The sequence below is a fragment of the Pseudomonas sp. PAMC 25886 genome (assembly GCF_000242655.1).
Lineage (GTDB): Bacteria > Pseudomonadota > Gammaproteobacteria > Pseudomonadales > Pseudomonadaceae > Aquipseudomonas.
Genome location: NZ_AHHC01000026.1, coordinates 1 through 50,365 on the forward strand (window position 1 = coordinate 1; position 50,365 = coordinate 50,365).

Annotated in this window: 46 protein-coding genes and 2 tRNA genes; 28 read left to right on the plus strand and 20 right to left on the minus strand. The window is 61.0% G+C overall.

The genetic code is table 11. The annotated features are described in order from the left end of the window. The first annotated feature begins 114 nt into the window (after window positions 1–114). The gene (locus MUM_RS0108485) at window positions 115–1,401 is read left to right on the plus strand and encodes an OprD family porin (protein ID WP_010169002.1); all 1,287 of its coding nucleotides are present in this window, start codon (window positions 115–117) and stop codon (window positions 1,399–1,401) included. A gap of 72 nt (window positions 1,402–1,473) precedes the next feature. On the opposite strand, the gene MUM_RS0108490 is transcribed toward MUM_RS0108485, so the two are convergent. After that, window positions 1,474–2,247: an alpha/beta fold hydrolase gene (locus tag MUM_RS0108490; protein WP_010169003.1), complete on the minus strand. Its 774-nt coding sequence runs from the start codon at window positions 2,245–2,247 to the stop codon at window positions 1,474–1,476. Between the two features lie 259 nt (window positions 2,248–2,506). On the opposite strand from MUM_RS0108490, the gene MUM_RS0108495 reads away from it, so the two are divergent. From MUM_RS0108495 to MUM_RS0108505, 3 genes are read left to right on the plus strand one after another with little or no spacing between them, the layout of a single operon-like run. Continuing rightward, on the plus strand, window positions 2,507–2,722 hold the full coding sequence (locus MUM_RS0108495; protein ID WP_003218111.1) for a tautomerase family protein: 216 nt from the start codon (window positions 2,507–2,509) through the stop codon (window positions 2,720–2,722). After that, a complete protein-coding gene (locus MUM_RS0108500; RefSeq protein WP_010169008.1) occupies window positions 2,719–3,369 on the plus strand; it encodes a DsbA family oxidoreductase in 651 nt (216 codons plus the stop codon). The genes MUM_RS0108495 and MUM_RS0108500 overlap by 4 nt, the downstream gene beginning before the upstream one ends. 31 nt (window positions 3,370–3,400) lie before the next feature. Next, entirely contained in the window at window positions 3,401–4,111 is a 711-nt protein-coding gene (locus tag MUM_RS0108505) for an SDR family NAD(P)-dependent oxidoreductase (protein ID WP_010169011.1), read from the plus strand. Window positions 4,112–4,278: 167 nt separating this feature from the next. Here MUM_RS0108505 and MUM_RS0108510 read toward each other — a convergent pair whose 3' ends face one another. After that, complete coding sequence (locus tag MUM_RS0108510) at window positions 4,279–4,560, minus strand: DUF3077 domain-containing protein (RefSeq protein ID WP_010169012.1); 282 nt, start codon at window positions 4,558–4,560, stop codon at window positions 4,279–4,281. A 1,064-nt stretch (window positions 4,561–5,624) separates the two neighbouring features. Here MUM_RS0108510 and MUM_RS01000000132435 point away from each other — a divergent pair. Together MUM_RS01000000132435 and MUM_RS1000000134035 are read left to right on the plus strand one after the other, a co-directional pair. Then, on the plus strand, window positions 5,625–5,888 hold the full coding sequence (locus MUM_RS01000000132435; RefSeq protein WP_010169014.1) for a hypothetical protein: 264 nt from the start codon (window positions 5,625–5,627) through the stop codon (window positions 5,886–5,888). Next, window positions 5,875–6,093 (plus strand): hypothetical protein, encoded by a 219-nt coding sequence (locus tag MUM_RS1000000134035; RefSeq protein WP_141629479.1) that lies wholly within the window; start codon window positions 5,875–5,877, stop codon window positions 6,091–6,093. Before MUM_RS01000000132435 ends, MUM_RS1000000134035 begins: the two co-directional genes overlap by 14 nt. Before the next feature lie 466 nt (window positions 6,094–6,559). Here MUM_RS1000000134035 and MUM_RS0108525 read toward each other — a convergent pair. Further along, window positions 6,560–6,635 (minus strand) — tRNA-Thr (locus tag MUM_RS0108525). Window positions 6,636–6,914: 279 nt separating this feature from the next. Between MUM_RS0108525 and MUM_RS0108530 the strand changes: the two genes are divergently transcribed. Continuing rightward, window positions 6,915–7,325, plus strand: coding sequence for a hypothetical protein (locus MUM_RS0108530; RefSeq protein ID WP_010169016.1), 411 nt, complete (start codon window positions 6,915–6,917; stop codon window positions 7,323–7,325). Window positions 7,326–7,463: 138 nt separating this feature from the next. On the opposite strand, the gene MUM_RS0108535 is transcribed toward MUM_RS0108530, so the two are convergent. Further along, window positions 7,464–7,700 carry a DUF2790 domain-containing protein gene (locus MUM_RS0108535; RefSeq protein WP_010169018.1) on the minus strand — a complete coding sequence of 79 codons (237 nt, stop codon included), beginning with the start codon at window positions 7,698–7,700 and terminating at the stop codon, window positions 7,464–7,466. A gap of 690 nt (window positions 7,701–8,390) precedes the next feature. Between MUM_RS0108535 and bcsQ (MUM_RS0108540) the strand changes: the two genes are divergently transcribed. From bcsQ (MUM_RS0108540) to bcsQ (MUM_RS0108585), 10 genes are all read left to right on the plus strand, one after another. Then, window positions 8,391–9,374 (plus strand): cellulose biosynthesis protein BcsQ, encoded by a 984-nt coding sequence (bcsQ, locus tag MUM_RS0108540; RefSeq protein WP_010169020.1) that lies wholly within the window; start codon window positions 8,391–8,393, stop codon window positions 9,372–9,374. Continuing rightward, on the plus strand, window positions 9,371–11,590 hold the full coding sequence (gene bcsA / locus MUM_RS0108545; protein WP_010169021.1) for a UDP-forming cellulose synthase catalytic subunit: 2,220 nt from the start codon (window positions 9,371–9,373) through the stop codon (window positions 11,588–11,590). The genes bcsQ (MUM_RS0108540) and bcsA overlap by 4 nt, the downstream gene beginning before the upstream one ends. Next, window positions 11,587–13,845 carry a cellulose biosynthesis cyclic di-GMP-binding regulatory protein BcsB gene (gene bcsB / locus MUM_RS0108550; RefSeq protein ID WP_010169022.1) on the plus strand — a complete coding sequence of 753 codons (2,259 nt, stop codon included), beginning with the start codon at window positions 11,587–11,589 and terminating at the stop codon, window positions 13,843–13,845. Before bcsA ends, bcsB begins: the two co-directional genes overlap by 4 nt. Continuing rightward, a complete protein-coding gene (bcsZ, locus tag MUM_RS0108555; RefSeq protein WP_010169023.1) occupies window positions 13,842–15,038 on the plus strand; it encodes a cellulose synthase complex periplasmic endoglucanase BcsZ in 1,197 nt (398 codons plus the stop codon). Before bcsB ends, bcsZ begins: the two co-directional genes overlap by 4 nt. Beyond that, a complete protein-coding gene (locus tag MUM_RS0108560) occupies window positions 15,020–18,871 on the plus strand; it encodes a cellulose biosynthesis protein BcsC (RefSeq protein WP_010169024.1) in 3,852 nt (1,283 codons plus the stop codon). Before bcsZ ends, MUM_RS0108560 begins: the two co-directional genes overlap by 19 nt. Window positions 18,872–18,887: 16 nt before the next feature. After that, window positions 18,888–19,559, plus strand: coding sequence for an SGNH/GDSL hydrolase family protein (locus MUM_RS0108565; protein WP_010169025.1), 672 nt, complete (start codon window positions 18,888–18,890; stop codon window positions 19,557–19,559). Continuing rightward, window positions 19,559–20,224, plus strand: coding sequence for an alginate O-acetyltransferase AlgF (locus MUM_RS0108570; protein WP_010169027.1), 666 nt, complete (start codon window positions 19,559–19,561; stop codon window positions 20,222–20,224). The genes MUM_RS0108565 and MUM_RS0108570 overlap by 1 nt, the downstream gene beginning before the upstream one ends. Window positions 20,225–20,241: 17 nt before the next feature. Beyond that, window positions 20,242–21,657: an MBOAT family O-acyltransferase gene (locus MUM_RS0108575; RefSeq protein WP_010169029.1), complete on the plus strand. Its 1,416-nt coding sequence runs from the start codon at window positions 20,242–20,244 to the stop codon at window positions 21,655–21,657. 12 nt (window positions 21,658–21,669) lie between these two features. Next, window positions 21,670–22,797, plus strand: coding sequence for an alginate O-acetyltransferase AlgX-related protein (locus tag MUM_RS0108580; RefSeq protein ID WP_010169031.1), 1,128 nt, complete (start codon window positions 21,670–21,672; stop codon window positions 22,795–22,797). A 172-nt stretch (window positions 22,798–22,969) separates the two neighbouring features. Next, window positions 22,970–23,911, plus strand: coding sequence for a cellulose biosynthesis protein BcsQ (gene bcsQ, locus MUM_RS0108585; RefSeq protein ID WP_010169033.1), 942 nt, complete (start codon window positions 22,970–22,972; stop codon window positions 23,909–23,911). Window positions 23,912–24,153: 242 nt separating this feature from the next. Here the strand turns inward: bcsQ (MUM_RS0108585) and MUM_RS0108590 are convergent, their stop codons facing one another. From MUM_RS0108590 to MUM_RS0108610, 5 genes are all read right to left on the minus strand, one after another. Beyond that, a complete protein-coding gene (locus tag MUM_RS0108590) occupies window positions 24,154–25,368 on the minus strand; it encodes a methyltransferase (protein ID WP_010169034.1) in 1,215 nt (404 codons plus the stop codon). Next, window positions 25,349–26,038, minus strand: a complete 690-nt coding sequence (locus MUM_RS0108595; RefSeq protein ID WP_029615812.1) for an ABC transporter permease — start codon at window positions 26,036–26,038, stop codon at window positions 25,349–25,351. Before MUM_RS0108595 ends, MUM_RS0108590 begins: the two co-directional genes overlap by 20 nt. 38 nt (window positions 26,039–26,076) lie before the next feature. Next, window positions 26,077–26,772, minus strand: coding sequence for an ABC transporter permease (locus MUM_RS0108600; RefSeq protein WP_010169038.1), 696 nt, complete (start codon window positions 26,770–26,772; stop codon window positions 26,077–26,079). A gap of 73 nt (window positions 26,773–26,845) precedes the next feature. Beyond that, window positions 26,846–27,595, minus strand: a complete 750-nt coding sequence (locus tag MUM_RS0108605; RefSeq protein ID WP_010169040.1) for an ABC transporter substrate-binding protein — start codon at window positions 27,593–27,595, stop codon at window positions 26,846–26,848. Window positions 27,596–27,608: 13 nt separating this feature from the next. Continuing rightward, the gene (locus MUM_RS0108610; protein ID WP_029615813.1) at window positions 27,609–28,382 is read right to left on the minus strand and encodes an ABC transporter ATP-binding protein; all 774 of its coding nucleotides are present in this window, start codon (window positions 28,380–28,382) and stop codon (window positions 27,609–27,611) included. Between the two features lie 554 nt (window positions 28,383–28,936). On the opposite strand from MUM_RS0108610, the gene gabP reads away from it, so the two are divergent. Further along, the gene (gene gabP / locus MUM_RS0108615) at window positions 28,937–30,328 is read left to right on the plus strand and encodes a GABA permease (protein ID WP_010169044.1); all 1,392 of its coding nucleotides are present in this window, start codon (window positions 28,937–28,939) and stop codon (window positions 30,326–30,328) included. A gap of 50 nt (window positions 30,329–30,378) precedes the next feature. Here gabP and MUM_RS0108620 read toward each other — a convergent pair whose 3' ends face one another. From MUM_RS0108620 to MUM_RS0108640, 5 genes are all read right to left on the minus strand, one after another. After that, on the minus strand, window positions 30,379–30,792 hold the full coding sequence (locus MUM_RS0108620; protein WP_010169047.1) for a hypothetical protein: 414 nt from the start codon (window positions 30,790–30,792) through the stop codon (window positions 30,379–30,381). Between the two features lie 73 nt (window positions 30,793–30,865). Beyond that, window positions 30,866–31,786, minus strand: a complete 921-nt coding sequence (locus tag MUM_RS0108625; protein ID WP_010169049.1) for an alpha/beta hydrolase family protein — start codon at window positions 31,784–31,786, stop codon at window positions 30,866–30,868. Window positions 31,787–31,919: 133 nt separating this feature from the next. Continuing rightward, the gene (locus tag MUM_RS0108630; protein ID WP_010169051.1) at window positions 31,920–32,939 is read right to left on the minus strand and encodes a sensor histidine kinase; all 1,020 of its coding nucleotides are present in this window, start codon (window positions 32,937–32,939) and stop codon (window positions 31,920–31,922) included. Window positions 32,940–32,948: 9 nt separating this feature from the next. Continuing rightward, entirely contained in the window at window positions 32,949–34,406 is a 1,458-nt protein-coding gene (locus MUM_RS0108635; RefSeq protein WP_010169053.1) for an ATPase domain-containing protein, read from the minus strand. After that, window positions 34,403–34,780, minus strand: coding sequence for a hypothetical protein (locus MUM_RS0108640; RefSeq protein ID WP_010169054.1), 378 nt, complete (start codon window positions 34,778–34,780; stop codon window positions 34,403–34,405). The genes MUM_RS0108635 and MUM_RS0108640 overlap by 4 nt, the downstream gene beginning before the upstream one ends. Window positions 34,781–34,991: 211 nt before the next feature. Here MUM_RS0108640 and MUM_RS0108645 point away from each other — a divergent pair, with 211 nt between their 5' ends. The 3 genes from MUM_RS0108645 to MUM_RS0108655 all read left to right on the plus strand — a co-directional run bounded on the left by MUM_RS0108645 (window position 34,992) and on the right by MUM_RS0108655 (window position 38,318). Then, window positions 34,992–35,957, plus strand: coding sequence for an arsenic resistance protein (locus MUM_RS0108645; protein ID WP_010169055.1), 966 nt, complete (start codon window positions 34,992–34,994; stop codon window positions 35,955–35,957). 87 nt (window positions 35,958–36,044) lie between these two features. Beyond that, on the plus strand, window positions 36,045–37,685 hold the full coding sequence (locus MUM_RS0108650; protein WP_029615815.1) for an ArnT family glycosyltransferase: 1,641 nt from the start codon (window positions 36,045–36,047) through the stop codon (window positions 37,683–37,685). Between the two features lie 348 nt (window positions 37,686–38,033). Then, a complete protein-coding gene (locus tag MUM_RS0108655; protein WP_238535523.1) occupies window positions 38,034–38,318 on the plus strand; it encodes a hypothetical protein in 285 nt (94 codons plus the stop codon). Window positions 38,319–38,414: 96 nt separating this feature from the next. Here MUM_RS0108655 and MUM_RS0108660 read toward each other — a convergent pair. The 4 genes from MUM_RS0108660 to MUM_RS0108675 all read right to left on the minus strand — a co-directional run bounded on the left by MUM_RS0108660 (window position 38,415) and on the right by MUM_RS0108675 (window position 42,143). After that, window positions 38,415–38,490 (minus strand) — tRNA-Phe (locus MUM_RS0108660). Window positions 38,491–38,593: 103 nt separating this feature from the next. After that, a complete protein-coding gene (locus MUM_RS0108665) occupies window positions 38,594–38,866 on the minus strand; it encodes an oxidative damage protection protein (protein ID WP_010169058.1) in 273 nt (90 codons plus the stop codon). Further along, window positions 38,863–39,930: an A/G-specific adenine glycosylase gene (gene mutY / locus MUM_RS0108670; protein ID WP_010169059.1), complete on the minus strand. Its 1,068-nt coding sequence runs from the start codon at window positions 39,928–39,930 to the stop codon at window positions 38,863–38,865. Before mutY ends, MUM_RS0108665 begins: the two co-directional genes overlap by 4 nt. After that, complete coding sequence (locus tag MUM_RS0108675; protein WP_010169060.1) at window positions 39,927–42,143, minus strand: AsmA family protein; 2,217 nt, start codon at window positions 42,141–42,143, stop codon at window positions 39,927–39,929. The genes mutY and MUM_RS0108675 overlap by 4 nt, the downstream gene beginning before the upstream one ends. 324 nt (window positions 42,144–42,467) lie before the next feature. Here MUM_RS0108675 and MUM_RS0108680 point away from each other — a divergent pair, with 324 nt between their 5' ends. From MUM_RS0108680 to MUM_RS0108710, 7 genes are all read left to right on the plus strand, one after another. Beyond that, the gene (locus MUM_RS0108680; RefSeq protein ID WP_010169062.1) at window positions 42,468–44,129 is read left to right on the plus strand and encodes an OFA family MFS transporter; all 1,662 of its coding nucleotides are present in this window, start codon (window positions 42,468–42,470) and stop codon (window positions 44,127–44,129) included. A gap of 255 nt (window positions 44,130–44,384) precedes the next feature. Continuing rightward, window positions 44,385–44,978 (plus strand): imidazoleglycerol-phosphate dehydratase HisB, encoded by a 594-nt coding sequence (hisB, locus tag MUM_RS0108685; protein WP_003218037.1) that lies wholly within the window; start codon window positions 44,385–44,387, stop codon window positions 44,976–44,978. Continuing rightward, window positions 44,978–45,616 carry an imidazole glycerol phosphate synthase subunit HisH gene (gene hisH, locus MUM_RS0108690; protein ID WP_010169074.1) on the plus strand — a complete coding sequence of 213 codons (639 nt, stop codon included), beginning with the start codon at window positions 44,978–44,980 and terminating at the stop codon, window positions 45,614–45,616. Before hisB ends, hisH begins: the two co-directional genes overlap by 1 nt. Further along, window positions 45,616–45,873 (plus strand): DUF2164 domain-containing protein, encoded by a 258-nt coding sequence (locus tag MUM_RS0108695; RefSeq protein WP_003218033.1) that lies wholly within the window; start codon window positions 45,616–45,618, stop codon window positions 45,871–45,873. Before hisH ends, MUM_RS0108695 begins: the two co-directional genes overlap by 1 nt. Window positions 45,874–45,912: 39 nt before the next feature. Then, window positions 45,913–46,650: a 1-(5-phosphoribosyl)-5-[(5-phosphoribosylamino)methylideneamino]imidazole-4-carboxamide isomerase gene (hisA, locus tag MUM_RS0108700; RefSeq protein ID WP_010169075.1), complete on the plus strand. Its 738-nt coding sequence runs from the start codon at window positions 45,913–45,915 to the stop codon at window positions 46,648–46,650. 9 nt (window positions 46,651–46,659) lie between these two features. After that, entirely contained in the window at window positions 46,660–47,430 is a 771-nt protein-coding gene (hisF, locus tag MUM_RS0108705; protein WP_003218030.1) for an imidazole glycerol phosphate synthase subunit HisF, read from the plus strand. A 66-nt stretch (window positions 47,431–47,496) separates the two neighbouring features. After that, window positions 47,497–48,255: a substrate-binding periplasmic protein gene (locus tag MUM_RS0108710; RefSeq protein ID WP_010169076.1), complete on the plus strand. Its 759-nt coding sequence runs from the start codon at window positions 47,497–47,499 to the stop codon at window positions 48,253–48,255. Here MUM_RS0108710 and MUM_RS0108715 read toward each other — a convergent pair. After that, window positions 48,208–49,509, minus strand: coding sequence for a Vps62-related protein (locus tag MUM_RS0108715; protein WP_010169077.1), 1,302 nt, complete (start codon window positions 49,507–49,509; stop codon window positions 48,208–48,210). The two genes, MUM_RS0108710 and MUM_RS0108715, sit on opposite strands and share 48 nt — an antisense overlap. A 133-nt stretch (window positions 49,510–49,642) precedes the next feature. Continuing rightward, window positions 49,643–50,365: divergent polysaccharide deacetylase family protein (locus MUM_RS0108720; RefSeq protein ID WP_010169078.1), on the minus strand; the 723-nt coding region annotated here is incomplete at its 5' end.

Below are 50,365 nucleotides of genomic sequence, written 5' to 3' on the forward strand. Positions count from 1 at the left end.
GCATATCACGTCGTCCGCGGGCCTTTTTTTATCTGGGAAAGTCGACACCAGAAAAGGCAACACGGAGCCTGGTGTCACAGCGCGTACTCAACCAGTAATAAGGAATATAAGAAAATGTTGAAACAACGGATGGGGCTGATCGCTCTGGGGATTTTGAGCGCTACGCAAGCAATGGCTGACGACCAATCCCAATCAAAGGGTTTTGTTGAAGACAGCCACCTGAACATCGCGGCGCGCAACGCGTACATCAGCCGCGACTACAAAAACGGCAAGCAAGACAAAGCCGAATGGGGCCAGGGCTTCATCGGCAAGTTCGAATCCGGCTTCACCCAAGGCACCGTCGGTGTGGGTGTGGACGTGATCGGCCAGTACGCCATTCGCCTGGATGGTGGTAAAGGTCGCAGCGGCGCTGGCGGTATCGACTTCTTCAAGCAAGGCGACAGCGGCGCAGCAGCCGATGACCTGGCCAAGGGCGGCGCAGCCGTCAAGGCACGCATCTCCAACACCGTAATCAAATACGGTCAGCAGATGCCAGCCGTGCCGGTCCTGCAGTACGACAATTCCCGTCTGTTGTCGGAAACCTACGAAGGTACTTCGATCGTTTCCAAAGAAATCGCCGGCCTGCAACTGGACGCTGGTCACTTCACCAAGGAAGCTCGCAAGAGCGCCGAGGGTTCCGACAGTGGCGCGCTGAAAAGCATCGACTACATCGGCGGTAGCTACAAATTCACCGAAAGCCTGTCGGCAGCGCTCTACGCTTCCAACATGCAGGACGTGCTGAAGAAGCAATACGTCAACGTCAACTACGTGCTGGCCCTGCCAGAGAAACAATCGTTGACCTTCGACTTCAACGGCTACAAAACCAAGCTCGACCGTAGCTTCGCCCTGGAAAACCAAGGTGACGCCGACGCTCGCGACAACAAAATCTGGAGCCTGGGCGCCACATGGGCCGTTGGCCCGCACAGCTTCACCCTGGCCCACCAGCGCAGCACCGGTGACACCGGTTACCTGTACGGCGGCTACCGCAACGCAGGCGGCATCGGCGACGGTGGTAACACCATCCTGCTGGCCAACTCCTACTGGTCTGACTTCAACGGCAAGGACGAGCGCTCCTGGCAAGCAGGCTACGGCCTGGACTTCAGCGCCTTCGGCGTGCCTGGCCTGACGTACAACATCGCCTACGTGCGCGGCACCAACATTGACGACGGTTCCAACCGCGGCAGTGGCACCGAGCGTGAGATCTTCAACCAGTTCAAATACGTGGTACAGAGCGGCCCGGCCAAAGACCTGAGCCTGCGTGCCCGTGCGTCGTGGTTGCGCGTTTCCAACAACGCCAGCAACTACAACGTGGGCGGTAACGAGATCCGTCTGTTCGCCGACTACCCAATCAACGTTTTCTAATTGATTCGGCGTCGCGCCTGATTCCAGGCATAAAAAAACCCCGACTGGTTCGGGGTTTTTTTATGCCTGCGATCAGCGCTTGCTGGCGGCTGCGATGATCACGTCTGCGACCTTTTGCGGCTGGGACAGCATCGGCACATGGCTGGTCTGCACCACAGTGGTGGTGGCATTGATTTTCTTCGCATAGGCCTGCTCCAGGCCTGGGTCGATCATGCGGTCCTTGGCGGCGACGATGTAATAGTTGGGTTTGGTTTTCCAGGCGGCGACCGTGATTTTATCGTCGAACGCCTTGCCCAGAATCGGCCCCTGGGTCACGGCAATCAGGTTGGCCTGGTCAGCAGGCAAGTCCTGGGCGAAGTTTTTCGCCACGGACGCGGCGGGCAAATACAGGTAGCCGGAAGCGTCGGCACTGATGGTCTCGATACCCGGCGGGGTTGGGTAGCCTTTCTCGGACTCGGCAGAACTCTGGCCCTCGGACGGCGCGAACGCGGCCACATAAACCAGTGCCTTGACCTTGTCGCTGGTGCCGCCCTGTGTGATCACACTGCCGGCCCACGAATGGCCCACCAGAACCACTCGCCCACTCTGGGCATCAATCACCCGCTGGGCGGCGGCCACATCATCGGCCAGGGACGTCAGCGGGTTTTGCACCGCCACCACCTTCAAGCCTTTGGCCTGCAACAACGGAATCACCTTGTTCCAACTGGAGCCATCGGCAAAGGCGCCGTGCACCAGCACCACGGTGGTGTCCGACAGCGCCGGGGTGGCGGCATAAGCCTGGCCGGTGAGCATCGCGGCGGCCATCAGTGTAGGCAGCAACAGGGTTTTGAATGTGGAGTTAAGCATGTGGGGCACGTCCGTAAGTGAGGGGTTATCGGCCAGCACTCAAGGCGTTTGCAGCCTGCCTTAAGCATGTAGGCAAGACGCCCGGGGAGGGCGGTTATTCCAGGGTGCGGTAAAAAACGCGCAGCGCCGGACGTCTCGATTGATTACATAGCATCACTAATGAAGTACTCCGCCCCACCTTTATCCACCTCAAGCAACCTCATAAATTGGCCTCACTGCCTGCCCATCATGCCGATGGGCACGTCACTGGAGCCTTGCCATGCCATTTGTCAGCGTACGTATCACCCGCGACGGCGTTACCTCGGAGCAGAAAGCCCAGGTCATTGCCGAAATCACCGAAACCCTCGAGCGCGTCCTCAACAAACGCCCCGACCTGACCCACATCGTCATCGAAGAAGTCGACACCGATAACTGGGGTTATGCCGGCATCACCACCACCCAATACCGCAAACAGCTCGCGGAAAACCCGTCATGAGCGCGCCCGTCACCATCGACTTCATCTCCGACGTGGTGTGCCCGTGGTGCGCCCTGGGCGCCACCGCCCTGGAACAAGCCATCGACAACCTGGCGGGCGAAGTGAAGGTTGAACTGACCTTCAAACCCTTCGAACTCAACCCCGACATGCCGGCCGAAGGCGAAAACGCCGTCGCCCACATGATGCGCAAATACGGGCGCAGCGCCGAGGAAGTCGCCAGCGGTAAAAGGATGCTGATGGAGCGCGGCGAGGCCATCGGCTTCACCTTCGACCTGGAAAAACGCAGCCACTTCTACAACACCTTCGACGCACATCGGTTGCTGTTTTGGGCGTTGCAGCAAGGGCGCCAGATCGAGCTGAAAAAGACGCTGTTGCGTGGGTATTTCAGCGATGGCCAGAACGTCAGCGACCACGAAACCCTGGCGCGTCTGGCCGCCGAGGCCGGGCTGGACATTGAAGGCGCACGCAAGGTGCTGGGCTCTACCGCCTACGCCAACGAAGTGCGCGAGCTTGAAGTGTTCTACCGCGAGCACGGCATCAACTCCGTGCCGGCCATGGTCCTCAACGGCCGCCAACTGGTCTCCGGGTCGCAATCAGTCAGTTACTACGAACAGATGCTGCGGGAAATGTCCGCCGCGGCTGCTTGAACCATCCCATTTTTCATATAGAGGTTTCATCATGAGCAATTCGAAAAAAGTCGTTGTGATCACCGGCGCATCCCAAGGCCTCGGCGCTGCTGCAGTGAAGGCTTACCGCGAGCTGGATTACCGTGTGGTTGCCACCTCCCGGTCGATCAAACCGTCGACCGATCCAGACATTTTGACCGTAGCGGGCGACATCGCCGACCCGGCCACCGCCGAGCGCGTCATCCGCGAAGGCGTAGCGCGGTTTGGCCGCATCGATAGCCTGATCAACAACGCCGGGATCTTCGTCGCCAAACCGTTCACCAGCTACACCCACGAAGACTACGTGAACGTGTTGGCCGTGAACCTGAACGGGTTCTTCTACATCACCCAACTGGCGATTACCGAAATGCTCAAACAGGGCGCCGGGCACATCGTCAACATCACCACCAGCCTGGTGGACCACGCGATCGACGGCGTGCCGTCGGTGCTGGCGTCGCTGACCAAAGGCGGGCTGAACTCAGCGACCAAGTCGCTGGCGATTGAATACGCCAAGCGCGGGATCCGGGTGAACGCGGTGAGCCCAGGGATTATCAAGACCCCGATGCATGGCGAAGATACGCATGCGGCGTTGGGTAGCCTGCATCCGGTGGGGCACATGGGTGAAGCGCGGGATATTGCGCAGGCAATTGTGTACCTGGAATCGGCTGGGTTTGTGACCGGGGAAATTCTGCACGTGGACGGTGGGCAGAGTGCTGGGCACTAAGCGACGCGGTTGAACGAAAAACGCCCCGGACCGTGATGGCCCGGGGCGTATTTGTGGGTGGCGGCTTCAAGCCAGGCACTCTAGAACAAACAACAACGATCAAATGTGGGAGCCGGGCTTGCCCGCGATGGCGATGGCCCAGCCAACACATCCACAACCTGACACACCTACAGATTATTGCCCGGCGACTCCAATACCTTCACCACATCATCAATGACTGCCTTGCTCATCTCTTGCAGATAGTGCGAAGCCCAGGCGTAGCGGTCCGTATCCCGAATCATTGCTGCGTCCTCTGCCAGCAGCTTGGCGACATGCAGCAAATTGGAGACGTGAGACAGCGCTTCAGGCAGGGAAACCCCGCTGTTGACGCGAAACAAAGGCTGGTCGGAATGAAATGAAAAAGGGGTAACGCCGAGGGTAGTGAGGCCAGACGGATTTGGAGCGCTCATCGGTAAAACTCCCATATCAAGTGAGAGCTACCACGTTCGTTCTCAGGCGAATGGGTGGCAGCTGTGCGCAGGCTGAGAACCGGAGATACAGGAACCCGGCAGACCCGAAGGTCTCCCACGCACAGCCGCCATTGCACGAAACTACGGGCATAAAAAAACGCCTGCAAATCGTGATTGGTGGCGCTGTTGCGCCTGCATCATGTCGGGTTCTCAGGCCCGGTCGCTGAATTGGCAGCGACGAGGGAGGGTAGCGTGGTGGTGGGGTGGGTGCAACTGGGGAAATAGTTGTTTCGTTTTGCTGCTGCCGGGTTCGGTTCTGGGGGCCTGAATATGAGTCTTTCGCGTTTTCTCAGAACGCCGAGCTTGAAGGGCAGTTTTGCCATTCCTGCAGCCAGTTCAGGACGCAAAATCATGCCGCTCGTGCAGTTATGCCGTTTTATGGATACGTCATAATTATTGGCCACCCATAATTTGGCATAAAAGTCGGAAGGTGAATTTTCGGTATGGGAAATGGACCTTTTCAAGGTTTAGAGGAAGACACTAGGAAAACCGGCGATCTGGAACGTTAGCTACATCCACCTGCGCGCAGCCTTGGTCGAGATCGGCCAGCACGCCGCTTTGAGCCTTCGCGTCCCGGAACAGCCGTATGAGCGTCGTTTTTCTACAACCTGGCTGCCGGCTATCAAGCGATGGACAGTCTGGCCCCGGTTTTCAACATCCCCGACTTTATCTGGCTACAGCAGTTCCAGGTACACCCCCTCCTGACACGTAAGTGGTGTCAGCGGGTCGAGAAACGCCTGAAAAGCCCCGGATTCATTGGGGGGCGTCACTTACAGTCACGAACTGTTCGGCGCCGGCACTGATCTGACAGTCTACTTACGGTTTAGAAATGATTCTAAGCTATTGAAATGTAAGGGATAGAGATAGATAAAAAATCTCACTTACACTTCTTACGCACTTTTGATGGGTGCACCGGAAAAAAATTCCCGTGTATAGGATACGTGACACCCATGCGTTGCTTATCCCCGTGACGCCCAGAATTAGAGGGTGGCGATGATCCGTTTATGGGCGCTTTGTTAAGTAAAGCGGGCGCGTCCGTGGGGTTCGCCTTTGGTAACGCGGTCAAGGGCCCCTTGGATAAACTGCTTAACCCGGTGTCGAAGCAGTATGAGTGGGTACCGACGGGGATGTGGACGATTACCAAGCCCGCCCCGCAAAGTCCCGTTCCCTCCATATTCGGTAATTTGGGCGATTCTGAATCGTCAGGGGCGTTCAACGGTGGCGCTGATTTCTACTTGAAGAAAAGAGACGGCAATGAAAAAAAATGAACCCTGGTGGGTCGCTGTTTATCTTCCTTGTGCCTGTGCGTTGGCCCTTGTGCTTATGTGTGCGTTCTTTCACATTGCCGGGTATTGGTTAAGTGGTGGAGATGACATTGTCGCGCTGTTAAAAGCATTTCTGCCGTTCTATCTGCAAATGGCAGGGGCAGGCTTTGTCATGGGTCTTGTTCTGTGGTTTTTTAATGTTCGTTGATTCCTTGCTCCAGGGGGCTGAGGGTGCCCCGGCCCCCTGAACCGGCCTTATTGAGCTGATCTGTCATGTTCCAGAGACTGTTGCTCCCTGACCCTTTAATAACCATGAGCGATCGAGCTATGCCGACTACTTGCTGAAAGGTGAGCCGTATTCCCCGCAGATGCTCTGGGTTCTGAACTGAGCGGTAGTTGAAGTCACGGATGACCCCTCTATCAGGAGGTGAGCTTTCAGTACGGCGGACTGTTCATCCAGCTTATGCGAGAAATGCTTATCGAAAAGGTCGCCATGCGTTTGCATCAGGCGAGCTATTTCAGGGGGGGGCGGTGGGAGTCGTTGACATAGAAGCAGCCCTCAAATTGGAGCTGAGCGCCCACGGAGGTCGCCTAGATAAGCGGCTTGTTACGTGTCTTGTTACGTTTCGCACAAAAAACAAAGGCCTGCATCGCTGCAAGCCTTTGTTTTTAAATGGTGCCGGCACCAGGAGTCGAACCCGGGACCTACTGATTACAAGTCAGTTGCTCTACCAACTGAGCTATACCGGCGTGTTAGGGCGACGATTATAGCGATTGGCAAGCTTCTGTAAACCCCTGAATTCTGACTATTTTTGCAACCGCCTGGGTTTTCTCTCCGCTACCTCGTTTCCACCACCCAAACCCTGCAAATCCCATGCGCTGGATCACTGGAAAAGGCTATCGAGTAGTGGCAGTATGCCATCCATTCCCGCCCCCTACGTGTACAAAACCAAACGAACCAGCGGCATCTATCAGAATCAATCCTGAGCGCGTTCGCGCGACGAATGTACTTATAGAAGGAAGCACCACGTGAAACGGAATCTCTCCCTGGCTCTCATCGTCCTGGCCGCCACCCTCGGTGGCTGCGCCGCCCACAAGCCGGCCAACGACCCGGCCCTCGTCGGCCAATGGAAAGGCCTGCGTGCAGAAAGCGGCAAGTGCCAGTTCCTGTCCTGGAACAACAACCTCAAGCCCGACGGCCGCTTCACCATCACTTTTTTCCGTGATGCGCAGCAAACCCAACCGATTCAAACCGAGAACGGCACCTGGTCTGCGGCCAATGGCAAGAATGAGTTGAGGACGGATGGCGTGCGTACGCCGGATATCTACACCTACAAGATGGTCGACACCGACACGGTGCATTACGTGAGTGTGGCGGCGGACCCGACTGGCGATTGCCAGGAGGATTATGAGTTCACCGAGCACCGTATTCGTGGTTAACGCGATTTAGCTTCAGATGAGATTTTGTGGCGAGGGAGCTTGCTCCCGCTGGGCTGCGCAGCAGGCCCAAAACAGTGGGAGCGCTGCGCACTCCAGCGGGAGCAAGCTCCCTCACCACAGGTTTTGCTGTTCACCGTGTTAGCTGCCTTCATTGCACGAATCCGCAAGTTTCATGTACTCAAACACGCGCTTCTGGCCATGGGAATCCAGGTAGGTCATCCGCGCATTCACCACGCCGCACGCCGCGCCACCATCGTCCACGGTCGACAGCACTTGCTGAATATCCAGCTTGGGGCTGGCCTCGGCATGGGCGGAAAAGGCGGCAATGTTGAGCAAGGCAAACAGGCTGCTGGCGATGAAGGTGTTGCGGTTCATGGTGGTGTCCTCTGGGGTTCAATAGGTAGGTTGTTTCGTTGGAGCCTATTGAGCGCCCGGGAGGTATCCGGCCTGTGTCGTGCACCCCGGCGTTTTGCCTCGGCATGTATTGAGGGGGGAATTGCATACAACTTGATACATAAACACAGCCATTAGAGGGATTAGTCGGTCGGGGCTTTTACTTAGATGTTTTCGGCATAACGGCCATCGCTTTTCCCTTGAATACGGCGAGTCTTTCCGTATTCTGTTTCGAAATATTAAGCGTCAGATTAATAGCGGAATCGTTTAACTCCTTTGACGGAGCGCTGACGGTCAATTACTTAGTTGTAATTTGATTCTTCAGCAAAACCATTTTTCCTGACCAGGTAGACAAAAATAAGCAGGTAAAGCACTGCAAGCACCTGATCTAAATGGCAATGACGAAAAATCCAAAAATAAGTCAAAAAAACGACACAACGCCACTCGTCGGAAAGAATTAATCCAAAAGCATCAAAATACTGACACCATCAATCTGATATCACAGAATGCCGCCTGCCAACACATAACTAGAAATACCAAGGTCAGCCTTATGCGCTGACCTTTTTATCGCCTTTAAAGCGTATTAATCGGGGAGGGCCGTGGGTGAGTCGTGCAGATGATATTTCCAAACTATTCAATAAGCTGGGCGCTAATCCAAATGGCTACCGGGAGTTGCAGGCCGTCCACGATTATCTTGAGGACGACGTGGTAGTAGAGCGTTTCGACGCCTTGCCCATCGCCGTCAAGGCAGCGTCCCCGGTTGTGCTGGATGAGCCACCGTCGGCGCCGTTGCTGCGCTTGCTTGAAGAGCTGACCCAGGGCGAAGCCGATCACCTGCAGCCGCCCGAAGTGGTGGAAGGGCCGACCGGTGAGGTGTACTCGGAGCAGTCCTCGCCCAAGGTGATTGTGGTGGTCTCGCTCAAAGGTGGTGTCGGTCGCAGCACGCTGACCGCCGCTATCGCCAGCGGCTTGCAGCGTCAGGGTCGCCCGGCCCTGGCGCTTGACCTGGACCCGCAAAACGCCCTGCGTCATCACTTATGCCTGGGCCTGAATGTGCCTGGCATCGGCGCGGCGAGCTTGAACAATGAGTCCTGGGAAGGCCTGGCTGAGCGCGGCTTTGCCGGTTGCCGGCTGGTGGCGTTCGGCGAGACCAACAACGAGCAGCAGCAAAACCTCAATCGCTGGCTGGGCGAGGAAGCCCAGTGGCTGCCCAAGCACCTGGCCGGCCTGCGCCTGAACGGCCAGGACACGCTGGTCATCGACGTGCCGGCCGGCAACACGGTGTACCTGCATCAGGCCATGGCTTTGGCCGATCTGGTGTTGGTGGCGGTGCAGGCGGATGTTTCTTCGTTCAGTACCCTGGCCCAGATGGACAGCGTGCTGGCGCCGTACCTTGAGCGCGAAAAACCGCCACAGCGTTACTACGTGATCAACCAACTCGACGGCGCCCACCGCTTCAGCCTGGATATGGCCGAAGTGTTCAAGGCTCGCCTGGGCGATGCACTGCTCGGCACGGTCCACCGTGACCCGGCGTTCAGCGAAGCCCAGGCCTACGGCCGCGATCCCCTCGACCCTACCGTCAACAGTCTCGGCTGCCAGGACATTCATGCCCTGTGCCGCACGCTGCTCGAACGCATCGATTCGGACCTTCCATGACCGACACTACGTCCTCTACGCCCCACATCCCGGGGCGCACTGAACAGCGCCTGGACGCCGCGATTTCGCGTTTCAATCGCTGGCCCGATGCGCTGCGCAAAGTGCTGGTGGTGATCAGTTGCGTGGTCGGCACCTTGCTGTTGGTGAGCATCGTCAGCGCCCCGCTGGACCTCTACAGCCAATGCCTGTTTGCCGCCGTGTGCTTCCTCGCGGTGCTGGTGCTGCGCAAGATTCCCGGGCGCATGGCGATCCTCGCGCTGGTGGTGTTGTCGCTGGTGGCGTCGCTGCGCTACATGTACTGGCGGCTGACTTCCACCCTCGGGTTTGAAACCGGGCTCGACATGCTCTTCGGCTACGGCCTGGTGCTCGCCGAGCTGTACGCGCTGGTGGTGCTGATCTTCGGCTACGTGCAAACCGCCTGGCCGCTGCGCCGCGAGCCGGTGTGGCTGAAGACCGAACCGTCGGAGTGGCCCACCGTCGACGTGTTCATCCCGACCTATAACGAGGCGTTGAGCATCGTCAAACTGACCATCTTCGCCGCCCAGGCGATGGACTGGCCCAAGGACAAGCTGCGCGTCCACGTACTCGACGATGGCCGTCGCGACGACTTCCGCGAGTTCTGCCGCAAGATCGGCGTGAACTACATCCGTCGCGACAACAACTTTCACGCCAAGGCCGGCAACCTCAATGAAGCGTTGAAGGTCACCGACGGCGAATACATCGCGCTGTTCGACGCCGACCATGTGCCCACCCGTTCGTTTTTGCAGGTCAGCCTCGGCTGGTTCCTCAAGGACCCCAAGCTGGCGATGCTGCAAACGCCGCACTTCTTCTTTTCGCCCGACCCGTTTGAAAAGAACCTCGACACTTTCCGCGCCGTGCCCAACGAGGGCGAGCTGTTCTACGGCCTGGTGCAGGACGGCAACGACCTGTGGAACGCGACGTTCTTCTGCGGCTCATGTGCGGTGATCCGCCGTAAGCCGCTGCTGGAAATCGGCGGCGTGGCCGTCGAGACCGTGACCGAAGACGCCCACACCGCGCTCAAGCTCAACCGCCTGGGCTACAACACCGCTTACCTGGCAATCCCGCAAGCAGCGGGCCTGGCCACTGAAAGCCTGTCGCGCCACATCAACCAGCGCATTCGCTGGGCGCGGGGCATGGCGCAGATTTTCCGCACCGACAACCCGCTGCTGGGCAAGGGCCTGAAGTGGGGCCAGCGCATCTGCTACGCCAACGCCATGCTGCACTTCTTCTATGGCTTGCCGCGGCTGGTGTTCCTGACCGCGCCGCTGGCCTACCTGATTTTCGGCGCGCAGATTTTCCACGCCTCGGCGCTGATGATCGTCGCCTACGTGTTGCCCCACCTCGTGCATTCGAGCCTGACCAACTCGCGGATCCAGGGGCGCTTCCGCCACTCGTTCTGGAACGAGGTCTACGAGACCGTACTGGCCTGGTACATCCTGCCGCCGGTATTGGTCGCGCTGGTCAACCCGAAGGCCGGTGGCTTCAACGTCACTGACAAGGGCGGGATCATCGACAAGCAATTCTTCGACTGGAAACTCGCCCGGCCGTACCTCGTGCTGCTGGCGGTGAACCTGGTCGGGCTGTGCTTCGGGCTCTATCAATTGATCTGGGGCGATGAGTCCACCGCGGTCACCGTGGCGATCAACCTGACCTGGACCCTCTACAACCTGATCATCACCAGTGCTGCAGTGGCGGTGGCTTCCGAAGCACGACAAGTGCGTTCCGAGCCGCGGGTCAGCGCGAAATTGCCGGTCAGCGTGATCTGCGCCGACGGCCGTGTGCTCAAGGGCACCACCCAGGATTTCTCGCAGAACGGCTTCGGCCTGATCCTCGCCGACGGGCACCAGATTGCCCAGGGCGAACCGGTGCAGTTGGTGCTGTCGCGCAATGGCCAGGACAGCCTGTTCCAGGCGCGGGTGGTGTTCAGCAAGGGTGCGCAAATTGGCGCGCAATTCGATGCACTGTCCCTGCGCCAGCAAAGCGAACTGGTCCGCCTGACGTTTTCCCGTGCCGACACCTGGGCCGCCAGTTGGGGCGCCGGCCAGCCCGATACACCGTTGTCTGCCCTGCGTGAAGTCGGTGCCATCGGCATCGGCGGCCTGTTTACCCTGGGCCGCGCCACGCTGCATGAATTGCGTCTGGCCTTGCGCCGCACTCCCTCACAACCGCTCGATACGCTGATGGACAAGCCATGACTTCCACACTATTTGCCCGCCCGCAGTCGCGCGGTGTGCTCGCGCTGATGATCGCTTCGCTGCTGGGCCTGGGCTCGCAAGCGCAGGCCGCTGCACCCGCCGTTGCGGTGCAGAGCACTGATGACGGCTACAGCCTGACCCTCAAGCAGTTGGGCCGCCGCGACACCATGAACCTGCAAGGCGTGGAAGCGTCCGACAGCGTCAACTTCGACATCCGTGCCGATGAAGTGGTGAAGGGCGCGCAACTGCTGCTCAAGTACAGCTACTCGCCGGCACTGCTGGCGGACCTGTCGCAGATCAACGTGCTGGTCAACGACGAAGTCGCCGCCAGCCTGCCGCTGCCTAAAGAAGGCGCGGGCGTCCAGCAGGAAAAGCTGGTGCAGATTCCGGCGCACCTGATCACCGAATTCAACCGCTTGAGCCTGCAGTTCATCGGCCACTACACCATGTCCTGTGAAGACCCGCTGCACAGCAGCCTGTGGGCCAAGATCAGCAACAGCAGTGAGCTGAAAGTGCAGGTGCAGCCGATCGTTTTGAAAGACGATCTGTCGGTGCTGCCGCTGCCGTTCTTCGACAAACGTGATGCCCGCCAGGTCAGCCTGCCGTTCGTATTTGCCACCGCGCCGGACAACGCCGCATTGGAAGCCGCCGGTGCACTGTCGTCGTGGGTTGGCGGCATGGCCAGCTACCGTGGTGCGACGTTCCCGACCACTCTCGGGGAGATCCCGGCCAAGGGCAACGCGATTGTGCTGGTGCAAAGCACCCAGGCCGTCGACGTGCACGGTGTGGCGGTTCCCGAACCTAAAGGGCCGACCCTGACCCTGATCGCCAACCCCAACGACCCGAATGGCAAGCTGCTGATCGTCTCCGGCCGTGACGGCGCCGAACTCAAGCGCGCCGCCACCGCCGTGGTGCTGGGCAACCCGGTGTTGACCGGCAACAGCGTGGTCATCACCAAGCTCGACACCCTGGCCCCCCGCACGCCGTACGACGCGCCGAACTGGTTGCCCAGTAATCGCCCGGTACGCCTTGGCGAGCTGGTAGAGCTGAAAAAGCTCAACGTCTCCGGCTACAACCCGGGCCCGATCAGCGTCGACCTGCGCCTGCCGCCCGACCTGTTCAACTGGCGTGAAGAGGGCGTGCCGCTCAACGTCAAATACCGCTACACGCCACAGCAGGTGTCCACCAACTCGTCCTTGCTGATTGGCCTGAATGACCAGTTCATGAAGTCTGTCGCGTTGCCGTCGGTGACCCACCTGGGCGGCGGGCAGAGCCTGCTGGACCAGCTGAAGAAAGACGAAACCCTGCCCCGAGAGGTGACGACCCTGTTGCCGATCAGCTCGGCTTCGCCCAAGTCCAAGCTGCAACTGCGCTTCATGTACGACTACATCAAGGAAGGCGAATGCCGGGACATCATCGTCGACAACATGCGCGGCGCGATTGACCCGGACTCGAGCCTGGACCTGAGCAGCTACCAGCACTTTATTGCCATGCCGAACCTCGGCGTGTTCAACGATTCGGGCTTCCCGTTCACCCGCCTGGCTGACCTTTCGGAGTCGGCGGTGGTGATGCCGGACAACGTCGGCACCGATGAGCTGAGCGCTTACCTGACCGTGATGGGCCGCTTCGGCGAGTCCACCGGCTACCCGGCCACCGCTGTCAAAGTGGTACAGGCCAAGGACGTGCAAAGCGTTGCCGACAAAGACTTGCTGGTGCTCGCCACCGGCGGCAACCAGCCGCTGTTGCAGCAATGGCAGCAGTACCTTCCGGCCACCAGTGACGGCCCGCAGCATCACTTCCTGCTGTCTGATCTGCCACGTTATGTGCGCAGCTGGATCAGCCCGGACGCCGCCGCCAACCAGCATCCGGCCAACGCCGGCATCACCTTCAGCGGCTTGAGCAACAGCACCTGGTTCGCCGGTTTCCAATCGCCGCTCAAGGCCGGGCGCAGTGTGGTGCTGATCGCCAGCAACCAGCCTCAGGGCCTGCTTGAAGCGACCTCGGCGCTGATTGGCGGTGACGACTACAAAGACTCGATCCAGGGCAGCCTGGCGGTGGTGCAGGGCACGCAGATCAGCTCACTGGTCGCTGACCAGCAGTACTACGTCGGCAACCTGAACTACTTCAAATTCATGCAGTGGCAGCTGTCCCAGAACCTGGGCTGGATGTTGGCGATTACCTTCCTCGGCTTGTTGGTACTGACCTGCCTGATCTACCTGGCACTGCGTGCCCGTGCTAAACGGCGGTTGGCATGAGCCCGTTGCGTAGCGCGATTTTGACGGTGATCGGTGCGGCAATGTTTGCCGGTGCCGCCCAGGCGCAGACCTGTGACTGGCCGCTGTGGCAGAACTACGCCAAGCGTTTTATCCAGGACGACGGCCGGGTGTTGAACTCGTCCATGAAGCCGACGGAAAGCAGCTCGGAAGGGCAGTCGTACGCGATGTTCTTTGCCTTGGTCGGCAACGACCGGGCGACCTTCGACAAGCTCTGGACCTGGACCAAGGCCAACATGGCGGGCGCCGACATTGGCCAGAACCTGCCGGCCTGGTTGTGGGGCAAGCGCGACGACGGAAAGTGGGGCGCGATCGACACCAACTCCGCCAGCGATGCGGACTTGTGGATGGCTTACGCCTTGCTCGAAGCGGCGCGTGTGTGGAATGCACCGCAGTACCGCAGCGACGCCCAGCTGGTGCTGGCCAACGTTGAGCGCAACCTGATCGTGCGCGTGCCGGGCCTGGGCAAGATGCTGTTGCCGGGGCCGGTGGGTTATGCGCACCCCGGTGGCCTGTGGCGCTTCAACCCGAGCTATCAAGTGCTGCCGCAACTGCGCCGGTTTGCAAAAGAACGCCCGAACGCCGGCTGGAACGAAGTGGCCGAGAGCAACGCGAAGATGCTCGCCGACCTGCCGAGCAACCCCCACGGCCTGGCGGCCAACTGGGTCGGCTATCGCGCCACCAGCGCGAACACCGGGCTGTTTATCGTCGATCCGTTTTCCGATGACCTGGGCAGCTACGACGCAATCCGCACGTACCTCTGGGCCGGCATGACCGCCAAGAGCGACCCGCTGGCCGCGCCGATGCTCAAGGCGTTGGGCGGGATTTCCCGGGCGACCGCTTCGTCGGTCACCGGTTTGCCGCCGGAGAAAGTCCACGTGTTGACCGGTGAAGTCGAGAAAAACAACGGCTACACGCCGACGGGTTTCTCGGCCTCCACCATCGCCTTCTTCCAGGCCCGGGGCGAAACCGCCCTGGCGCAACTGCAAAAACAGAAGGTCGACGACGCCCTCGCCAAGGCCCTTGCCCCATCGGCGGCGGACAGTGCGCAGCCGATTTACTACGACTACATGCTCAGCCTGTTCGGCCAGGGCTTCGCTGATCAAAAGTACCGTTTCGAACAAGACGGCACGGTGAAATTATCCTGGGAGTCAGCATGCGCCGTCACACGCTAGCCGTTGCGATTCTGGCCGCCCTGGCTTCTACCGCCAGCTTTGCCGAAACCACTGACCCGCAAAGCCTGCTGATCGAGCAGGGCTATTACTGGCAGTCGAAAAAGAACCCGGAACGCGCCCTCGAAACCTGGCAGAAGCTGCTGCGCCTGAGCCCCGAGCAACCGGATGCGCTGTACGGCATCGGCCTGATTTCGGTGCAGCAACAGCGCCCGGCTGAAGCGCAAAAGTACCTGGCCCGCCTGCAGGCGTTGAGCCCGGTTCCGCGCCAGGCCCTGCTGCTGGAGCAGGACATCACCCTGAATATTCCGGCCAACGCCAAGTTGCTGGAGCAGGCGCGCGAACTGGGCGAGCCTGACGAGGAGCGCGAACAAGCCGTTGCGCTGTATCGCCAGATCTTCCAGGGGCGCCAGCCTCAGGGCCTGGTCGCCCGCGAGTATTACAACACCCTGGGTTTCACCCCCAAGGGCACGAATGAAGCCATCGCCGGCTTGCAGCGCTTGTCCCGCGAGCGGCCGAATGACCCGATTGTGGCGCTGTTTCTGGCCAAGCATCTGGCGCGCAACCCGGCCACCCGTGCCGAGGGCATTCGCGCGCTGGCCAAGCTGGCGCCGAACAACGACGTGGGCGGCAATGCCGATGAAACCTGGCGCTTTGCGCTGATCTGGCTCGGCCCGCCGAAGAGCGACCAGGTGCCGTTGTTCCAGCAGTTCCTTGCGGCGCACCCGGACGACACCGAGATCCGCGCTCTGATGAACAAGGGCATCGCCCAAGGCAAGAGCGGTGCCGGTTGGCAGCGTGATCCGCAGATGACCAAGGCGTTCAAGGCGCTCGATGACGGCGACCTGAAAACCGCCGAACCGCTGCTGGCTGCGCGCCTCAATGAAAAATCCAACGACGTCGATGCCCTCGGCGGCATGGGCGTGCTGCGTCAACAGCAGCAACGCTTCACCGAGGCCGAAAGCTACCTGGTGCAGGCCACCCGTTTACCGGGTGGCGCGGCGTGGCAGTCGGCGCTCAATGATGTGCGTTACTGGAACCTGCTCAACCAGGCCCGTGACGCGCAGCGTGGTGGCCGCAGCAGCCAGGCCCGTGACCTGGTGGCCCAGGCCGAACGCCTGAACCCTGGCCAGCCCGGCGCTGCTGTGGCGCTGGCGGGTTTCCAGGCTCAGGACAATCAGTTCGACGCCGCCGAAGCCGGCTACCGCAAAGTGCTGGCGCGTCATCCGGGCGACCCGGATGCGCTGAGCGGTTTGATCAACGTGCTGTCCCAATCCGGGCAGCCGGAAGAAGCCTTGAAGCTGATCGATTCGGTCTCGCCCGCCGAGCGCGCCAAGTTTGCGCCGAGCGTGAAAATCACCGCGTTGCGCGCCACCCAGGTCGGCAAGCTGGCCGAGCAACGGGGCGATTTGAAAGCCGCGCAAGCCGCCTACAAACAAGCCCTTGATGCCGACCCGGAAAACCCGTGGACGCGCTTCGCCCTGGCCCGCATTTACCTGCGCGACGGCCAGATTCGCAACGCCCGTGCCTTGATCGACGGTTTGCTGGCCAAGCAACCGAACCAGCCGGACGCGCTGTACACCAGCACGTTGTTGTCGGCCGAGTTGGGCGAATGGAAGAAAGCCGAAGAGACCCTGGCGCGCATCCCGGCCGGGCAACGCACTGCGGACATGAACGAGCTGGGCATCGATATCGCCCTGCACAAGCAGACCGACATTGCCATCGAAACCGCCCGCCGTGGTCAACGCCCTGAAGCCCTCGCGCTGCTGGGCCGCAGTGAAGCCATGACCCGCCAGAAGCCCGAGCGCCTGGCGATTCTGGCTGCCGCTTATGTGGAAGTCGGAGCGACGCAGCAGGGCCTGGACATCATGCAGAAGGTTCTGGATAACAATCCGAACCCGACCATCGACCAGAAGCTGCTGTACGCCAACGTGCTGCTCAAGGCCAACCACTACACCGAGGCCGGCGACATCCTGCGTGAAGTGCAGGGCCAGCCGTTGAGTGAAACCGGCCGCCAGCGTTACGACGATTTGATCTACCTGTACCGGGTCAAACAGGCCGATGCCTTGCGCGAGAAAAACGACCTGGTCGCGGCCTACGACATGCTGTCGCCAGCCCTGGCCCAGCGTCCCAACGATGCGATGGCGGTCGGTGCATTGGCGCGGATGTACGCAGCCAGTGGCAACAGCAAAAAGGCCATGGAGCTTTACGCGCCGCTGATCCAGCAGAACCCGAACAACGCCCGCCTGCAATTGGGCCTGGCGGACATCGCGCTGCAAGGCCGTGACCGTGGCCTGGCGGAAAGCGCCAGTGAAAAGGCGCTGTCCCTGGAGCCGGGTAACCCCGAGATCCTCACCTCGGCGGCGCGCATCTATCAAGGCCTGGGCAAAAACAACGAAGCCGCTGCGTTGCTGCGCAAGGCGCTGGCGATTGAGAACAGTCAGAAGAGCCAGACGCAACTGGCCCAGGCCGGTTCCCAGGGCGTGCCTTACAACCCCTTCGTCGGCCTGCCGGGCCAGCGTCGTCAGGTCACTGACCTGACCGTCGCCGGTCCGATACCGCCGCCAATTGATGCACCGACGAATGTCGTGCCGGAAAACGCCTTGGCCGCCTCCGGGCGTCCGGCGTCGAACAACTGGAATGAGCCGTTCGAGCCACCGTCGAAAATTGCCTCCCTCGACACTGCCAACCTGAGCCCGGCGCGTCGTGCGCTGGATACGATCCTGCGGGATCGCACGGGTTATGTGGTGCAGGGTTTGAGCGTTCGCAGCAACAACGGTGAGAGCGGGCTGAGCAAAATCACTGACGTTGAGGCGCCGTTCGAGGTGCGGATTCCAGTGGGTGACCTCAACGTTGCCGCGCGTGTGACCCCGGTGCACTTGAGTTCCGGCAGTGTGAAAAGCGACTCCGCCACCCGGTTTGGCGGTGGCACCACCAACCCGGCGGGCTCGCAGAGCGACACGGGTGTCGGTTTCGCCGTTGCCGTGGAGAACCCGGATGAAGGTCTCAAGGCCGATATCGGCGTCAGCCCGCTGGGCTTCCTGTACGACACCATCATCGGTGGCGCCAGCGTGTCGCGGCCGTTTTCACAAGGCTCCAACTTCCGTTACGGCGTCAACGTTTCGCGGCGCCCGGTCACCGACAGCGTGACGTCCTTTGCCGGTTCCGAAGACAAGCGCACCGGCGAAAAATGGGGTGGCGTGACCGCCAACGGCGGGCGTGGCGACCTGAGCTACGACAACCAGAAACTCGGTGTGTATGGTTACGCCTCGTTGCATGAGATGTTGGGTAACAACGTCGAAGATAACACCCGCCTGGAACTGGGCAGTGGCATCTACTGGTACCTGCGCAATACGCCGACCGACACCCTGACCCTTGGTCTCAGCGGTTCGTACATGCGCTTCAAGGAGAATCAGGGTTACTACACCTATGGCCAGGGCGGTTACTTCAGCCCGCAGGGCTTCTACTCCCTGGGTGTGCCGGTGCGTTGGGCGCAGAGCTTTGATCGCTTCAGCTACCAGATAAAAAGTTCGGTGGGCCTCCAGCGTATCGAGCAAGATGCAGTCGATTATTTCCCGGGGCATGACCAGCTCCAACGTGCCCGGGGCAATCCGAACTATGCCCAAGATACAAAAACCGGCATCGGCTACAGCTTCAACGCCGCCGCCGAATACCGCCTCAGCTCGCGCTTTTACCTGGGTGGCGAAGTCGGTCTCGACAACGCCCAGGACTATCGCCAGTACGTCGGCAACGCCTACCTGCGCTACCTGTTTGAAGACCTGAGCGGGCCTATGCCCTTGCCGGTCAGTCCGTACCGTTCCCCTTATTCGAATTGATTGATAGGAGTCATCCATGCCTGTTTCCGCTTCTGCTATTGCCGGCCTGACCCTGCTGGTATTGGGCGAAAGTCACATGAGCTTTCCTGATTCGCTGCTCAACCCGCTGCAGGACAACCTGACCGCCCAGGGCGCCAAGGTTCACTCCATCGGCGCATGCGGTGCCGGCGCGGCCGACTGGATCGTGCCGAAGAAAGTCGAGTGCGGCGCAGAGCGCCTGCCCGGCGGCAAGGCCGAGATTTTCGGCAAGAACGGCATGAGCACCACGCCGATCAAAGACCTGATCGCCAAGGACAAACCGGACCTGGTGGTGATCATCATCGCCGACACCATGGCCTCGTACCCGGAGCCGCAGTTTCCGAAAGTCTGGGCCTGGAAAAGCGTGACCTCCCTGACCAAAGCCATCACCGAAACCGGCACCAAGTGCGTGTGGGTCGGGCCGGCGTGGGGCAAGGTCGGTTCGCAGTACAAGAAGGATGACGCGCGCACCAAGGTGATGTCGCAGTTCCTCGCCACCAACGTGGCGCCGTGCACCTACGTCGACTCGCTGACCTTCTCCAAACCGGGCCAGTGGATCACCACCGACGGCCAGCACTTCACCATCGACGGCTACCAGAAGTGGGCCAAGGCGATCGGCGAGTCCCTGGCGAAGTTGCCACCGGCCGCTGTGACCAAGGGAGCGCAATAATGAAACGGACCACCCTGGGCCTGGTGACCTTGCTCGCCAGCGTCAGCGCCTACAGCGCCGATATCCCGTTGTACCCCACCGGCCCGGAGAAGGATTCGGCATTCCTGCGCCTGGCCAACGGCACCGACGGCGAGCTGAAATTGCTGCCCCAGGGTTCCAAGGCGAGCCTGGTATTGGGCGGCGACAAACTCGTTTCCGACTACCTGCCGGTGTCGGGCGGCAAGACCCCGATCAAGGGCGTGTTGAGCCAGGGCGGCAAGGATTCCGAGCTGGCCGTGACCGTCGCACCGGGCGAATTCGCCACCGTGGTCGCCGTACCGGATGCCAAGGGCGGCACGCGCCAGTTGGTGATCCACGAACAACCGGACGACTTCAACGCCTTGAAGGCCTCGCTGGCCTTTATCAACGCTGACGCTGCCTGCGCTGACGCAAGCCTGGAAGCCGTGGCGCAAAAAGCCGAGCTGTTCAAGAAGGTCGCCGAAGGTTCGATTTCGCGCCGCATGATCAACCCGGTGGAACTGTCGGTGCAGCTCAAGTGCGCCAATGCACCGGTCGGCCAACCGCTGACCTTCACCCTCAAGGCCGGCGAGCGCTACAGCGTGCTGGCCTTGCCATCGGCTGCCGGTTCGAGGTTGCTGTTTACCTCCGACACGCTCGCTAACTGATCGGGCCCGACACCACCATGGTCTTTGCCTCACTGGAATTCCTCACGCTGTTCCTGCCGGCCTTCCTGTTGATTTATGCGCTGGCCCGTCCGGGCTGGCGCAACGTCATCCTGTTGATCGGCAGCTGGCTGTTCTACGGCTGGCTGAGCCCGCTGTTCCTGTTCCTGCACATGGTGTTGACCGTGGTGGCGTGGGTCGGCGGCTTGCTGGTGGACCGTTCCCGTGAAGACGGCAAGGGCCGGGTGCGGTTGTTGATCGCGTTGATCGTGTTCAACACCGCCGTGCTGTGTTGGTACAAGTACGCCAACATCGTCGCGGGCACCGTGAGTGAGGTGATCACCTGGTACGGCGCCATGCCGCTGGAGTGGCAGCGCGTGGCGTTGCCGGCGGGGTTGTCGTTTATCGTGTTGCAGGCGATCTCTTACCTGGTGGACGTGCATCGGCATACCGTGCCGGTGGAGCGCAGCTTCATCAATTACGCCACCTATATCTCGATGTTCGGCCACTCGATTGCCGGTCCGATCATTCGTTATGACTGGGTGCGGCGCGAGCTGAACCAGCGCTATTTCAACTGGCCGAATTTCAGCCTCGGCGCCCGGCGCTTCATGATCGGCATGGGCATGAAAGTGCTGGTGGCCGACACCTTGTCGCCGCTGGTGGACATCGCCTTCCACCTGGAAAACCCGAGCCTGGTGGATGCCTGGATCGGTTGCCTCGCGTACTCGCTGCAACTGTTTTTCGACTTCGCCGGCTACAGCGCCATGGCCATCGGCCTGGGCTTGATGCTGGGCTTTCACTTCCCGGAAAACTTCAACCGGCCGTACCTGGCCAGCAGCATCCAGGACTTCTGGCGGCGTTGGCATTTGTCATTGTCCAGCTGGCTGCGGGACTACCTGTACATCGCCCTCGGCGGTAATCGCGACGGCGTGTGGCGCACCTATCGCAACCTGTTCCTGACCATGGCGATTGCCGGGTTGTGGCACGGCGGTGACAGCTGGAACTACCTGTTGTGGGGTTCGGCCCACGGTATCGCGTTGTGCATCGACCGGGCGTGGTCGCGTTCGAGCCTGCCGAGCATTCCGCCGGTGCTGTCGCACATCTTGACGCTGCTGTTTGTGTGCCTGGCCTGGACGCTATTCCGCGCGCCGGACTTCCATTCGGCACTGGCCATGTACGCCGGGCAATTCGGCATGCACGGCATTGCACTGGGTGATGCGTTGGCGGTGGCTATGCGCCCTGCCCATGGCATGGCCGCGTTGCTCGGTCTGGTGTGCATCATCGCGCCGATCTGGCAGACCCGCTGCGAGCAGCGTTTTGGTACGCAGCCCTGGTTTGTGGTGGCCGCGTCCCTGTGGCCGGTGGCCGGGTTTGTGTTGTCGTTCGCGCTGATTGCCAGCCGCGATGCCGTACCGTTTCTGTACTTTCAGTTCTAAGGAAGCCTGACGATGCCCGCCCCTACCGCGCCGACCCCACCGAGTGAATTGGCCATTCGCACCAGCCCCCTGGCGGGCTGGGTGCTGGTGCCTTTCCTGGCGGCGGGGCTGTTGTCTTGCGTCTGGCTGATGGTCAAGGGCCCGGTAAGTTTCCTGCCGCCCAAGGTCGACAGCGACATGCTGTTGCATGGCGACGTGACTCACCGGTTTGCCAAGGAGCTGTCCAAGGCGCCGATGGCCATCGAGGCGGCGAATCTGGAGCGCGGCGCCAGCTGGCTGGTGTTCAGTGACACCGGGCCGCGAGTCCGCCAGGGTTGCCCGGGCTGGCTGTTTATCAGCGATGAACTGAAGCTCAACCGCCACGCCGAAGACAATGCGCGCACCAAGGCAGACGCGGTGATCGACCTGAAAAAACAGCTCGGCCTACGCGGCATTGATCTGCAAGTGGTGGTGGTGCCGGACAAAACCCGCATCGCGGCCGCACAACGCTGCGGCGTGTATCGCCCGGCCGTGCTGGATGGCCGGATCCAGCAATGGACCACGCTGTTGCAAGCGGCGGGCGTTGAAGCACTGGATCTGACCGACACCCTGAAACCCCTGGGCCCGGATGCATTCCTGCGCACCGACACCCACTGGAGTGAAATCGGCTCGAACGCCGGTGCCCGTGCCGTGGCTCAGCGCATCCAGCAGCGCGGTATCCAGGCCACGCCGGAGCAAGCCTTCGACATCACCCAGGCGCCGCTCGCACCGCGTCCGGGTGACCTGGTACGGCTGGCCGGTCTCGACTGGTTGCCGCCGAAGTTGCAGCCAGTGGGCGAGCAGGTTGCGGCCAGTACGGCCCATGAGAAGGGGCCCGCGGCGTCCAGCAACCCTGACGATTTGTTCGGCGACGCCGGGCTGCCGAACGTGGCGCTGATCGGCACCTCGTTCTCGCGCAATTCAAACTTCGTGGGTTTCCTGCAAAAAGCCTTGAATGCACCGGTGGGTAATTTCAGCAAGGACGGTGGCGAATTCTCTGGCGCCGCCAAGGCTTATTTCGACAGCCCGGCGTTCAAGCAGACGCCGCCCAAGCTGCTGATCTGGGAGATCCCTGAGCGTGATTTGCAGACGCCTTACGATCCGATAAAGATTAGTCAGTAAATTGACCATTTACCGCTCGTCTTAAAGATTTCTTCAGAAACACCAAAATAATGACACTCTCGATCCTTTGTCACAGAATGCGTACACAAAGGCGCCCACAAAAAGACCTGCGGTAAGCATCAGTACAGCTGACCTTTCACGTCTTTACGATGCGTCGTGAGGAGTGTTGGCGATGAGCCGAACCGATGATCTTTTTGAGTTGTTTGATAAGACAACTGCCAGTGATGTCCAGGGAATGGATTCGATGCTGCAATTCTTCGAAGACATCCCCGTCGATGACAGCGCCAGCCTCAACATGGGCAGCGGCGCGTCGTTCTCCCGACATTCCCCTTGTGCCAACGAGCAGCCACGCGAAGCCGCGACCATCCGTGCGAACGTGGTGGCGCTGGTGTCCGTCAATGGCGGGGTCGGCCGCAGCACCCTGGCCACGGCGCTGAGCAGCGGTTTGCAGCGCGCTGGCCGGCCGGTGGTGGCGCTGGACCTGGACCCGCAAAATGCCCTCTATCACCACTTCGGCTTGAGCCACACCTTGCCCGGCATCGGGCGCACCAGCCTGCAGAACGAGCGCTGGAGCCACATCCTTCATTCAGGCTTCGCCGGTTGCCAAGTGATCACCTTTGGGGAAACCGATATCCGCCAGCAGGAAGACCTCCAGCGCTGGCTGAAACAGGAACCGGATTGGCTGGCGCAGCACCTGTCGGCCCTGGATTTGAGTGAGCAGGACACGGTGATCATCGACACGCCGGCGGGCAATAACGTCTACCTGCACCAGGCGCTGAACGTGGCCGATGTGGTGCTGGTCATCGCCCAGGCGGATGCCGCCTCCCTGGGCACCCTGGAGCAGATGGAGCAGTTGCTGGTGCCGCACCTTGATCGCCAGCCGGCGCTGCGTTGCCACTTCGTGATCAACCAGCTCGACGAGACTTCCGGCTTCAGCCTGGACATGGTCGAGGTGTTCAGGAAGCGCCTGGGTGACAACCTGCTGGAGGTGGTGCACCGGGACCCGGCGATCAGCGAGGCCCTGGCTTTTGGCAGCGACCCGCTGGATAACGAAGCGACGAGCATGGCCTGTGACGATATCAACGAGCTTTGCCGCCTGTTGATTGCCCGTTGAAAAGCCCGGGTTATGCCGCTAACGCCAGATGCTTATGCACAATCGGTTGGTTCGACATGTCATGAAACCGCAATTTTGCGGAGCGGTTCTCATCAGGCTGCAACTGCCTGTTTTGCGTGCGTTTTATTTTATGAACAAAAAATGACCAGTCAGCATTTTGCCCTGTAAAGCTTGCTGCTACGGCCTCCGCAAGAATTCCATCAACAGAGTTATCCACAGGGCACGCTGCGACAAAATGCCCCTTAATTGCGCTCGGCCAGCAGCATCAGGTTGCGCGGGGTCAGCGGTGTTTCGCAGAAGCTGCCGACGTGTACCGTGTAGCCGTTTTCCGTGAGAAACAACGCGCGATCCAGCACCAGCCACATTTCCAGCGGGCGCCGAAACAGACCACGCAGCAATTCCAGGTTTCTCACCTCGGCCAGGCGCCGCCAGCCTTGGGCCTCCAGCGCCAGCCAATCCTGTTCACCGGTGGATAATCCCTTGAGCGCCGCCAGTTCGCGGCAGTAGTCGGCGAAGGGCTTGGCCAGCCAACTCGTGGGCAGCGATGGCGTGGGCAGGTACTCGTCACTGCCGCGCAGTTGCCGTTGCAGGCCATCAAAGCCCAGGCGCCTGGCCATCGAGGTGTCGCGCTGCTGGCGCACTCGGGCCCCGGCGGTGACGGTTTCGCTCAGCGGCAGGCCGAGGTCTTCCACCGATAAACGCAGTGATGAAGCCTGGGCGGTCATCGACAGTGGCAGGTAATGCTCGGCGCGGATGCGGTTATAGCAGCACGGTGCCACGGCCAGTTGCCGGCAGCCGGCGGCGCTGGCCAGCTGGAGCAGACGCACATGCAGGTCGCCGCAGGCATGCAGGGCGACGGGGGTTTGCTCGGGGCTGATCTGCATGTCGGCCATCACGTCTTGCAGGCGATGGGCGACGGGTAATTGATGGTGTTCGCTGAGCGACTGCCCTGAGGCAATCAGGGCCGGGTCGTATTCCAGGCACGTCAGTTGCTGCCCGGGTTGCAGCAGGCGGCGGCCGAGGTGGCCCTTGCCGGCGCACCAGTCGAGCCAGTGTCGGGGTGTCCTGGAAAATTGCAGGGCCGCACCGAAGGCTTCGATCTGCTGCCATTTGCGGCCGGGTACATCGACGTTCAAACGATGATGGGCGGCTGGTAGCGCACTGGACGGTAAGTTATCCACAGCACTGAGATTCAGCGACTGCATGGCCAGCTCGGGAAAGGGCGCGGGTGCCGGCAGGGTGTGAGGTTGGTTATGGCTGCTTTCCGCGTCTGCCAGCGAGCGCTGTCGCAGCCAGTGGGCCAGCTCGGGGTGCCGGGTTTCCCACGGCAATTGCAGATGGGTAAAGGGCCGTGGTCGCCACAGCCCTTGATGCTCGATGAGGAACGCGTCCAGCGCCTGGAAGCGGGCGAGCAATTGCTCACCCGTCAACGAGGCGTCAGCGGCCCTGGCAGGCATCGACCCGCAACCAGCGTTCCAGCAGCTTGAAGAAGCGCACCAGCACGTAGGACATCAGCAGGTAGAACAAGCCCGCGGCGAAGAAGATCTCCACCGGCAGGTAAGTACGGGCAATGATCGTGCGGGCCATGCCGGTCAGTTCCAGCAACGTCACGGTACTGGCCAGGGCGCTGGCCTTGAGCATCAGGATCACTTCGTTGCTGTAGGCCGGCAGGCCGATGCGCGCGGCACGCGGCAGGATGATGTAGAACAGCGCCTTGGGCTTGGACATGCCCAGCGCCCGCGCCGCTTCGATTTCACCCGGCGGGATGGCCTGGATCGCGCCACGCAAAATCTCGGCGATGTAGGCGGCGGTGTGCAGGGTCATGGTGGCGGTAGCGCACCAGAACGGGTCCCGCAGGTAGGGCCACATGGCGCTTTCACGCACGGCGTCGAACTGCGCCAGGCCGTAATACACCAGGAACAACTGCACCAGCAGCGGCGTGCCCCGGAAGAAGAAAATGTAGCAATAGGGCAGGGTGCGCACGTACCACAGGCGCGAAGAACGTGCGATGCCCAGCGGGATTGCCAGCAGCAGGCCGGCGATCACCGCGATGGCCACCAGCTCCAGGGTCAGGGTCGCGCCCTGGGCCAGTCTTGGCAGCCACTTGATGATCACGGCCCAGTTCAGGCCGAGGTCGAAATGCGCCAGCCAGCTGTAGTCGCCACTCATTGCGTGCTCCTCGCAAAGCCGCGCGCGGCACGTTTTTCCAGGAAGTGCATGCCGGTCATCGCCAGGACGGTCAGGCCCAGGTACATGAAGGCCGCGACCATAAAGAAGGTGAAGGGCTGCTTGGTGACGGTCACGCCGATTTGCGCGTGGCGCATGATTTCTTCCAGGCCGATCACCGAGACCAGCGCGGTGTCCTTCATCAGAATCATGAACAGGTTGCCCAGGCCCGGCAGGGCGATGCGCCACATCTGCGGCATGATCAACCGGGTGAAGATCCGGAACTTCGACAAGCCCAGTGCGACACCGGCTTCACGGTGGCCCTTGGGGATTGCCAGGATCGCGCCGCGGAAGACTTCCGTGGCGTAGGCGCCAAAGCACAGGCCCAGGGCGATAACCCCGGCGGCGAAGGCGCTGAGGGACAGGTCGGGGTTGCCGAAGAATTCCCCGAGGGAACGCATCAGGTTGACCGTGCCGAAGTAAATCAGCAGTACCCACAGCAGTTCGGGGATTCCGCGAACCAGGGTGGAGTAGGCGCCGCCAAGCCATTGCAGGGGCTTGTACGGGGAAGTCTTGGCCAAGGCACCGGCCAGGCCGAGCACCAGCCCAAGGCACAGGGCCGTGAGCGCCAGCTTGACGGTCATCAGCGCGCCAGCGGCGAGCGCCGGGCCGAATCCGTAGAGGTCGAAATTCATGGTTTAGTCGTTTCGCAAGGCAAAGCTCAGGACCGGCGCACTCAAGCGAGCGCGCCGGGCAGGCCATTCAGGATCACTCGATGCTGAAAGGGAAGTACTTGTCGTTGATCTTCTTGTAGGTGCCGTCGGCCTTGATTTCGGCCAGTGCGGTGTTCAAGCGCTCGCGCAGTGCATCGCCTTTACGCACGGCGATACCGATCTTGTCGCTCTCAACCACCGGGTCGCCTTTGAATTCGTAGGCGGAACCGTCTTTGCTTTTCAGCCACTCGTACTGCACGTACTTGTCGGCCAGCATCCCGTCCAGTCGGCCGGAAGTCAGGTCGAGGTAGGCGTTTTCCTGGGTGTCATAGAGCTTGGCGGTGGTGTCCGGCAGCTTGTCTTCCAGGTAGGTACCGGCCAGCGTCGCGCGTTGTGCGCCGATGATCTTGCCCTTCAGGTAACCGGCGTCGGTCTTGAAGTCCTTGGTGGCTTTCGGCGCGATGAACTGCAGCTTGTTGGAGTAGTACGGGTCGGTGAAGTCGACGGCCTGCTTGCGTTCATCGGTGATGGACAGCGAGGAGACCAGGAAGTCGAACTTCTTGGCGTTCAGGGCCGGAATGATGCCGTCCCAATCGGAGACGTACACCTTGCACTCGACTTTCATCTTGGCGCACAGGGCGTCGCCGATGTCTTTGTCAAAGCCCACTACGTTGCCGCTGGCGTCTTTATTGTTGAAGGGCGGGTAGGCCGCTTCGATCCCCATGGTCAAAGTCTCGGCCATCGCCGAGGCGCTGAATGCCATCGAAACGGCGGCAGCCAGGAGGAATTTTTTATAGTTCTGCATGCATGTTGCTCCGTTAGCGGTTGCTGGACATGAATTGTTTGCAGCGCGCCGAAAGCGGGTTTTCAAATACCTGCTGTGGCGATCCTTGCTCTTCGACCACGCCCTGGTGCAGGAAAACCACTTCACTGGACACCTGACGGGCGAAGCCCATTTCATGGGTGACCAGCAGCATGGTGCGGCCTTCTTCGGCCAGTGCGCGGATCACATTAAGTACTTCCTGAACCATTTCCGGGTCAAGGGCCGATGTCGGCTCGTCGAACAGGATGACCTTGGGCTGCATGGCGAGGGTGCGGGCGATGGCCGCGCGTTGCTGCTGGCCGCCGGACAATTGCGCGGGGTAGGCGTGGCGCTTGTCACTGATGCCGACCTTGGCCAGCAAGGCTTCGGCGACTTCGATGGCTTCGGCTTTGCTTTGGCCCAGCACCCGGCGCGGAGCCTCGATGATGTTGTCGAGGATGCTCATGTGCGGCCACAGGTTAAAGTTTTGAAACACAAAACCGATCTCGCTGCGCAGGCGGTTGATCTGTTTGCCGTCGGCGGCCACCAGTTCACCGTTTTTCGCGGCCTTGAGCTTGAGCTCTTCACCGGCCACCAGGATTTGCCCCTGATGCGGGTTTTCCAGCAGGTTGATGCAGCGCAGGAACGTGGACTTGCCGGAACCGGAGGAACCCAGGATCGAGATCACATCGCCGTCGCGGGCGGTCAGCGAGATGCCTTTAAGCACCTCCAGCTCACCATAGCGTTTATGCAAGTTGCGGATTTCAAGCGCGGGCGTGGCCTCAGCCATGTGGGGTCCTCATTGTGTTCATTGCGCTCCTGCTGTTGGGCCGCCTTCCTGGCGAGGCGCCAAGCTAGCATAGCGTTTGGATGACAGCCAACAGCCCTGCGGACGGTAAACAGACGGTGTGCGGCAGGGTGTCGCATCGGCACAGCAGTGTGTCGCGCCATCAACAACCGAACAGCCGTTTGAACCAGGATTCCTGCAGGTTTTGCGTAAAAAAGGGCGCGATGGTGCCAGCTTTGGCCGGGTGTTGGAAGGGTTAAACGGGTGAACGGTCCATATCAGCCCTTTAATAGGGCGTCACGCACAATTTGTGTGTGTTTTTGGTGCGCGTGTTCGTCTTTCAAGTGGGTCGCACAGTAACGCTATAGCGGAATGCCATTAGTGTCAGTGACTTACGAGAGCCGTTGAGTTTCCCTACAGCCCGCGTCAATCATGGCTCTGTAACATTTTGGCGCAAATCTTGCGTAAAAAATAAAGAACGCCCCGTTGGTTTCTTTTCACGAGAGAGACGCCAGACCGGGTGGACCGTATTCGCAATTCCTCGCAAAGGTGTGTCAATGAGTAGTACGCAAAGCTCCAATGACCTCGAACAGGGGCTCAAACCGCGTCACGTCACCATGCTGTCGATTGCCGGCGTTATTGGTGCCGGGTTGTTTGTCGGCTCCGGCCACGCGATTGCGGCGGCAGGGCCTGCCGTACTGCTGGCGTACGCCGCCGCCGGTACCCTGGTGGTGTTGGTGATGCGCATGCTGGCCGAAATGGCCGTAGCGTCTCCGGACACGGGTTCGTTCTCTACTTATGCCGACCGAGCGATCGGGCACTGGGCTGGTTTCACCATCGGCTGGTTGTACTGGTGGTTCTGGGTGTTGGTGATCCCGCTGGAGGCCAACGCCGCCGCGACCATCCTGCACGCCTGGTTCCCCAATGTGGCGATCTGGGCCTTCACCCTGATCATCACCTTGCTGCTGACGGCGACCAACCTGTTCAGCGTGAAGAACTACGGCGAGTTCGAGTTCTGGTTTGCGCTGATCAAGGTGGTGGCGATCATCGGGTTTGTGATCCTCGGCATCCTGGCGATTTTCGGCTTCCTGCCGGGCAGCCAGGTCAGCGGCGTGTCGCACCTGTTCGACACCCAGGGCTTCCTGCCCAACGGCATGGGCGCGGTGTTGGCGGCAATTCTGACCACCATGTTCTCGTTCATGGGCACCGAGATCGTGACCATCGCGGCCGCTGAATCGAAGAACCCTGGCCAGCAAATCTCCAAGGCCACCAACTCGGTGATCTGGCGGATCGGCTTGTTCTACCTGGTATCGATCTTCATCGTGGTGGCCTTGGTGCCGTGGAATGATCCTGCGCTGGCGGCGGTCGGTTCCTACCAGACCGTGCTGGAGCGCATGGGCATCCCGAATGCCAAGCTGATCGTTGATCTGGTGGTGTTGGTGGCGGTGACCAGTTGCCTGAACTCGGCGTTGTACACCGCTTCGCGCATGATGTTCTCCCTGGGCCGTCGCGGTGATGCGCCAGCGGTGTCCAAAATCACCAACAAGAGCGGCACGCCTTACTGGGCGGTGTTGCTGTCTACCGGCGCAGCGTTCCTGGCGGTATTCGCCAACTACGTGGCCCCGGCGGCGGTGTTTGAATTCCTGCTGGCCAGCTCCGGCGCCATCGCGTTGCTGGTGTACCTGGTGATCGCCGTGTCGCAACTGCGCATGCGCCAGAAGCGCACGGACGCGGGCGAGAAGATTGCCTTCAAGATGTGGCTGTTCCCGGGCCTGACGTACGCGGTGATCGTGTTCATCGTCGGCGTGCTGACCATCATGCTGTTCCAGGAAGCGCACCAGGTGGAGATCATCGCCACCGGGATCCTGAGCTTGCTGGTGATTGCGGCGGGGCTGATTGTGTCGCGTCGGCGCAAGAGCCTGAAGGTAGGGGCTGCGGTGCTGAATTGATGTAGCGCGCGGCAAAAAAAATGGGAGCCTTCGGGCTCCCATTTTTTTGATCAGCTCTCTGAACTGACCAGCGCCTGTGACGCTGCGACGTAATCAGCCTGGAACTCTGGCGATTCAATCCACGCCAGGGCCGCTGCTTCATCCTCGGTATCCGTGGCCCACTGGCGATACTCGATCAGCGCCGCAAGGATAAAGTCAGTCGCTTCCTCTTCGCCTTCCTGCTCCAGCACGACCGCCAGCAGCGGGTGCGCGAGGAACACCGCACACAGCGCCTGTTGGCTGGTTTCGCCCGCAGTGCGCATCTCCAGGAACAACTCGGTCAAATCCACTGACTCAAGGTCAATGCGGCTGTCATCGCCGGCAAAGGCGTCCGGCTTGGTGGCGACGGCGCGTTGAGTGCGGTTCTGCTTGGCCTTGGCTTTTGCCCGGTGGGCGCGTTTTTGCTGCTTGTTCGGCGAGGCCATGGGCTCACGTCCTTGGTGTCAGGATCTGGGGATGGCGTATTGAAGCGCAGGTCGGGGGAAATCCCAAGGGTTTCTAAGTGCGACCCGTCACTTGGTGTCCCGGCGCGGCTTGGTCCAACTCCCCTCGCTGCAACCACGCCAACGCAATCGGCCACAATCGATCCTGATACTGGCTGCGAAAGAATGCGAAGTGTCCGACCTCCTTTTCGCCGATATCTTCAGGGGCGATTCGCAGATGCGTGCGTTCGCTGCTTTCGAAATAACCCAAAAGGCGCTCGATCGCCGCCACCGTGCCAAACGGATCATCAGTAATGCTGATCGCCAATACCTGTGCCTTCACCCGGGAAAACGGCAACTCACCCAAGGCCCTGCCGCTCGGTCGTTTTTCATAACCCGGCGTTGGCGTACTCCAGTCGCGCACCACACCCGTCGGGGTATCCTCCAGCCAGCCCATACGCTTGCCCGGAAAGTAGCCAAACACAGCGGTCACCAACGGCATCACCACGTGCCATTTGGCAAACATCCGCCAACGTGTGCTCACCTCATAGTCACGCCAGTAGGCAAACTGTGCGCCCACGGTGACCAATCGCCGAATCGCCGCCCCGGACGCTCCGAGTCCCGCCGCGCAGCCACCAAAACTGTGCCCGACCACATCAATCGGCTGCCCCGGAAACTCCCGCTGAGCCCGCTGCAGGATCGCTTCGAAATCCAGCACGCCCCAATCCGACCACGAGGCCTTGAACCCCTTCAGCGGGCCGCTGCGGGACTCGCCGATGCCACGGTAGTCGTAGGTAATGACGTCGAAGCCATTGGCAAACAGGTAGTCGGCAAAACGCGAGTAATGCCGGCAGCGCACCGAGGTCGCGGCGTTGATGATCACCACGGGGCGTTCGATGTCAGTCCTGATGTGGCGCCAGGTAAAACCGCCAATGGGATAACCGTCGGCGGCGGGCTCGCGGAATGCTTCGGCGGGTGGTTGGGTTGGCAGGTTCATGAGCGGGCTCGGTGCTTGCGCTTTCGATGGGGCATCAAGGCCCGTTCGCAGTTTTATAAGACGTCGAAGCTATCAAATTTCGCGTAATAAAAAACCCCAGGGATTTCTCCCCGGGGTTTTGGCGTTTGCCGGCCTATCGCACTAACGGCAGGGTCACCACAAACTCACTGCCCAGCCCGTCACCGTCGCTGATGGCGATCACCGTGCCGCCATGGGCTTCCACCAGCTCGCGCACCACCGTCAGGCCAATGCCCAGGCCGGCGCCGTTGAAGCCGACGGCGTGCACGTCCTGGACAAACGGATCAAAGATAAACGGCAACGCCTGGGCCGAGATGCCGATGCCGGTGTCGATCACGCTCAGTAGCAGCACTTTGCGCTCCAGTGTCACCGAGAGTCGCACAATGCCGCCGGCGGGCGTGTATTTGATGGCGTTGCCCAGGATGTTGCCGAGGATTTGCGTGAGGCGAATCGCGTCGCCGTTGACCATTAATGGTTCTTGCGGCACTTGGGACGTGAAGTGCAGCTTCTGGGTGATCATCGACGGTGTGCAGACTTCGATGGCCCGTTCAATGATCGGCACAATGTCCAGCACCTCGCAGTCCAGCCGCAGTTTGCCGGTGCTGGCGCGGGACACGTCCAGCAGGTCTTCCACCAGGCGCGACATGTGCTGCACCTGGCCTTCGATCAGCGATTGCATGCGCGGCAGTTCGGCGCTGGGGACGCGGGCGAGGCGGCCGGCGATCATGCTGATGGGCGTCAGCGGGTTGCGCAGTTCGTGAGCCACGAGCGCCAGGATGTTCTTTTGTTGAATCAGCGCGCGCTCGGCAGCGGCTTGTAGCTCCTGGGCGCTGAGGGCGGCAATCACCAGTTGGGCGTTGGCCTCGCGCATTTCCTGGGACAACTGCTGTTGCTCGCTGTGCCGGGGCGGGGCGGCATCGGATTGGGCGAGCAGAATGGCGAGCACCAGTTGTTGATTGGCCTCCACCAGATGCTCGATCTGCTGGGTGTCGCCCAAGCGGTTTTTGGCGTCGGTCAGCTCTTGTTGCAGGGCCGCGAGCACGGCGCGGGCCTCGACGGTTTTCTGGCCGAGCAGGAACAGTTCGCGTGCGGCACTGGCCACGGCGTCCTTGTTCTTGTCATCGGCCTTGCTCATGGGAGTGGCTCACACATTGACAGCACCGGGGTGCTGTCGGGTAGGGCGGCCGCCGAGCAGCCCTTCCTGGTCGGGCAGGCGTTCGCCGATTTGCAGGCCGTCGTCATCGATGTGGTACTGGCGCAGTTCATCGGAATGCGCGCTGGCGCGTACCTTGACCACGGCCATGATGCGCAACAGGCGGCTTTGCACTTCGATGTAGCGTTGCACGATGATCGCGTCGGTGAGGAACGCGGTGCCGTAGGGGCTGAAGCGCAGGTCGGTGTAGCGGTCTTCCAGCTCGGAGGTCATCAGCACGCTGACGCCGGCGCCGGTGAGGGCGGTGACCATGCGCGACAGTGATTCACGGAAATCATCGCGAAAGGTCGGCGCCAGGGCCAGCTCGAAGCCCGACAGCGAATCGATGACCACGCGGGTGGCCTTCAGGCGGGTGATTTCGTTGAGCAGCAAATGCACCACTTCATCGATGGACAGGTCGGGCGCACGGCTGTCCACCAGGCCCACCTGGCCGCTTTCAATCAGTTGTGCGAGCACCGCGTTCTGCAGGTGGTTGGGGCGTTGTTCAAACGCCGCGATCACGCCGGTTTCGCCGTTACGCGCACCTTCGGCCAGGAACGATGACGCGAGGATGCTTTTGCCGGAACCGGAAGGGCCGGCCACCAGCAACGAGTAACCCCGGGGCAGGCCGCCGCCGAGCATTTCATCCAGGCGCGGAACGCCCATTTTCAAACGTTGTGAGTCTGGCGCCAGCGGTGCGGGAATATTGGCAGCAGCCGGCGGGAAAACCTTGATGCCCGATGTCGCAATGCGGAAGGTGTGCAGCCCCGGCAAGGTCGGCTGGCCGCGCATCTTCATGATTTCCATTTTGCGTACCATGGAATTGCGTTGCACGCTCTGGCGCAGCCAGATCAGGCCGTCGGCCACGGTGAAAATCGGGTTGGTGTCGGTTTCGGTGAAGTACTCGCCAATCAGGAAGGTCGTGGCCTGCCAGGTGGTCATCAACATGCCCAGTTGCTGGACGAACTGCGGCAGGTTGTTGTTGGGGTTGTCCTGGGTCTGGCTGGCCAGCACCACCGAGCGGAACGAGTCGACAAACACCAGCGCGGGGGCATGGGTTTCGACGGCGACGACGATGCGCCGCAGCACTTCGTCAAGGTCGCCGGCCAAGGTGTCGTCGGCCAGGTTGATATAGCGAATCGAATGGTTGATGGCCTCGCTGTCGAAAAAATCGAACTGCTGCTGGTAACGCAGCATCTTCAGCGGTGGCTCGCCCAGCACGGTGAAAAACAGCGCCGGGCGTTCAGGCGTGGCCAGGGCGAACATCATCTGATGGGCCAGGGTGGTCTTGCCGCAACCCGGAGGGCCGGCGATCAGGTTGAACGAAAACTCCGGCAAACCTCCGCCAAGCACTTCGTCCAGTCCTGGCACGCCGGTGGCCAGGCGGTTGATTGTCACTTTGGTGCTCATGGCGAAGTATCCTGCGCAGGGTTGCCGCTCAAAGAGTTTTCCCACACGGCGCGCAGCAAGCGTGCGGTGAGCGAGGGCCCGATCAGTGTGGTCAGCAACTCATAAAGTGTCTTGAGCAGCGTTTCGCCGAAAAACAGGCTGTCGGCTTCGCTTTGCTCAAGCAGTAGGGTTTTGAGGGCCGTCATGTCGCGGGCGGGCAGGTTGTCAAAGCTGCCGGCCAGACGCGGATGGCTGGCGGCGCACAACAGCAGGCTGCGCCGGTACAGGGCGGCCACGCCGTGCTGGCCGATAATCGGGGTGAGGGCGCTGTCGATGTCCTGCAGGGTGGCAATAATTGCATCAGCTGCTCGTGACGGGCCGGGGTTACCGTCCATCCGCTGCGCCAGAGAGGCGACTATCTGGCTACTCTCTTCGCTTACCGGGGGCATGGCTGACTGATTGTGGTGGAATGCAGCCTTGATGGTACACCTTCGTATACGGGCACAGAGATTCATTTGCCCATATGCCCCTATATCACTCCATCCACTTCGATGGGGTGCCCGCCGATGCTAGGCTTGCGACCTTTTAGCCAGGATGGGAGCGTGAATGAGCCGCGATGCACTTGAGCACAATCAGATACCGATCTACTTCTGTGCAGTGATCGTGGCGGCGGTCGCCGGGCTGTTGGTGCCCTCGCTGGCACGGGAACTGAGCGGGTGGGTCACGCCCGCCATCGCTGTGCTGATGTACGCGATGTTCCTGCAAATACCCTTTCTGGACCTGCGCGAGGGCTTGGGCAACAAGCGCTTCATGTCCGCGTTGCTGCTGGCCAATTTCCTCCTGATTCCACTGCTGGTGTGGGTGCTGACCCGTGGCCTGGTGGAGCACCCGGCGATCCTGGTGGGGGCGCTGCTGGTGCTGTTGACGCCGTGCATCGACTACGTGGTGGTGTTCACCCATATCGGCAAGGGCGACTCGCGATTGATGCTGGCGGCAACCCCGATTCTGTTGCTGCTGCAACTGCTGCTGTTGCCGGTGTACCTGGGGTTGATCCTCGGGGCGCAGTCACAGGTGGTGGTTTCGGTGGGGCCGTTTGTCGAGGCCTTCCTGCTGCTGATCGTTGCCCCCATGATTCTGGCGGTGCTGACGACTTCCCTGTCCCGGCGATCGAGTGTCATCAGTGCCTGGAGCGAGGCCTGGGCCTGGTTGCCCGTGCCGGCCATGGCACTGGTGCTGATGGTGGTGATCGGCTCGCAAATCACCGCCGTGGTCCGCGATATCGGCCTGCTGGCGCCGGTGATCCCGGTGTACATCGGCTTTCTGTTGCTGGCGCCGCTGATGGGCGCGCTGGCGTCGCGGCTGTTCAAGCTGCCATCGACCACCGCGCGGGCGGTCACCTTCAGCGCGTCCACGCGCAACTCCCTGGTGGTGTTGCCGCTGGCGCTGGCGTTGCCCGAAGACATCCGAGGCCTCGCTGCCGCCGCCGTGATCACGCAAACCCTGATGGAGTTGGTGGGGGAGCTACTCTACATCCGGCTGATGCCGCTGCTGATCTGGCCCGCTCGTCGTTAGGCTGATGAATGTTTGATTCCGTTCAGGGGGCATTCAGGGTGGTGGTCGGCAACATGAGCCGGTTTACCCCACCTGACAGGCTGAATAATGGATCAACACAACCGCTTTCGAATGGAATCGCTGGGTATCTTTTTTATCGCCTTGCTGCTGTTTACCCTGGGCATCTGGGACCAGCAGCCACAAGGCTTCGACGGTCGCTGGGCGGTGTTCATGCAAGAGATGTTTCGCCACGGTGCGAGCCTCTTTCCTACCACCTACGGCGAGCCTTACCCGGACTACCCGGGCACCGCGACCTACCTGAGCTACCTCTTTGCCCGCCTGTTCGGCGCGCCCAACGACCTGGCTAACGTGATGCCTACCGCCCTGGCGTCTGCCGGGGTGATGGCGCTGATCTATCGCTTGCTGGTGCCGTCTGGCCGCGCGTGGGCGCTGCTGACGGTGCTGCTCACCGCATTGACCGCGCAGTTGCTGGAGAAGTCGCGCTCGGTGTGCCTGGACCAGATGATCTCGCTGCTGTGCCTGGGGTGTATCTACCTGTTGCATACCGGCGAGCGCATGGGCTCGCGGCTGCGGCAATACGCGATATTTCCGTTGTTCGTGGTGGCGTTTGCCATTCGCGGGCCGCTGGGGTTGATCGAGGTCTGTGGAGTGGCCTGTGTCTACTGGGCGCTCGGCACGGCTCGTACGCGGGAAGAGCGCATTGCGCTGCTTAAAAAGGTGATTGCCCACGGCGTGATCGGCTTGGTGTTGCTGGCCGGCTGTTGGTGGGTGCTGCTGAAGCTGGCGCGGATCAGCGGTGGCGATAGCTTCGTCGATGATGTGCTGCGGATGCAGTTTGCCGGGCGCCTCGACGAAACCGGCGAGCCGTTCTATTTCTACTTCAAATTGAGCCTGTACCGCTATTTCCCGGTGGTGCCGCTGGCGCTGGCGACGTTGATCGCCCTGCGCCACAAATGGTCGGTGCGTGACGAGGATGCCGACGTGCAGTTGATGCTGCGCCTGGCCGCCTGCGGGCTGATGATTTTGCTGGGCTTGTCCATCCCGCACTTCAAACGCGCCTATTACATCGTGCCCATGGTCCCGATGTTTGCCGCGGTGGCCGCCTATGGCTTGCTCCAGGCGCATGGCTGGCTGCTTGGCGTGCGGCGTGGCTATGAGTGGCTGGTGGCTGCCTTGCCGGTGCTGGGCGTCGTGGTGGTGTTCGTCTGTCGACACCTTTGGCACAAGCACGGTTATTGGCCGGATGTTTCAGTGCCGGGGCTGGTGGGTGTGCTGATCGTGCTGCAACTGGCCGCCGTGATCGCCTGGCGGCGTTTGCGGGGCAATCTCGGCCAGAGGCTGGTGGTGCTCAGCCTGATTGCGTTGGCGACCCAATGGCTGGTGCTGGTGAAGGTGGTGGAGCCGGCAAAGGATCTGCAATTCGACACCCGGAACTTCGTTGGCGCGGTGGAGAAGCTGCGTGCCGATAATCCCGGTACCCTGGTCTTTGTGGATCTGGCCAAGGACACCTGGGCGATTCGCTACATCATGAACCTGGATCACGACGAGCAGCCGCTGTTCATCGGGCGCAACGAGCCCTTGCGGGTGGACACGTTGCCGCGTCCGGCCTGGGTGATTGTGGAGCGCAAGCAAACCGCGTTGCTCAATGGCACGCCGCTTGAGCATATGGCGCCAGTGTTCAACGGGCGGTTGAACGACAACCCGCTACTGGTGTTCCTGGTGAAGTGAATCAGTCGCCGTATTCATCGTGGCGGTGCATTCAGGTGCGCCGGATGCGGCATCGCCTTCACTACCCAGGAGCAGCCAGGGCAGCCCGTGAGGCTCGGCGTTGAGTGCGCCCTGCGCGCGGGTCAGGGCTTTTTCCCTGATCCGCAGTAGGCCGAGTGGCGATCACTGGGGAATTAAGGACAGATCAAGGGAGTCATAAGGCGATGTTGATCGCCGACAGTTTGGTTCGTCTTGCTGTAGGGTCGCGGCTTAAATGACCGGCGGGTCTGATAACGCGCTTTGCAGCCTGCCGAAACGCGGACGCGTGCTAGGCTTTGATACTTTCGCAGTGATGATTTCGGGTGTGACATGGAAGCAGTAAAAATGGATTTTGAGTCCGCAGGGGCAGAGAGCGCTGGCAGTGGTCATGTGATCGGCCGTTCCTGGCTTGGCGGCCTGAGCATTTGTTTTGACGGAGGTTGCAGCTACCCCTCGATGATCAGCGTGCTGGAGGCTGTGTTCAGGCGCTACGGACGCCTGGTGCGCTTTGGCGAGTCGCTTTCGGCTCAGGGCTGGATTGATCGGGTGGAGGCGAGTGGTTTTCACATCTCCGATCAGGAGCGGATGGCGGTGTTGACGTTGATGCGGGGTTGACGCTGAGGGTCCACAAATTCCAGACAACAAAAAACCCGCACCAGGCGGGTTTTTTGTGTGTTTCAGATGACGTTTGCACCACCTGAAACTGAATAGTGGTGCCCAGAGACGGAATCGAACCGCCGACACGGGGATTTTCAATCCCCTGCTCTACCGACTGAGCTATCTGGGCAACGGGGCGCATTAAACGGGTTTTTCAGGGGGTCGTCAAGCAAGTTTTCAAAAAATATTTAATTATTACCGTCGCTTACGGGCCAACCCCCAGATTTGATCAATTATTCAGCAGGTGGCACGTAGCCGTCGGCCTTGGCGTAATCTTCGCCGGAAAAGAACTTGTCCATCTCGCCCTGCAGGTATTTGCGGTCTTCGGCGTTCATCATGTTCAGGCGTTTTTCGTTGATCAGCAGGGTCTGGTGTTTTTGCCAGTCGGCCCAGGCTTTGGCGGAGACGTTGTCGAAGATGTCCTGGCCCTTGGCGCCAGGGAACGGGGCGCGCTCCAGGGCGGGCAGTTCTTCGTGGTACTTGCGGCAGATGATGGTGCGGGTCATGACGGAACTCCTGCGTTCAATACTTCAGCCGCGCGCTTCAGCAGTTTTTTTACCGGGGCAGCAAGGCCCAGGCGCGGCGGGGTGGCGAGGTTATACCAGAGCCAGTCAGCCTCGGCCACGTGGTGGGCAGACTCCTGGACCTGGACCAGCCAGGGTTCGATAGCCAGTTGGAAGTGGCTGAAGGTGTGGATCAGGCCGGGCAGTTCCTGGTGTTCGCCCAACGCCAGCGAGTGCTGGTTGGCCAGGTGTTCCAGGTCGCTCAGGTCATCCAGCTCCGGCAAACTCCACAAACCGCCCCACAGGCCCGTGGACGGCCGACGGTAAAGCAGAATCGCGCCTTCGCCATTGGCCAGCAGCGGCATCAGCGTGCGCTTCTGGGGCACGGTCTTGCGCGGCTTGGGGATCGGGTAGCGGGTTTCCAGGCCGAGCATGTGCGCTTCGCAGCCCTTTTCCAGCGGGCACAGCAGGCAACTGGGCTTGCTGCGGGTGCAGAGGGTGGCGCCCATGTCCATCATCGCCTGGGTGTAGGCGTTGACCCGGTCGTGGGGCGTAAAGCGCTCTGCGGTGGCCCACAGCTGTTTGGCGACCTTCGGTTCGCCCGGGTAACCCTCTTGTGCGGTAAAGCGCGCCAGCACGCGCTTGACGTTGCCATCCAGGATCGGCGCCCGCAGGCCCATGCTCAGGCTGGCAATCGCGCCGGCGGTGGACAGGCCGATGCCGGGCAACTCAGTGAGCTTTTCGACATCACGGGGAAACTCGCCGCCGTATTCGGCCACGACGATCTTCGCGGTCTTTTGCAGGTTGCGCGCCCGGGTGTAGTAACCCAGCCCGGTCCACAGGTGCAGCACTTCGTCTTCCGGTGCGGCGGCCAGGGCTTCGACCGTTGGCAGGGAGGCCATGAAACGGTCGAAGTAGTTCAGCACGGTGCTGACCTGGGTCTGCTGCAACATGATCTCCGAGACCCACACCCGGTAAGGCGTGATGCCCTGTTGCCAGGGCAGGTCATGGCGACCGTGGCGGTCGTACCAGTCGAGCACCGCCGTTGAGAATTGCTCGCTTCTCATCGTTTGAACAGGCCTTTCAGAGCATCTTTCAACTGTGGGTTTACCTTGTCGAGCTTCTGTTCAAGCTTCTCGCTGAGTTTGTTGCCTGCCGCCTTGATAGCGACCTGGCTCAGGCCGTCCTTGTCCAGGCGGCAAGCCTTGGCGCCCAGTTCCAGCGGGCCACGGCAGCGCAGCGGGACTTCGATGTTCTGGAAGTTGGAACCCACTTCGCAGGCCGGGTCCGGCACCTCGCGCTGGTCGCCTTCGACGATGATGCCGACGCGGTAGTCCATGCCCAGCACACGCAGGTCGATGTCACCGTTGCCGTTGACGGTCAGGCCCGGGATGCGCACTTTCAGGTCCGGGTTGCTGGCCACGCCGTTACGGAAGGTCAGGTTGCCCTTGAGCTCCTGGAACGGCGTGTCCTTGCCGCGCTGTTCGCCGCTGAGGGTCTTGCGGTTGAGCAGGGCGATGCCGGTGCACAGCTGTTGCTCAAGGTTGGCGTTGAGCAGCACACCGTTGTTGATCGCGAAGCTGGCGGTGCCGTTGAGGCTGTCGATCAGGGCCTTCTGGCTATTGCCACGGCCATTGAGGTTGCTGTCGAGGGTGAGCTGGCCCTTCACCGGCGGGTTCTGCCCTTGGGCTTGCAGGATGCGTTCGATCGGTACTTGCTTGATGCGGGTTTGCAGCGCCAGCAGCGGGATGTCCTGGCGCACGTCAAGGTTGCCGTTGGCCTGGAAGGTGCCGTTGTAGAGGCCGCCGCTCAAGGTGTCGAGCTTGAGCTGGCCATCGAGGCCGGAGGCTTTCAGCGCGGCGTTCTGGATCGGCAGCTTGCTCAGGGTCAGTTGGCCGAAGGACAGGTCGGCATTCACGTCCAGGGTGCGCAGGCGGGTCAACGGCAGCAGTTTGTCGGTGCTCCACGCGCCCTTGGTCGGGGCGTCCGGCAGCGGTGTGGTGCCACCGGCCGCCATGGCGCCGGCTTCGCTGCTTTGCACTTCAGCCTGGCGTGCGGCCGTTGCACCTTTGGCAGCGTCGGATTTGGCTGGCAGGTAGTTGTCGGCATTGAACGTGTCGGCCTTGAGCTGCACCCGCAGGGACTGCTTGGCGAAATCATCCACGGCCACGCGACCGGTGAAGGTGCTCTCGTCGAGTTTCAGGTTGAGGTCTTCAAGCGCCAGGCTGGTGGGCGTGCCCTTGAGGCGGCTGACCAGTTCGACCTTGCTCAGGCTGCCAGCGGCCATCGGTGGCAGCGGGTTGCCGACGCTGTCGAGGAACTTGGCCAGGTCAAACTGGGCAATCGACAGGGCGCCGCTGAGTTGCGGGGTCTTGTCCAGGTCGTTGACCTTCAGCTCGCCCAGGGCGCGCAACTGGTTCAGCGACAGCTTCATGTTGGTCCATTCGGCAATGTTGGCAGACTGGTCCAGCAGCAATTGGCCTTGAGTCGAAAAGGTCACGGTCTTGCCTTGCAGCGGCTCGCCGGTGGCTTCACCAGTGACTTTCATGTCTTCGAACTGATAGCGCTTGAGGGCGCGCTGAATGCGCAGGTTGCCGTTGACCTCGGTCTTGACGCGCATCAGCGGCTGGTTGGTGCCGAAGAATGCGGTGAGTTTCACCGGAATGCTCGCGCCTTCATGCACGGCGCCGGCACTCAACTGGATGCTTTCGGCGCTGAACTGTTTGCCGGTCTGCTCGTCGTTGTATTCGACGCGGGCGTTGTTGATGGTCAGGCTGTCGATGTCCAGGCGGATCGGCTGGGGCGGCTTTTCGGGCTTGGGTGGTGTGGCAACTTCAGCGACGGCAGGCGTGCTGGCGGCTGTGCTCGGGTCCGGCACATTCTTGCCGATGTCTTCCCAGTTGCCATGGCCATGCACATCTTTGTTCAGGCGCAGGTTCAGGCCTTCGACGCGCACATCGCTCATCTGCACTTCACGGCGCAGCAGCGGCAGTACACGCACCGACAGGCCGAGCATCTGCAAATCGGCAAACGGTTGGGTCGGGTTGGTCAGGGTCGCAACGCTGGCCTCGTGCAATTCAAGGCCGAGCCAGGGGAACAGGCTCCACCCGATGTCGCCATTGAGCGTCAGCTCGATGTGGGCCTTGTCGCGGGCAATCTGGCGAATCTCGTCTTTATAGTCGTTGGGATCGAAGAGATGGGTCAGGGCAAAGCCTAGAGCCACAATGATCAGCAACAGCCCGAGAAGTACCAGACCCAGGATTTTGCCGAACGCTTTCATGGGCGAGTCCTTGTATGTCGATTTCAAAATTTAGCCGCAGAGTATAACGCCCGAAGGCTTACGTCAGTTCGCGGACAGTTACATTGTATCTAGAGGCCGGAAAACGGAATTTTGGCGCCAGACAAATCAGATATCCCGAAAAAGGTGATATCAGTTTGGTTTTTCTGTCATCCACAGATGCTAATCTTCGCCTGTTCGTCCGCCTTCTGCGGCTAAACGTCGCGTCAAAAAGGAGCTTTACTCAACAAAACGGCCACGCCTTGCGTGTAAGGCCGAGGGAGAGAGTGCCTGACGGACACATACTAATAACTGGGGGAAACACCAATGAGCACTAGCACTGCGGCAGGCCATACCGCCGCACAGCCTGCGTTCCTGTCCAAGGAGCGCATTATCGCCAAGCCCGGGTTCAACCGTTGGCTGGTACCACCGGCCGCCCTGGCCATCCACTTGTGCATCGGCATGGCTTATGGCTTCTCGGTGTTCTGGTTGCCGCTGTCCAAGGCGCTGGGCATCACCGCACCGGTCGCCTGCGCGCCGGACATGAGTTTTATCAGCCAGGTCTTCTCGTCCCAATGCGACTGGCCCATCTCCATGCTGGGCTGGATCTACACCCTGTTCTTCATCTTCCTGGGCTGCTCGGCAGCGATCTGGGGCGGCTGGCTGGAGCATGCCGGGCCACGTAAGGCTGGCGTCGTGTCGGCCTTGTGCTGGTGTGGCGGCCTGCTGATCTCGGCATTGGGGATTTATACCCACCAGATCTGGCTGATGTGGATCGGCTCCGGGGTCATTGGCGGTATCGGCCTGGGCCTGGGCTACATCTCGCCGGTGTCGACCCTGATCAAGTGGTTCCCGGACAAGCGCGGCATGGCTACCGGCATGGCGATCATGGGCTTCGGCGGCGGCGCGATGGTTGGCGCCCCGTTGGCAGCCGCGCTGATGGGTCACTTTGCCTCGCCGACCAGCGTTGGCGTGTGGCAGAGCTTCGTGGTCATGGCGGTGATCTACTTCGTGTTCATGATTGGCGGTGCCTTGTCCTACCGCGTTCCGCCAACCGGCTGGAAGCCTGAGGGCTGGACTGCCCCGGCGAAGAAAGCCAGCAACGCGATGATCACCCACCGTCACGTGCACGTGAACGTGGCCTGGAAAACCCCGCAATTCCGCCTGGTGTGGCTGGTACTGTGCCTGAACGTGTCGGCCGGTATCGGCATCCTTGGCATGGCTTCGCCGCTGCTGCAGGAAGTGTTCGGCGGCAAGTTGCTGGGTAACGGCCTGACGTTTGGCCAACTGGATGCCGGTCAACTGGCTTCCATCGCGGCCATCGCCGCCGGCTTTACCGGTCTGTTGAGCCTGTTCAACATCGGCGGCCGGTTCTTCTGGGCGTCGTTCTCTGACTACCTGGGCCGTAAAAACACCTATTTCGTGTTCTTTGCCCTGGGCTTTGCCCTGTACGCATTGATCCCGAACCTCGGTCACCTGGGCAACGTTGCGCTGTTCGTGGCCGCGTTCTGCATCATCCTGTCGATGTACGGCGGTGGTTTTGCGACGGTACCGGCTTACCTGGCGGACCTGTTCGGTACGCAAATGGTGGGTGCGATCCACGGTCGTCTGCTGACGGCATGGGCGGCGGCGGGCGTGTTGGGCCCGGTGCTGGTGAACTACCTGCGTGAGTATCAGTTGAGCATCGGCGTTGAACGCGCTGCCGCCTACGACATCACCTTGTACATCCTCGCCGGCCTGCTGGTGCTGGGCTTTATCTGCAACCTGCTGGTACGGCCGGTGGCAGACAAGTACTTCATGACCGACGCGGAACTGGCTGCCGAACAGGCGCTGGGCCACGACAAGGGCGCCGATTCCAGCACCGTGCTGGAATGGAAAGCCTCCTCCGGCAGCGTGCCGCTGGCGGTAGCTGCCTGGCTGGTGGTGGGGATTCCCCTGGCGTGGGGCGTGTGGGTCACCCTGCAGAAAACCGCAGTACTGTTCCACTAACACCGCGTAACCCTTGTGGGAGCGGGCTTGTGTGGGAGCGGGCTTGCTCGCGAAGGCGATGGATCAGTCAGCCCATGTTTGGCTGACACACCGCTTTCGCGAGCAAGCCCGCTCCCACACAAAGCTGCTCCCACACTTGTACTGACATGTCTATCCTCGACACTCCATCAGTCTTATCCCCTCCGATGTTTCTGTTTAGCGCCCGCGCCCCTATAATGGCTGCCTTTTTCGCCCAATGATTTTGCGGAGCTGGTGATGGCCGAACGTAAGGCGTCCGTCGAGCGCGACACTCTGGAAACCCAGATCAAAGCCTCGATTAACCTGGATGGCACCGGAAAGGCCCGATTTGATATCGGTGTACCTTTTCTTGAGCACATGCTGGACCAGATCGCCCGTCACGGGCTGATCGACCTGGATATCGTCAGCAAGGGCGACCTGCATATCGACGACCACCACACGGTGGAAGACGTCGGTATCACGTTGGGCCAGGCATTTGCCAAAGCCATCGGCGACAAGAAAGGCATCCGTCGCTACGGCCACGCCTACGTCCCGCTGGATGAAGCACTGTCGCGTGTGGTCATCGACTTCTCCGGCCGCCCAGGCCTGCAGATGCATGTGCCGTACACCCGCGCCACCGTCGGCGGCTTTGACGTCGACCTGTTCCAGGAATTCTTCCAGGGCTTCGTCAACCACGCCCTGGTCAGCCTGCACATCGACAACCTGCGTGGCACCAATACCCACCACCAGATCGAGACCGTGTTCAAGGCCTTCGGTCGCGCCCTGCGCATGGCCGTGGAGCTGGATGACCGCATGGCCGGGCAAATGCCGTCGACCAAGGGCGTTCTGTAATGCAGACGGTCGCGGTTATCGATTACGGCATGGGTAACCTGCACTCGGTGGCCAAGGCCCTCGAACACGTAGGTGCCGGCAAGGTGCTGATCACCAGCGATGCCGACGTGATTCGCGAAGCCGACCGGGTGGTGTTCCCGGGTGTGGGTGCGATTCGTGACTGCATGGCCGAGATTCGCCGCCTGGGCTTCGACAGCCTGGTGCGTGAAGTCAGCCAGGACCGGCCGTTCCTCGGCATCTGCGTGGGCATGCAAGCCTTGCTCGACAGCAGTGAAGAGAACGAAGGCGTCGACTGCATCGGTCTGTTCCCTGGCCAAGTGAAGTTCTTCGGCAAGGACCTGCACGAAGACGGCGAGCACCTGAAGGTGCCGCACATGGGCTGGAACGAAGTGCGCCAGACCGTGGATCACCCGCTGTGGCACGAAGTGCCGGACCTGGCGCGTTTCTACTTCGTGCACAGCTACTACATCGCCGCCGGTAACCCGCGCCAGGTGGTGGGTGGCGGGCACTATGGCGTCGACTTCGCCGCGGCCCTGGCCGACGGTTCGCGCTTTGCCGTGCAGTTCCACCCGGAGAAGAGCCATACCCATGGCCTGCAATTGCTGCAGAACTTCGCCGCGTGGGACGGGCGCTGGTAATGGCCAAGAAGGTCAAGCCGCCGATCTTGAACCTCACTCCCCAGCAGGAGAGTGAGGCCACCGACAAGATCAAGCGTTTCATGGAAGACCGCTTCGAGCTCAAGCTCGGCTCGTTCGAGGTTGCAGAAATCCTCGAACTGTTCACCACTGAAATTGCTCCGCACTATTACAACAGGGCGATTTTCGATGTGCAGACGCACCTTAAAGAAAGGTTCGAAAGCATCGAAAGCGACTTGTGGGCGCTCGAGAAACCCTGATTTCCCGAGCAACGCTGAATATCGAATAAGGTTTGCCAGATGCTGATTATTCCCGCTATCGATCTCAAGGACGGCGCCTGCGTACGTCTGCGCCAGGGCCGCATGGAAGATTCCACGGTGTTCTCCGATGACCCGGTGAGCATGGCTGCCAAGTGGGTAGAAGGCGGTTGCCGTCGCCTGCATCTGGTAGACCTGAACGGTGCGTTCGAAGGCCAGCCGGTCAACGGTGAAGTCGTCACTGCGATCGCCAAGCGCTACCCGAACCTGCCGATCCAGATCGGCGGCGGCATCCGTTCCCTGGAAACCATCGAGCACTACGTGAAAGCGGGCGTGAGCTACGTGATCATCGGCACCAAGGCGGTCAAAGACCCGGCCTTCGTTGCCGAAGCCTGCCGTGCATTCCCCGGCAAGGTGATCGTGGGCCTGGACGCCAAAGACGGTTTCGTCGCCACCGATGGCTGGGCCGAGATCAGCACCGTTCAGGTGATCGACCTGGCCAAGCAGTTTGAGGCCGATGGCGTCTCCGCCATCGTTTATACCGATATCGCCAAAGACGGCATGATGCAGGGCTGCAACGTACCGTTCACCGCGGCGTTGGCTGCCGCCACGAAGATCCCGGTGATCGCTTCCGGCGGTATCCACAACCTGGGCGACATCAAGTCGCTGCTGGACGCGAAGGCGCCAGGGATCATCGGCGCCATCACCGGCCGCGCGATCTATGAAGGCACCCTGGACGTTGCTGAAGCCCAGGCTTACTGCGACGCCTACAAAGGCTGAGGACTGACCATGGCGCTGGCCAAACGCATCATCCCTTGCCTGGACGTCGACAACGGTCGCGTGGTCAAGGGCGTCAAGTTCGAGAACATCCGTGACGCCGGCGACCCGGTTGAGATCGCCCGTCGCTACGACGAACAGGGTGCTGACGAGATTACCTTTCTCGACATCACCGCCAGCGTCGACGGTCGCGACACCACGCTGCATACCGTCGAGCGCATGGCCAGCCAGGTGTTTATCCCGCTGACCGTAGGCGGCGGCGTGCGCACCGTGCAGGACATCCGCAACCTGCTGAACGCCGGTGCAGACAAGGTCTCGATCAACACTGCCGCTGTGTTCAACCCGGAGTTTGTCGGCGAAGCCGCGCAGCACTTCGGCTCGCAATGCATCGTGGTGGCCATCGACGCCAAGAAAGTTTCCGGCCCGGGTGAAACCCCGCGCTGGGAGATCTTCACCCACGGCGGGCGCAAGCCAACCGGGCTGGATGCGGTGCAGTGGGCGATGAAGATGGAAGCCCTGGGCGCCGGTGAAATCCTGCTGACCAGCATGGACCAGGACGGCATGAAAAACGGCTTCGACCTGGGCGTGACCCGCGCCATCAGCGATGCCCTGGGCATCCCAGTGATCGCTTCCGGTGGCGTCGGCAACCTGCAGCACCTGGCCGACGGCGTGATCGAAGGCCACGCCAGCGCGGTGCTGGCGGCGAGTATTTTCCACTTCGGCGAATACACCGTTCCCGAGGCCAAGGCCTACATGGCGGCGCGCGGTATCGTCGTACGCTAAACGTCACTGGACACCATGGCAGGCTCGCGGCACTCTCTGGGCTTGCCATGGATTCCGGTAACTTTCATGTTCAAAGACCTGCTGCTCGCCCTCGCCAGTACCTCCATTATTTTGGCGGGCTCAGCCCACGCCGACGAACCGACTGACAGCGCTTCCCTGGTGTTGCTGACGGAGAACTTCCCGCCGTACAACATGGCGAAAAACGGCAAGAACTTCGCCAAGGAAGAGAACATCGAAGGCATCGCCGTGGACATCGTCCGCGAGACCTTCCAGCGAGCCGGCATCTCCTACAACCTGACCCTGCGCTTCCCTTGGGAGCGGATCTACAAACTCGCCCTGGAAAAACCCGGCTACGGCGTGTTCGTGATGGCGCGCCTGCCGGACCGTGAGGCGCTGTTCAAATGGGTCGGCCCCATCGGCCCGGACGATTGGGTGCTGCTGGCCAAGGCTGACAGCAAGATCCAGTTGACCGACCTTGAGCAGGCCCGTCGCTACAAAATCGGCGCCTACAAGGGCGATGCCATTGCCGAGACCCTTGAAAAGCAAGGCCTCAAACCGGTGATCGTGCTACGCGACCAGGACAACGCGCAAAAACTGCTGGAGGGCCAGATCGACCTGTGGGCCACCGGTGACCCGGCGGGCCGTTACCTGGCGCGCCAGGTCGGGGTGACAGGGCTCAAGACCGTGCTGCGTTTCAATAGCGCCGAGCTGTACCTGGCACTGAACAAAAATGTGCCGGATGAAGTGGTGGCCAAGCTTCAGAAGGCACTGGATCAGTTAAGGGACGAGGGCGTTGTCGATGACATCATGGGGCGTTATCTCTAACGCCGGTTCGACTGAAGGCAGCGCAGGCACTGGCTCAACGGGCAGGGTCAGGACGGGCGCCTGTTCGTTGCCCTCAGGTATCGATGCAGATGATTCGCTGAAGTACACAGTGTCGCCGTTGGTGTAGCTGACGGTGGCCGCCAACTGGCTGCCGTCCTGTCGATACAGCTTATATTCGCTGCGGATGACGTAGGCGGCGATGGTCTGGTTTGCCGGCACATAGGCCGCGACTTCCAGCGGCGTCGAAGTGCCCCAGCCCTTGGCCGATTGCGTGGTATGGGTGAAGGATTTGCTCAAGTGCGCAGAAAACATCACCGGGCGGGCCGTCGATGACCATTCATACGCCAGCTGAATGCCCGTCACCGCTGTAAAGTCGATGGAGTTGTCACCGGCCTCGCCCTTGTGTGCCGTCCAGTTGAACGTTTTGCCCTGGGGCGTTGTGTTTTGCCCAAGGCCGACAGAGAGATACCGGTCGGTTCTTTCCAGTCGATAGCGTGGCGAGTGATGCAGTTGTTCAAACGGCGTGAGGTTGCTGTCCTTTACGGCGAACCATGGCAGCTCGCAGACAGTGGGAGACGGCTCCGTTTCCACCGAAGCAAACGGCGCGGGTGGCGCAGGCAGAGCGCTTTCCTGGCTGGCCAGTTCCATGCGCAGGGCGTAGGGCCTGGCACCGAAAGACGGCCGGGTCCATCCGCCAGTCCCGTAAAAGGTGCCGGTGGCGATATAGGCTGCCTCAGGCTCGACGTCGGGGGTGTGAACGTCCCACGCGCTGAAGTCCATGCGAGCGCCGCTGCCCTTGTCGTTCCATATCGCATTGCCGATATAGGCATCGACAGCCAGATCCGCCCTGACGCAGCGCACCGCATTCAGTGTGGGTTTGTCATAACCGATGCAGCAGACCATTCCCATGGCCACATACCCTTCGGGAGGCACCGGTTTCCATACGGAAAACTCGGAGCGGGTCTTCTTGCCGGAATTTTTCCAGATCAGGTTAAAGCCCACCGGCGCCCGAAGGGCGGTACCGTTCACGGGGTCTGCCTCGCTGACCACGGCAACGAATTTTCGGTTATTGATCGTGCGATAGTCGCTGGCGACGACGTCACCCAGTGAAGAAAAGCTGTTCAGTGAGTCGGCCGTTGTGTTGGGGCGCCAAAACGTGGCGGCGTTATCGGCGCCTGAGTCTTTGGCGCTCCAGAGCAGATCGAACTCTGTGGTGAAATTGATCAGCAGGTCTTTAAAGCGTATGGGCTGCATGGTTTATCTTCCCAATTTTATAAAAAGTTGCAGGCCTGCGTCGGCATGGCCTGTTTGGCTGCGCTGCAACTATTGAATAAAACGGGAGGCGCAAAGCGGTAGCTATATAGAGCGGTGGCCAGGCGTCACGGGGTCAGCGATACGTGCCGTCTTTGCCGTGCCCGGCCATCGCGCGATTGCTGCGCAGGCTGATCATCAACTTGATATCGATCCACTCGATGCCCTGGGCCTTGAGCTTAGGCAACTCGCGTTCCAGCACCGCCAGCGTCTGTGGATAAGGGTGGCCGATCATCACGGCCGAACCCTGTTTGTGGGCCAGCTTGATCGCGGTTTGCAGCTGGGTGGTGATGGCCGCTTCGGTGCGTTCGTCATCGAGGAACACATCCCGCGAAACGCTGGCCAGGCCGATTTTCTGCGCTTCGGCTGCCGCCACGGTCTTGGCGCTGGTGCGGCTGTCGACGAAGAACTTGTGGCGCCGCTGCAATTCACCCATCAGCCAGGCCATGGCCTCGGGCTGCGCTGTCATGCGGCTGCCCATGTGGTTGTTGATGCCGGCGGTGTAGGGCACGGCCTTGAAGGCGGCGTCCAGGCGTTTGCCCAGCTCTTCGATGGGCAGGTCAGGGTGCCACGCGAATGGGCCGGTGGCCGGGTCCATGGGCATGTGCAGGATGACGATCTTGCCGGCCTTGTGGGCTTCGCGTGCGAATTCGGCGGCGTGGGGTGTGTCGGGCATGATCGCCGTGGTCACAGGGCCGGGCAGGGCGAGCACGCGACGATCCCGGGGCAGGTTTTGCCCGAGGTCGTCGATGATCAGGGTCAGGTAGGCTTTGTGTTCAGCGGGGGCGGTACTGGCGGG

Excerpts from the sequence above, each read along its gene's own strand:
- MUM_RS0108665 (WP_010169058.1), bottom strand. The coding sequence starts at position 38,866 with ATGACCCGCACCATCATCTGCCGCAAGTACCACGAAGAACTGCCCGCC.
- MUM_RS0108565 (WP_010169025.1), top strand. The coding sequence starts at position 18,888 with ATGCCTGTTTCCGCTTCTGCTATTGCCGGCCTGACCCTGCTGGTATTG.
- hisB (WP_003218037.1), top strand. The coding sequence starts at position 44,385 with ATGGCCGAACGTAAGGCGTCCGTCGAGCGCGACACTCTGGAAACCCAG.
- gabP (WP_010169044.1), top strand. The coding sequence starts at position 28,937 with ATGAGTAGTACGCAAAGCTCCAATGACCTCGAACAGGGGCTCAAACCG.
- bcsZ (WP_010169023.1), top strand. The coding sequence starts at position 13,842 with ATGAGCCCGTTGCGTAGCGCGATTTTGACGGTGATCGGTGCGGCAATG.
- MUM_RS0108485 (WP_010169002.1), top strand. The coding sequence starts at position 115 with ATGTTGAAACAACGGATGGGGCTGATCGCTCTGGGGATTTTGAGCGCT.
- hisA (WP_010169075.1), top strand. The coding sequence starts at position 45,913 with ATGCTGATTATTCCCGCTATCGATCTCAAGGACGGCGCCTGCGTACGT.
- MUM_RS0108605 (WP_010169040.1), bottom strand. The coding sequence starts at position 27,595 with ATGCAGAACTATAAAAAATTCCTCCTGGCTGCCGCCGTTTCGATGGCA.
- bcsB (WP_010169022.1), top strand. The coding sequence starts at position 11,587 with ATGACTTCCACACTATTTGCCCGCCCGCAGTCGCGCGGTGTGCTCGCG.
- MUM_RS0108680 (WP_010169062.1), top strand. The coding sequence starts at position 42,468 with ATGAGCACTAGCACTGCGGCAGGCCATACCGCCGCACAGCCTGCGTTC.
- MUM_RS0108630 (WP_010169051.1), bottom strand. The coding sequence starts at position 32,939 with ATGAGCAAGGCCGATGACAAGAACAAGGACGCCGTGGCCAGTGCCGCA.
- MUM_RS0108510 (WP_010169012.1), bottom strand. The coding sequence starts at position 4,560 with ATGAGCGCTCCAAATCCGTCTGGCCTCACTACCCTCGGCGTTACCCCT.
- mutY (WP_010169059.1), bottom strand. The coding sequence starts at position 39,930 with ATGAGAAGCGAGCAATTCTCAACGGCGGTGCTCGACTGGTACGACCGC.
- MUM_RS0108640 (WP_010169054.1), bottom strand. The coding sequence starts at position 34,780 with ATGGACGGTAACCCCGGCCCGTCACGAGCAGCTGATGCAATTATTGCC.
- bcsA (WP_010169021.1), top strand. The coding sequence starts at position 9,371 with ATGACCGACACTACGTCCTCTACGCCCCACATCCCGGGGCGCACTGAA.
- MUM_RS0108610 (WP_029615813.1), bottom strand. The coding sequence starts at position 28,382 with ATGGCTGAGGCCACGCCCGCGCTTGAAATCCGCAACTTGCATAAACGC.
- MUM_RS0108650 (WP_029615815.1), top strand. The coding sequence starts at position 36,045 with ATGGATCAACACAACCGCTTTCGAATGGAATCGCTGGGTATCTTTTTT.
- MUM_RS0108625 (WP_010169049.1), bottom strand. The coding sequence starts at position 31,786 with ATGAACCTGCCAACCCAACCACCCGCCGAAGCATTCCGCGAGCCCGCC.
- MUM_RS0108560 (WP_010169024.1), top strand. The coding sequence starts at position 15,020 with ATGCGCCGTCACACGCTAGCCGTTGCGATTCTGGCCGCCCTGGCTTCT.
- MUM_RS0108500 (WP_010169008.1), top strand. The coding sequence starts at position 2,719 with ATGAGCGCGCCCGTCACCATCGACTTCATCTCCGACGTGGTGTGCCCG.
- MUM_RS0108620 (WP_010169047.1), bottom strand. The coding sequence starts at position 30,792 with ATGGCCTCGCCGAACAAGCAGCAAAAACGCGCCCACCGGGCAAAAGCC.
- MUM_RS1000000134035 (WP_141629479.1), top strand. The coding sequence starts at position 5,875 with ATGAAAAAAAATGAACCCTGGTGGGTCGCTGTTTATCTTCCTTGTGCC.
- MUM_RS0108490 (WP_010169003.1), bottom strand. The coding sequence starts at position 2,247 with ATGCTTAACTCCACATTCAAAACCCTGTTGCTGCCTACACTGATGGCC.
- MUM_RS0108710 (WP_010169076.1), top strand. The coding sequence starts at position 47,497 with ATGTTCAAAGACCTGCTGCTCGCCCTCGCCAGTACCTCCATTATTTTG.
- hisH (WP_010169074.1), top strand. The coding sequence starts at position 44,978 with ATGCAGACGGTCGCGGTTATCGATTACGGCATGGGTAACCTGCACTCG.
- MUM_RS0108580 (WP_010169031.1), top strand. The coding sequence starts at position 21,670 with ATGCCCGCCCCTACCGCGCCGACCCCACCGAGTGAATTGGCCATTCGC.
- MUM_RS0108570 (WP_010169027.1), top strand. The coding sequence starts at position 19,559 with ATGAAACGGACCACCCTGGGCCTGGTGACCTTGCTCGCCAGCGTCAGC.
- MUM_RS0108505 (WP_010169011.1), top strand. The coding sequence starts at position 3,401 with ATGAGCAATTCGAAAAAAGTCGTTGTGATCACCGGCGCATCCCAAGGC.
- MUM_RS0108590 (WP_010169034.1), bottom strand. The coding sequence starts at position 25,368 with ATGCCTGCCAGGGCCGCTGACGCCTCGTTGACGGGTGAGCAATTGCTC.
- bcsQ (WP_010169033.1), top strand. The coding sequence starts at position 22,970 with ATGAGCCGAACCGATGATCTTTTTGAGTTGTTTGATAAGACAACTGCC.
- MUM_RS0108655 (WP_238535523.1), top strand. The coding sequence starts at position 38,034 with ATGGAAGCAGTAAAAATGGATTTTGAGTCCGCAGGGGCAGAGAGCGCT.
- MUM_RS0108535 (WP_010169018.1), bottom strand. The coding sequence starts at position 7,700 with ATGAACCGCAACACCTTCATCGCCAGCAGCCTGTTTGCCTTGCTCAAC.
- MUM_RS0108495 (WP_003218111.1), top strand. The coding sequence starts at position 2,507 with ATGCCATTTGTCAGCGTACGTATCACCCGCGACGGCGTTACCTCGGAG.
- MUM_RS0108575 (WP_010169029.1), top strand. The coding sequence starts at position 20,242 with ATGGTCTTTGCCTCACTGGAATTCCTCACGCTGTTCCTGCCGGCCTTC.
- MUM_RS0108675 (WP_010169060.1), bottom strand. The coding sequence starts at position 42,143 with ATGAAAGCGTTCGGCAAAATCCTGGGTCTGGTACTTCTCGGGCTGTTG.
- MUM_RS0108645 (WP_010169055.1), top strand. The coding sequence starts at position 34,992 with ATGAGCCGCGATGCACTTGAGCACAATCAGATACCGATCTACTTCTGT.
- MUM_RS0108600 (WP_010169038.1), bottom strand. The coding sequence starts at position 26,772 with ATGAATTTCGACCTCTACGGATTCGGCCCGGCGCTCGCCGCTGGCGCG.
- MUM_RS0108695 (WP_003218033.1), top strand. The coding sequence starts at position 45,616 with ATGGCCAAGAAGGTCAAGCCGCCGATCTTGAACCTCACTCCCCAGCAG.
- MUM_RS0108635 (WP_010169053.1), bottom strand. The coding sequence starts at position 34,406 with ATGAGCACCAAAGTGACAATCAACCGCCTGGCCACCGGCGTGCCAGGA.
- MUM_RS01000000132435 (WP_010169014.1), top strand. The coding sequence starts at position 5,625 with ATGGGCGCTTTGTTAAGTAAAGCGGGCGCGTCCGTGGGGTTCGCCTTT.
- MUM_RS0108715 (WP_010169077.1), bottom strand. The coding sequence starts at position 49,509 with ATGCAGCCCATACGCTTTAAAGACCTGCTGATCAATTTCACCACAGAG.
- hisF (WP_003218030.1), top strand. The coding sequence starts at position 46,660 with ATGGCGCTGGCCAAACGCATCATCCCTTGCCTGGACGTCGACAACGGT.